The organism is Streptomyces sp. NPDC090077 (genome assembly GCF_044747545.1).
Lineage (GTDB): Bacteria > Actinomycetota > Actinomycetes > Streptomycetales > Streptomycetaceae > Streptomyces.
The window spans coordinates 110,625-167,268 of record NZ_JBIVEG010000004.1 but is presented as its reverse complement, the minus strand read 5'-3'; the positions used below and the strand labels follow the sequence as shown (position 1 = coordinate 167,268).

Sequence of the window (56,644 nt, the reverse complement as noted above, 5' to 3'; positions counted from 1 at the left end):
CGCAGCGCGTCGGCGAACGAGTCGGTGTCGGTGCCGACCTCGCGCTGGTTGACCGCCGCGCGCTTGTGCCGGTGCAGGTACTCGATCGGGTCCTCGATGGTGAGGATGTGGACCGGCCGATGCGTGTTGACGTGGTCGAGGAGCGCCGCCAGGCTCGTCGACTTCCCCGATCCGGTCGGCCCGGTGACCAGCACCAGCCCGCGCGGCACGCCCGCCCACCCGATGACGACCGGGGGGAGCCCGAGCTGCGCGGACGACGGCACGTCAAAGGGGATGATGCGCAGGGCCAGGGCCGAAGCGCCGCGCTGCACGAAGGCGTTCCCGCGCAGCCTGGCCTTCTCCCCCCAGCTGAACGCGAAGTCGACCTGCTTCTCCCGGCGGAACCGTTCCGTCAGTTCCCCGCCCAGCACCCCGGTCACCAGGCGGTCGGCCTCCGCCTCGGTCAGCGGGTCCCCCTCGACCGGCCGCAGGGCGCCGTCGACCCGCAGGAACGGCGCCGACCGGGCGGTGAGCAGGAGGTCGCTGCCGCCCCGCTCCCACAGCTCGCCGAGCAGGTGGTCGATGATCGCGGCGCTCGGCCCGGACATGGTGGCCTCCGAAGGGGTCTGCGGGTGCGGGTGCGTGCTCAGGGGAGGACCGTCCACTGCCTGACGGTGGCGGTGTGGCCGTCGAAGGACACGGCGGCCCTGACCAGCGGGCCGGACAGCAGGTCGATCCGGGCGCCGCCGAGATGTGCGGCCGCCCCGCCGCTCCCGGCGGTGACGGTGTAGGTGACGGTCAGCCCGGCCAGTTGCGAAGCCCGGGTCAGGCCGCACGCCGCCAGGTCGACCTGGTCGGTCACCGGGCCGCCCGAGCCGGGACGGACCGGTACGTCCCATGACGTGCCGGTACCGGTGCAGGTACTGCCGGGGAAGTCCGCCGACACCTTCACCGACGCCACGTCTCCGTCCTCGTGGTGCGCCAGCCGCAGGACGGCGTGGTCGAGGGTTCCGGCCACGGCCGGGGCAGGCCGGTCGTAGCCGCCGAACGTGAGCGACGCCCGGCCGCCGCCGGGGAGGGCGGCGTCCGCGACGTCGGCGGGCGCGCCGGGGGAGGGGGCCGGGAATCCGGTGGCCGCGGTGGCCGACGCCGGTTGCGCGAGCACGGCCGGATAGGCCGTGAACAGCACCGGCTCCGGCGGCACCCCGATCACGGGGCGGAGGTGTCCGGGGGCCGGCCGGATGCCGAGCGCGATGGTCCGGGCGATGATGCCGCGGGTGACCACCTGCGAGCGGACCCCGCCCATCGACAGGTCGACGGCGCCGGTCGGCGCGTAGACGGTGCCGTTGACCAGCAGGCGGCTGTGGTCGGTGGCCGTGTCGGCGCCGTCGGTGGACTTCAGCACCGGGCAGCCGCCGCCCGTGGTGAGGCAGCCGGACAGGGCTCTGACCGACGGGGCCCGGAACACGACGTCCAGCTCGACGCCGTCCAGCCGGGCGGTGGCTTCGGCGCTGCCCGTGCCCAGTCTCACCGCGTGGTCGACGGCGAGCCGCGCCAGCTGTTCCTCCCCGGTGACCCCGCAGCCGCCGAGGTCGACCACGTCGACACCGGGTGCGCCCTTGCGGACCGGCAGGGAGTGGTTCGCGTCGCAGGCGGTGCCGGTGCCGGAGACGGCCAGCACGGCCGCGGGCGGCTCCGCCGGCGAGGGCGGCGGGGCCGGCGGGGCCGGCGCGGGCCCGGCCGGGGTGGTGTCGTCCTCCTGGTGCGCCACGCGCAGCAGGACCTTGTCGATCACCGCCCCCGCGGGCAGCGGCAGCATCGCGAACGCGCCGAGCCGGATCGACGCCGACGGGGCGGCCGTGCCGAGCCGCGCCGTCGCGGCTGCGGCGTCCAGCGCCTGCGCGTTCTGCGGGTCGGCGAACGCCGCGGCGGCGGGCGTGGCGGTGCTGACCGCCTGGGTGGGGCGCACCGCGATCGGGGGCCGGTGGGCCAGTTCCAGGGTGACTCCGTCGAGCTGGGCGGTGGCGGCGGGGCTGCCGGCGCCGAGGGCGGCGGTGTACGTCACGACCAGACCGGCCAGCTGTGCGGGGTCGGTCAGCCCGCAGGCGGCGACCAGGTCCAGCGTGTCGGTGCCCAGGCTGCCCTGGCGGGTCGCGAGCTTCCGCGGGGTGGTGCAGGAGCGGGGCAGGCCGGGCCCGGCCAGGGTGACCGCGACCGCGGGGGCCGGCCCTCCTGCCGCCCCGGGGTCCTCGCGGTGCGCGACGTGCAGCAGGGCCCCGTCCAGGACCGAGCCGGGCGCCACCCCGGCGTCGTGACCGGCGAGGGTGATGGCGGCGGTCGGCGTCGTGACCGGGTCGAGTGCGGCGCGGGCCGTCTCGGTGCCGTCGATCGCCCTGGCGGCGGCCGCGGGGAGGAACGTCGTCGACTCCGCGCTCGCCGCCGGCCGGGACGGCGGCGGGTCGTGGACGACTTCGAGCCATACGCCGTCCAGGGAAGCGGTGCCCGCGGTGCCGCCCGCGTCCAGGGACGCGGTGTAGGTCGCGGTCAGGCCGGTCAGCTGCGCGGGGTCGCTGATGCCGCACGCCGTGAGGTCGATGCGGTCGTCGCCCGGTCCGGCCCGCGCGGCGAGCGGCAGGCCGGTGCAACGCCCGCCGCCGCCCGCGGGGGTGACGCTGATCCGGGGCGCCGCCGCGTCGCCGGTCTCCTGGTGGGCCACCCGCAGCACGGCGGAGCGGACCGTCGACCCGGGCGGCAGGGGCGGCTGGCCGTACCCGGCGAGGGTGACCGACGCGGACGGGGCCGCCGGGGTCAGTGCGGCGCCCGCCACCGCCGCCGGCTGTTCGCCGATCTCCAGGGCGTTGCGGGGGTCGGTGCCGGCCGCGGTGAACCCGGTCGACGCGGCCACGGCGGTCGGCTTGAACGTGGTCGGCGTGCGGTAGGAGACCTCCAGCCAGATGCCGTCCAGGCGTTCCGTGGCGGCGGTGCCGCCCGCGTCGAGGGCGGCGGTGTAGGTCACGGTCAGGCCGGCGAGCCGGGCCGGATCGGTGAGCCCGCACGCGCCCAGCAGCTCGATGGGGGGACCGGTGGCGAGCGCCGGGTGCCGGGGCAGCTCGTCGGTGCGGCAGGTGTCCGCGCCGACGGCGGTGGTGACCTTCACCGCGCCGGGGGCGGTCAGGTCGCCGACGTCCTCGTGCCGGACGTGCAGCGCCGCGCCGGTGACGACGGAGCCGGCCGGCACCCGGGGGGTGAATCCGGCGAACTGCACCGAGGCCGACCGGCGCCCCGCCGGGTCGAGGACGGCGTCGGCCGTGCAGTTCGCGGTGCCCGTCGGCCGCGCACACCCGGGCGGGGCCGCGCGTTCGCCGGCGGTGAGGGCGTGGCCGGGGTCGGTGAAGCCGGTGTTCGCGGCCACCGCCGTCGGCTTCAGCGCGTGCGACGCCTTCGGCGGCTGGACCCCGTACACCGCCACCTGCTGCGCGTCCGGGGTCACCGGGGCGCACAGTTCGGCGTGTCCGCGGTCGACCTGCAGCCGGCTTCCGCCGCCCATCACGATCTCGACGCCCTCGGGCCGCGGCGTGGCACAGCCGCCCGGAGCGGGCACGGCAGGACGGGCGGGGGCACCGGGGTCCCAGCCCGCCGGAGTGCCGCCGACCACGCTGACCGTGGGGTCGGCGACCGTCCAGACGCCGGCGGCGCCGGTGAAGGTGAAGTCGAAGTAGTACACGCCGGGCTGCAGCCACACCACGACGCCCGGGCAGGCGCCGCCGGTGAGACGGGTGAGCGCGCCGGCGTCGTCGTAGGAGCCGGGCTGGAGCCGCACCAGCCAGGCACCGGCGCCGGGGCACGCGGGCACGGTCCGCCGGACCGGGACGGCCGTGACGGGCGGGGCGTGGTCCGGGTCGGCGCCCACGGCCTGGTCCGCGGGAGCCGGCGGGGTGTCGTCGGCGCAGTCGTGCGCGTACGGCTCCTGGGTCGCGGGCAGTTCGGCCTGTGTCACGGCACGGGAGCAGGCGCCGACGGCGGACACGTCGCCCGACACCACCATGGAGGCGCCCGCGCCGGTGGTGATGCCCGTGTGGGAGAACACGCTGCCCTGCACGCGCACGCCGGGCGCGGTCACGTCGATGCCGTCCCCCGCCGCTCGGCCCAGGCTGAGCAGCGCGTCCTGGGGCTGGGTCGCGCGCGTGCTCGCGGCAGAGGCCCTGAGGGGGTCGCAGTGGACGGTCATCAGCCGGCCGTTGACCGGCGGGGCGGTGTAGTCGGCGCACGGGTTGCCCTGGCCGAAGTTCTGGATCGCCAGCTGGGTGGCACCGTCCGCGGCGTAGTCCCGCTTGCCCCGGTCGGCGTACGCGCCCGCGGCCTTCAGCCCCGTGCCGGCGAAGGACAGGACCGCCACGGTGACCAGGGAGACGACGAGGACGAAGGCCAGCGCGAGGACCAGGGCGGCGCCCTGCTCGTCGCGCGGGCGCAGCGGGTCCGGTCGGCCGGTCATGACGCGCTCGCCCGTCGGACGGCGGTGAGGGTCGTCGGGGGCGCGGCGGGGTCGCTCCGCACGGTCAGCGTTACCTCCATGGGCGAGGTGCAGGGGGTCCCGGCACCGCAGGTCAGGGTCACCGGGCCGGCCGGCGTGGGGTCGTCGAACCGGCCCAGCGACGTACTGACGACGGTTCCGCCGGTGCAGGTCACCCGGTTGAGGGAGCCGGTCGGCCGGTCGTAGGCGTAGACCACGTCGGTGCCGGGCCGGCCCAGGCGGACGATCACGTCGGCGACGCCGCAGGCGGGGCCGGTCGTGACCTCCTCCGCGCTCTGCACGTCGCCGTAGAAGTGGCGGCCGAGCGCGCCCAGCGCGCTGGTGGCCGCCACCCGCTTCCCGGTGTCCGCCGTGAACCGCAGTCCGAGGGTGATCGCCTGGGGGAGCACGACCGCGATGACGCCCAGGATGACGATCGCGACCAGCAGTTCGGTCAGGGTGAACCCCGACTCCGGGCGGCCGGAGGGCCGTTGGGCCGTCATGACAGCATCGACTCCCGCTTGACCACTTCGAGCCTCGCGTCCCCGACGGGGTGCGGGCCGGCCGTGCGCACGGTGAGCGTCACCTTCTGCACTCCGGTGTCGGCCGTCGGGCAGGACCGGCCGAACGCACCCACCCCGTCCCAGTACTCGATCTCGACGGTCACCGTGTACCCGGCCGGCGGTGCCGGGGTCTCGTACCCGCGGGCGCAGGGCGCGTACGGGGCGCCGACCACCTTCTCGGCGGCGCTGCGGGCGACCGCGTCGGCGCCGGTCACCTTCCGCTGCGCGGCGGAGCCGGCGACCGCGGCGCCGATGCCCCCGAGGACGGCCGTGAAGGCGACGCCGATGAGCACCACGGCGACGAGGACCTCGATCAGCGTCTCGCCCTCTTCGCCGCGGGGGAGCCGCGCGCGGCGCGCCGGGCCGGTGGCGGTCACTGGACCTCGACCTGGTTGTAGACGCCGTAGATGGCCGAGAGGAGGGCGACGGCCACGAAGCCCACGACGACCCCGACCACGACCACGATGGCCGGCTCGAACAGGCTGGTCAGCCGCTTGAGCTTGTGCTGCAGTTCCTTCTCGTAGAACTCCGACACGTTCTCCAGCTGGTCGTCGAGGGTCCCGGTCTCCTCGCCCACGCGCATCATCTGGGTGACCGCCCCCGGGAACAGGCCGGTGCGGGCGATCGGCCGGGACATGCCGCCGCCTTCGAGCATCTCCACCCGGGCCGTCCCGATGGACCGTTCGTACACCAGGTTGTTGGCGCCCGAGGCGGCCAGGGTGAGCGCCTGGGGGATGGGCACGCCGGCCTTGATCATCGAGGTCAGGATGCGGCAGAACCGTTCGATGGCCATGTAGCGGACCACGTCGCCGAGCACCGGCATGGCCAGCAGGAACCGGTCGCGCAGCATCCGTCCCCGCTCGGTCCGCAGTGCGGCGACCACTGCCGCGACGAGCGCGAGGAGCCCGCCGGCGAGGACCGGGTACCAGGCCGTGACGAAGTCGGTGAAGCCCAGCAGGATCCGGGTCGGCAGGGGCAGTTCCGCGTTGAAGGACTCGAAGAACTCCTTGAAGCGGGGCAGCACGAAGACGACGAGGACGAGGACGACGGCGACGGCCAGGACCATCACCAGGGCCGGATAGGTCAGGGCGGAGCGGATGCTGCGCCGGGCCTCGACGTCACGCTCGATGTAGCGGGACAGCTGGGCCATCACCACGTCCAGTTCACCGGTCGCCTCCGCCGAGCGCAGGACGGAGGTGTAGAACGGCGGGAGCGCCTTGGTGTGGACGGCCATCGCGGCGGCGAAGCTCTCGCCGAACCGCAGGGAGTCCATGACGTCGACGAGCACCTTGGCCAGCTTCTTGTCCTTGGTCTCGGCGCGGATGATCTCCAGGGCGTCCAGGAGGGGCACTCCGGCCTTGATGAAGGCGGCCATCTGGCGGGAGAAGTTGCTCAGCTCGACCAGGTCGACCTTCTCCGCGGTGAGTTCGAGCTGCAGCAGGCTGCGGCCGGCGGCCTTGACCGACTGCACCTCGTAGCCCTGGCGGGTCAGGCTGTCGGTCACGCCGTCGACGCTGGAGCCCTTGAGTACGCCGGTGGCCCGCTTCCCGTCCGGGCCGACGGCGACGTACTTGAAGGTGGCCATGCCGTTGCTCTCCTGGTGTGCGGGTGTGGGACGTTCGCGTCGTCGGTGTGCCGGTGCGGCGGCCGGCGCCGGGTCTCAGACCACGTACACGCTGGACATGATCTCGGCGATGGTGGTGGTCCCCTCCTCCACCAGGCGGACGCCCCCGTCCAGCAGGCTCTCCATGTGCTGCTCGCGGGCGGCCCTGCGCAGGCTGTCGACCGGGGCCCGTTCGACGAGCAGCCGCTTGACCGCGTCGCTCATCACGAGCAGTTCGAAGACGCCGATCCGCTCCTGGTAGCCGGTCCGGGAGCAGAAGTTGCAGCCCCGGCCCTGCCAGAACTCGGTGTCGGGCGATCCGCCGGCCTTCGTGAAGAACGCCAGCTCGTCGACGCCCGGCCGGTGGGGCTCGCGGCACTGGTCGCAGATCCGCCGTACCAGCCGCTGGCTGACCACCCCGGAGACCGTGGTGGTGATCAGGAACGGCTCGATGCCCATGTCGGCGTACCGGTGCAGTGCGGAGCAGGCGTCGGCCGCGTGGATGGACGACAGTACGAAGTGGCCGGTGAGAGCGGATTCGACGGCGATCCGTGCCGTTTCGGCGTCCCGGATCTCGCCGACCAGGATCACGTCGGGGTCCTGCCGGAGGATCGAGCGCAGGCCGGTCGCGAAGGTGATGCCCGCCTGGTCGTTGATCTGGATCTGGTTGACCGACGGGAAGACGTACTCCACCGGGTCCTCGATGGTGGTGATGTTGCGCTCGCTCTGGTTCAGCTCGCCGAGCGTGGCGTACAGGGTGGTCGTCTTGCCGCTGCCGGTCGGTCCGGCGCAGGCGACCATGCCGTACGGGGAGCGCAGCAGGGACGAGAACCGCTCGTAGGTCGTGGCGGGCATGCCGAGCTCGCCCAGCCGGAACAGCGTGCGGTTCCTGTCGAGCAGCCGGAGCACCGCCTTCTCGCCCCAGATGGTGGGGGTGGTCGAGACCCGGATGTCGACCGACCTGCCGTCGATCTCGGTGGCGATCTGCCCGTCCTGCGGGCGCCGCCGGTCGACGATGTTCATGTTGGCCATGATCTTGATCCGGCTGACCACGGACGGGCCCATGTTCTCGGGCAGGCTCAGCACGTCGTGCAGTGCGCCGTCGATGCGGTAGCGGACGCGGACCCGGTCGGCGTGCGGTTCGACGTGGACGTCCGAGGCCCGGTCGCGCAGGCCTTGGGTCAGCATGAGGTTGACCAGGTGCACGACCGGCGCGTCCTCGCTCACCACCCTGGCCCCGGCGCCCGCGTTGCGGCCGGTCTCGGCCGCCTCGAAGGCCTCGACCAGGCTGCCGACGCCGGCCAGCGCCCGGTAGGCGCTGTCGATCGAGCGCTTGATGTCCGAGGGGGCCGCGATCGCGAGGCGCACCCGGTCCGGTGCGACGGCCCGGCCCACCTCGTCGGGTATCCGCGGGTCGCCCGGGTCGCCCGCCGCGATCAGCAGCGTGCCCTCGGCCCGCCGTACCGCGACGACGCCCAGCGCGCGGGCGAGCACCTCCGGCACGCGGGCGGCGGCCTCGGGATCGGGCTCGCTCTGGCGCAGGTCGGCGACCGGGACGTCGAGCCGGACCGACAGCGCCTCGACGAGCGACCGCTCGTCGACCATGCCGAGTTCGAGCAGCAGGGCGCCGAGCCGCTTGCCGGACGCCGGCTGCTGCAGGAGCGCCTCGTCCACCTGTGCCGGGGTGAGCAGCCCGCGCTGCACCAGGAGTTCCCCGAGGCGCGGCCGGTCCTGTTCCGCGGACCGCGGCCGGTCCGCGCCGGACGCGGTGTCCGGGGCCGGTCCGCCCGCCGGAACCGCGGACGGCGCTCCGTCGGGCGGGGTGCCGTCCGCGTCCGCGGGGCCCGCCGCCGCGCGGCCCCGGAAGAGCCGGAGGTTCGCCATGGCACCCACCCCTTTCGCGCATCCGGAACGACGGGCCACCGCTCGGTGGGCGTACGTTCCGCAGTACTGTCAGCCGCTGATTAGTCAGCCGGATACTACAACACGGCGCGACGCCGGGGCCGCCCCTTGTCAGCCCCCTGCCCGCTACGTAGTCTGCCGCTGATTACTCAAGCTGTAACTAGTTCGGGGCCCGGCCGGACCGGTCGCCGTAGATGGAGAGAGATGTCCACATACCTGCAAGCCAAGTTGCGTCGGCGCGTGCGTGCGCGGAACGGGGCGACGGAAGCCGGCTTCACCCTGATCGAGCTCCTCGTGGTCATCGTGATCCTCGGCATCCTGTCCGCGATCGTCGTCTTCTCCGTCCGGGGCGTCAACGACAAGGGCCAGGGGTCGGCGTGCAAGATGGACAAGGCCACGGTCGAGACGGCCCTGGAGGCGTACTTCGCCAGTGAGGGCAAGTACGGCGACATGGACGCCCTGGTGATCAAGGGATTCCTGTCCGGCGCTTCCCAGTGGCACACGGTGACGCCGAACCCCGCCGGCGGCCGGCCGGACGTCACCCCGATAGCCGGCAAGGCCTGCGCCGGCGTCTGACGCCGGGGCGTTCCCACCGGTCCGCCGGGCGGCGTCGTGAGCGCCGCCCGGCGGGCGGGCCGTTGCCGGGAGCCCGCCCCGTCGCGGGGTCCACCGGTCGATCGTGGCGGTAGCAGTGGATGAGACCGATAAGGCACCATTCCCGCCATGTCATCCATATATGCCGTGTTCATCGGTCTCCTGGGGCTCGCGGTGGGCTCGTTCCTCAACGTCGCCGTCTCCCGCGTACCCGAGGGCCGCTCCGTCGCCAGGCCCCGGTCCGCCTGCCCGCGATGCGGTACGCCGATCGCGGCCCGGGACAACGTCCCCGTCGTGTCCTGGCTCCTGCTGGGCCGGCGCTGCCGGGCCTGCCGGGTCCCGATCCCCGCGCGCTACCCGCTCCTCGAAGCGCTCACCGGGCTCCTGTTCGCCGCCGAGGCGCTGCGTTTCGGCCCGTCGGAGGTCCTGCCCGCCGTACTGGTCTTCACCGCGGGCCTGCTGGCCCTGGCCGCCTGCGACGCCGAACGGTTCCTGCTTCCCCGGCGGCTCCTCTACCCGACCCTCGGCCTCACCGCCGCCTGCCTGCTCGCGGCCGCGGCGGCCACCGGCCAGTGGCACCGGCTCGGCGTGACCGCCGCCTGCGGAGCGGGCGGGTTCGCCGTCTTCTTCGCCCTGCACTGGGTGCGGCCGGCCTGGCTCGGGTTCGGCGACGTGCGCCTCGCCGGCCTGCTCGGCACCGGGCTGGGCTGGTTCGGGCCGTGGTACCCCGTCCTCGCGCTGCTGGCCGGCAGCCTCGCCGGGCTGCTGGTCGCCGTCGCGCTCATGGCGGCGGGCCGGGCGACCCGCCACACCCGCCTCCCCTTCGGCCTCTTCCTCGCCGCCGGCGCCATCGCCGCCCTCCTCGCGGGCGCTCCGGTCGTCCGGTGGTACGAGACGCTGGGCGACCCGTACGCGACGGGCGCGGCGCTCACGACGGTCGGCCGCTGACCGGGGCCACCCGCGCCGGCCTCGGCGTTTCCGGGTTCCGGAGGACATCGCAAACGCCACCGGCAATCCTTACCCTTGTTACCATGAAGGAACTTGATCTGCCGCTGGCCGAATGGATCGTGCTCGCGCTCCTGGCCGAACGGCCCAGCCATGGCTTCGCCCTCGCGACCCTCACGGCGGAGGGCGCGGAAATCGGCGAGTTCTGGTACGTCTCGCGGCCCATGGTCTACCGGTCGATCACGCGGCTGGTCGAGCGGGGGCTGATCACACCGGTCGGTTCCGAGGAAGGCAACCGCGGACCGCAGCGCATGATCTACGGCGCCACCCGCTCCGCGAAGACGGCGGTCGGCGGGTGGCTCAGCGAGCCCGTGACCGAACTCTTCGACGTCCGCGCCGAGCTCACCTGCAAGCTCCTGCTGCTCCAGCGCCGCGAATCCAGCCCGGCCCGTCTGGTCGAGCGCCAACGGGCCGTCATCGACGCGATCGAGCAGGAGCTGCGCGCCAAGGAGGACACCGCCGGCGACCACATCGCCCGCGCGAGCTACGCCCTGCGGCTGGAGCACGTCAGCGCCGCGCGCCGGTTCCTCGACGCCGTCGACGTCGGTGCGACGCACCCGGCCGTCAAGACCGGCTGACGTCACGACGGGACGGGCCCGGCGATCGCACCTTCGCGACCGCCGGGCCCGTCCTGTGCATCGGCGTCTCATCGGCGGCCGCCGGAGGCGGCCCGCCGGCTAGGCCGTCTCTTCCGGATCTGGCCTGACCCGCGCCGCCCGGTACCGCACCTCGCCGCGTTGGCGGAGCACCCGAGTACGTCCAGTACAAGGGCGCCCCGCCAACGCGCCGATGCACGGCACCGGACGACGCGGGCTTAACCGGCAAGATCCGAAAGAGACGACCTAGGGAACCTCGACGACCGTCTCGCAGGAGCCGCCGGACGCGACCGCGTCCGAGCCCGGGAGCGTCGGACCGCCGTTGGCGTCGCCGGCGCAGAGGTCCGTACCGCTGCCGCCGGAGAGGGTGTCGCCGTCGGCGCCGCCGACCACGGTGTCGTTGTCGGAGCCGCCGGAGAGCGCGTCACTGCCGGCTCCGCCCTTGAGCACGTCGTCGCCGCTGCCACCGCTGACGGAGTCGTTGTCGTCGCCGGCGTCGACGTGGTCGTTGCCGCTGCCGCCCGAGACGGCGTCGTTGCCGCCGAAGGTGCAGATCGTGTCGTTGCCGCCGTTCCCGCTGACGGTGTCGTTCCCGTTGCCGGTCACGATCACGTCGGCGCCGCCCGTGCCGGTCACGGTCCCGTTGCCGGTGATCGTGGCGGCGAGGCCGTTGCAGCCGGCCGCGACGTTGATCGTCACGGTGGCGATGTTCGAGTCGACCGTGCCGTCCGTGGCCTTGTACGTGAAGCTGTCGCTGCCGACGTAGCCGCTGCCGGGCTGGTAGCCGAACGAGCCGTCGGCGTTGAGCGTCAGGGTGCCGTGCGCGGGCCCGGTCACGAGCGACGCCGTCAGCGTGTTGCCGTCGGGGTCCGTGTCGTTGCCGAGGACGCCGGGAGCGCCGACGGCGAGCCGGGTGTCCGCCCCGATGTGGCCGTACGCGTCGTTCGGGGCCGACGGCGTCCGGTTCGTCGTGTTGAGCAGCACCGACGCGTCCTTGACGTACGTCGTCGAGTTGTTGCTGTTGGCCGTGGCGACATCGGGACGCCCGTCGCCGTCGAGGTCGGCCACCGCAGCGGACTGCGGGTTGGTGCCGCCGTTCAGCCCGAAGGCGAAGGGGGTCCCGAAGGCACCCGCGCCGTTGCCCTCGAACACGACGACCTCGTGCGAGCTGGCGCTGGAGGCGACCAGGTCGACGTGGCCGTCGCCGTTCAGGTCGGCCACCGAGGCGGAGCTGAGGTTGGACCCCGCGGACAGCAGGCTCGCGGTACCGAACCCGCCCGCACCGTCTCCGAGCAGGACGGCGAGGCGCCCCGGGGTGCCGGGCGCCACGATGACGGCGTCCTGCTTGCCGTCCTCGTTGACGTCGGCGAGCTTGAGCTTCGAGGGCAGGGTCATGCCGGCCGAGATGTTCGACGCCGTGCCGAAGGCCCCGTCACCGTCGCCGAGCAGCACGGAGAGCGTGCCGGACGACGAGTTCGACGTGACGACGTCCAGGTGGCCGTCGCCGTTGAGGTCGGCGGACGCGATGCCCTGGGGGCCGGTGCCGCCGTTCAGTCCGAAGCGCGCCGCCGCGCCGAACGTGCCGTTGCCGTTGCCGAGGGCCACCGCGATGTTCTGCGTGTTCGCGTTGGACGTCACGAGGTCCTGCTTGCCGTCCTCGTCGAAGTCGCCCACGACGACGCCGGTCGGGAAGCGCACGACGCACGGGTTGTCGCCCGTGGTGTCGCACCCGGGCAGCGGGTTGAGCTGGACCGCGGATCCGGCGCCGAGGGCTCCGGTGCCGTCGCCGAGCCAGACCAGGGCGACGTTGCCGCGCGCGTCCTGGGTGACGACGTCCTTGTGGCCGTCTCCGTTGACGTCCTGGATCACCGCCGAGTTGATGAAGATGCTCGATCCGGTGAGCGGCGCCGCGTACTTCGTCACGGAGCCGAAGGCGCCGCCGCCCGAGCCGAGGAAGACGCCGAGGCCCTCGGTGCGGATCGCCGTCACGAGGTCCGGCTTCCCGTCGTTGTTGAGGTCTCCGACCACGACGGCGGCGCTGCCGCGGCCGTTGTCGTCGAGGTTCACCGCGGTGCCGAGGCCGGTCGTGTTGGTGCCGGCCGCGGTGACCGGGGTGGCGGCCAGGGCGACGGTCGCCACCGCGAGGACGAGGGCCGGAATCCGGTGGGGCCGACCGCGTCCGGCCGAGGCCGGGAGGCCGTTCGGCGTGAGGTGCCGACGTGGTGATCTGTTCATGGTGTAGGCCCCTCCTCAGGGCCTGGTGGAGAAGGAACGGGTGTGACGCGCTCGGTCGGCGGGTCCCTAGTAGCCGTAGGCGGCGAGGGTCGACTGGATGGTGAAGTCCCCGTCCCACTGGTTCTTGAACAGGTCGTACCAGGCAGCCGCCGCACCGGAGTTGCCGCCGGTCAGGGCGACGCCGTACTGCTGGATGTCCCCGTAGCCGGAGTACTCGGTCGAATCGACCTCGGTCCACGTGTTGGGGTCGTTGCTCGTGGTGTTGTTCAGCGAGCTCGACGTCCAGCTCACGTTCGCGATGTTCGACTTCGCGACGAGACCCAGCTGGGTGTTCCCGCCGGCGTTCGCCGTCACCGCGCCGCGCACCTGGCTGATCCCGGACTCCAGGCGCACCTTGCACGCCGTACCCGCGCTGTCGCACGCGCTGCCCCGGAACACGTTCTGCCCGGCGCCGCTGTCGACCCAGGAGAAGCCGTTCTGGGTCAGCGCCTGCTTGGACGCCGCACCGAACGGAGCGGAGGCCGGGTCGGCGACCGCGATCCGGTTGGTGCTCGCCGCCGCGAGCCAGGACACCACGCCCGACATCGTCGTGGGCACGCCGGAGATCGGCGTCGCGTCACAACGGGGCGACTGGGCCTTGCCGTTGCCGCTGCCGTTGGCGTCCGCGCCGAGCGCGAGCGGCGGGCTGCCGGCGTTGGACGGGTCATCGCCCTTGGTCGAGCCCGCCCAGGTGCCGCTGCAGCTGTAGATCGCCAGGTGCCCGACGGCGACGGGGTGCTTGCTGGCGGCGTCACCGTTGCACTCGACGCTCCCGCTCGCCGTGCAGGTGCCGCCGGCCGCGGTCGGGATGACCGCGTTGACATTGGCCTCGTCCGCCGACAGGAACGCGTCGATGTGCAGGGGCCCGTCGGTGCAGTTGTTCGACGAAGCGGGGTTGCACGTGGTGTAGGGGCCGGCGCTCTTGAGCTGCTGGCGCAGGTTCCCCGAGGTGATCCCGCGCAGCGTCGACGTGTCGATCGCGGGCTTGTTCCAGAACCCGCCGATCTGCGATGCCGGGTTCGCCGTGAAGGGGGTGAACGACTCCAGCAGCTCGATCTGGCCCTTCATGTCCTTCAGGGCGGGGTACATGTTGTTCGCGACACCGACCTGCGAATCGGTCGTGGCGAACGCCGCCGGGGCCGCGGCGGCGATCAGCGCCGTGGCGAGGGCACCCGCGGCGAAGGCGTTCCGTACCCGGCGCATCGCGGTGCGGCCGGCACCCGGCGCGCTCCGGGTGCGGCTGAGCTGTCGTTGCATCTGCTACTCCTCGTCGATCTGGTGGGCGGTGGCGGCGGCCGCATGGACGTTCCGCCGGCCGGGCCGGGCGGATGGCCGGGATTCCTGCGCATCTGCGAGGTTTCCGGGCATGGCGGCGCCGCACCTGCCGAGATGGTGCGCACTTGAGCGCCCAGTAGTCAATCATTGACAACCGGAGTGGCTGTGGATGTAATGCACGCACGTATCCAGCCTGCAACGGCTCGCGGACCGGTTCCGCCACCCGTTGCGGGGCGCAGGGGAGGACCGGCGGCACGATGGGCAGAGGCGGGGTAGGGCGGTGTTGAACAAGCTGTCGAGCTCACGCGCGATCAGACGGGGCGCGCTGGTTCTCGTGGTGGTCGCGGTGGCGCTGGGCGTCGTGGTGTTCGTGCGCGGCGGACCGGATCCGGCCGCCCAGGCCCGGAAACCGGACCGCGAGTGGTGCACCCCGGGCACCCCGCGCACCGTGCTCTGCCCGGACAACAAGGGCTTCGACGCGCAGGGGTACACCACCCACGGCGACGCCAACGACTGCGACATCTTCGCCAGCCAGGCGGACGCCCAGGCGGTACTGCGGGCCGACCCCGCCGATCCGAACCGCCTGGACGACGGCAGCGGCGTCGCGTGCCGCGAAAGGCCGGAACCGCGCGACACCAGACCGGTACCCCGCACCGCGCCGTGCGCCCCGGTCGACAAGCGCAGCGCACGCTGCCCCGAGCCGGAACGGGCCTTCGACGCCCGCTGGTTCCTGCGCTTCGCCGCCGACGCCTACGACTGCCCGGACTTCGCCAGCCAGGCGGACGCGCAGGCCGTCCTGCGCTTCGAGCCGGCCGACCCGAACCGCCTCGACGGTGCCCGGAAGGGCATCGCGTGCCCGGACCTGCCGGGCCCCAAGGACCTCAAGCCCGTACGGCGGGGAACGCCGTGACGCGGCGAGGGCCCGCGCGTGCACCCGGGCCGGACGTGACCCATCGATCGAAGGAAGCCCCGACCGCCATGACGCCGGACCACCGCCCGTTCTCCCTGCGCCCCAGACGCCAGGACGGCTTCACACTGATCGAGTTGCTCGTGGTCATCGTGATCCTCGGCGTCCTCGCCGCCATAGTGGTGTTCTCCGTCCGGGGCATCGGCGACAAGGGCCGCAAGAACGCGGTCGCCGCGGACGCGGCCGCCCTGCGCACGGCGGAGGAGTCCTACTGCGCGCAGCACGGGCGCTACGGGACGATCGACGAGCTGAAGGCCGCCGGGCTGCTGACCGGCGAACCGGTCTACAACATGGTGGCGGTCGGCGCGGAGGACAAGTGCGGCCGGGGCGAGAACTCCTCGTACACCCTGTACGACACCGCACCGCTGGTGCGCGCGCCGGACCCGGTCCAGGTGGGCGCGAAGCCGAGCGACCTCGCGGTCGACGAGAAGGCCGACCGCGTGTACGTCGTGGCCGCCGACAGCAACGACGTGACCGTGATCGACGGGAAGACCGACACCCCGGTCGGTGCTCCGATCAGCCTCTCCGGCACCACCGTCGCCAAGGCGGCCCGGATCGCCGTCCACCCCGGCACGGGACGGGTGTACGTCGGCGGCGAGGGCGGCGTCGCGGTCATCGACACCGCCAACGGCAACACGGTGACCCAGGTCAGCGGCTTCTCGACGACCGTCAGCGCCCTGGCCGTCTCGCCCGAGAACGGCGACGTGTACGTCGGCGGCGGTCCGGTCGAGGCCTCGGTGGTCGCCTACATCCCGGCCGGCACCGCGTCCGCGACGACGATCCCCCTGCCCGCTCCGGGAATCGCGAGCGCGGCAGGACTGGACTTCACCTTCGACCCCGCGCGCCACGAGGTGTACCTCGCGAAGGCGGGCGTCGGCAGCGGCACCACCCTCGCCGCGGGCATCGGACTCTTCGCCATCTCCTCACAGACCCACGAGGCCAGGGTCGTGTGGTGGTCCCCGACGAAACCGGCCTGCAGCAACAACGCCGGGAACGTCCTCATCGCGGGCTCCGTGCGGGGCGCCGCCGCCGTCGATCCGAACCGCCACCTCGTCTACCTCCTCGCACAGAAGTGCGTCCCGGACACGACGAAGCCGGGTGCGTGGAAGGCCGTCGCGACGACGATCGCCGTCGACCCCGCCAACAACACCGCAACACCGATCGACGACCCGGTGGGAACGCTGTTCACCCCCGTCGCCGCGGTCTACAACCCCGCGGCGGGATCGGTCTACGTCTACGCCCGCGGCGGACAGGGAACGAACTGCGGCGGCTCCGGGGCCCGGATCGGCCGCATCGTCGGCACGGCCCCCAAGCAACAGGGGTCGGTCTGCGCGGTGTCGAACTCCGCGGGGAACGCGGCGCACAAGGTCGCCGTGCTGAGGAACCTCAGCCGGGTCTTCGTCGCCCAGCTGATGACCTCCGACGCGACGGGACGCGTCTTCGCGCCGGGCGGCCTCGGCGTGGCCGACGGCACCACGCTCCTGCCGCAGCCCACGCTCGGGGCGCCCGTGCACTTCGGCGCGCTGGCCGTGAACAACACCACGGCGAAGGTGTACGCGCTCGATCCGGCGAGCGGCAAGCTCACGGTCTTCCGGACGGGATCGGCCTAGGACCATGCCAGAGCAGCCCCGTACCCTCCACCAGGGCCGCGCGCAGCGGCCGCGACCGGCCCGCCGGGCCGCCGTCGCGGCGGCCGGCGTGATCGCCGCGATCACACTGGCCGCGTGCTCCGGCGGCGAACCCCCGGAGCGCACCTTCGACGTCGCCCCGTACGTGCACAAGGGGCACGTGGCCGACTGCGAAGCGTTCAAGGCCCAGGCTGACGCCCAGGCCGTGCTCCGGGCGGACGCGCTCGACCCGAACGAACTGGACCGGGACGGCGACGGCATCGCGTGCCCGGGCCTCCCGGCGCCGAAGGACGAGAAGCGCGTCCACCGCGACTTCATGACCGATCTGGACGGCGCGCCCGTCAGCGAGCCGCTCAGGACGCCGCCGCCGTAGCGCACGGCACAAGCCCCGTGCCCGGCCGGGCACGGGGCGGACCGGTGAACGGTCAGACGAGGTCGAGGAGTTCCGTGTGCACGGCAGTGTGGCCGTGCAGTTCGTCGACGAGGCGGATCTGGAGGATCCAGTGGGCCCGGCACCCTTCGCCCAGCGTCCGGCGCAGGGGCAGGTCGTTGTGCGGACCGATGAAGAGCTCCGGCCGGGCCGCCCCCGCACCGTGCGCGGGGGCGGTGCCGGTGAGCCGGCCGCAATGCCGGCCGCCCAGACGCCGCCCGGCCCCGGCCGCCAGGCCGCGGACCGTCGCGTGGAGCTCGCGCCCGGTCAGGGAGTCGTCGGCCCGCAAGGCCTCCCGGGCACCGGCGGCCACGACGGCCGCGTCGTGCACGAGACCCCGGCGGACCGGACCGTCGCCGAGGACGACGGTCCGGGCGAAGCCCGTCTCGTACGGGGCCAGCAGCGGCTCGAAGTCCACCACGACCAGGTCCTGTGCGCCGACGACCCGCTCCGGCCAGCGCCCGCCCACCACCGTGTCCGACCCCGCCCGCACGAACCGGCGGCCGACCCGGGAAGCCCGAGCGCCGAACACGTCCCGGGCGAGCAGGGCGATCCGGTTGTCGACCTCCTCCTCGCTGCGCCCCGGCCTGATCACCTGAGTGCCGATCACCTGGGCGAAGAGGCGCTGCGCCATGCGCTGGCCCTCCAGCAGGTGCAGGGCCCGCAGCCCCACGTCCGTCCGGTCCAACGTCGCCATCGTGGCTCCTTGTTGTCAGCCCATAGGGAGGAGCCCTGAGCGCGCAGCCGAACCTAACAGCGTCCACCCGCGCGGCATCACCGGAGGATCACCCAGCTCTCGCCCGATCCCGGCCGCCCGCACTGGACCGTCGTACGAGGACCCGTGCGGGCGCACCGCGACCGCGGGCCGGGCCTCAGACCTCGATGAACACCGCCCTGAGGGTGTGGGCGGCGTCCATGGTCACGTTGACCTGCGCGTTCGGGCCGTACTGCCGGCCGTCGTAGATCCAGGACGCCAGGCGGTACCCGGGGGCCGGGGTGGCGGTCACCGCGACGACCGTGCCCGGCTTGTAGGGGCCGTAGACGGAGGGCCGGACGCTGCCGCCGTCGGTGCTCTCCAGCGTGAGGGCGTGGCGGGTCCGGGCGATGGCCAGCGAGCGGTACCCGGCCACGATGGGAGTGGTGAGGCGGGCCAGCTTGGCGTTGTTGTTGGTGTCGTTGCCGAGGGCCTGGCCGTAGATGCCGGACTCCGGGTTGGAGTACACGTTCTCCGTGCGGCACGGCCTGCGGCAGGAGGAGGCGTACGCCATGAGGGAGGTGTGCTCCTCGTCGGCGGTGATCCAGCCCGTCCCGTAGGGGGTGTTGAGGTCGTTGATCCAACTGCCGTCCGGCACCTGCTGGTTGAGCGTCCGCCGGTCGTGGAAGAGGCCGAGGTTGTGGCCGATCTCGTGGCCCAGGTTGTACCAGCCGGTGAGCGAGTCGTAGTCGACGACGGAGAAGGCGAGGCTGTCGTCGAAGTTGCCGCGCACCGGAAGGCTGCCCTGCCCGGAGGACTCGCCCGGCACGCTGTTGACGACGGTGACCAGGTCCACGCCGTAGCGGCGCCGCAGGTCGGCGGCGGTGCTGCCCAGTTCGGCGTCCTGCGGGTTGCGCAGCTTGTTCCACATCACCGAGGCGGTGTTGTTGCCGGAGTAGCCGGTGTTGTACGTGCCGATGATGTCGATGCTGGCCGGGATGCCGCTGTCGGCGAGGGCCTCGTTCATCTTCCGCTCGGCCCAGTAGACGGTGTTGACCACCTGCTGCTCGCTGCCCGCCCGCTGGACGGCGAGCGGGGTGTAGCCGGCGATGACGTCGATGACGACCGGGTTCTGCGAGGTGGCCGCGGCCCGTCCGGCGAGGGAGCTGCGGGGCGCGGTGCGCGCGGCCGGGTCCACCGCCAGCTCGTCGGGAGCGTGGTGCGGCTGCTTGGCCGGGTCCTCCTCGGTGATGCGGGCGCGCAGCGGGCTGCCGGGCAGGGTCTCCAGGTGGTAGACGTGCTCCCCGAGGTCGGCGACCACCTCGACGACGGTGCTGTCGGGCGCGGCGCGGCCGGTGGAGCAGACGCCGCGCAGGGAGACGATGACGCTGGTGTCCGGCCTCCCCTTGACGTGCCCGGACCAGGTACGGGTGCCCCCGTGGTCGTCGATGCCTTCCTCGACGGCGGTGACGCGGACGTTGTCGAAGAAGTCGAAGGTCCATGTGCGCGGGGCGCCGAACGGGGCCGCGGTGCACAGCACGCGGAAGGGGTCGAGGGAGAGCGGGACGGTGCGGTCGCGCAGCACCTCGGCCCCGCCGCCGTCCGAGGGAGACGGGGCCCGGGTGGCGGCAGGGGCGGCGGAGACACCGGTGGCGGAGGCGCTCGCCAGCGGCAGAGCGGCCATGGCGGCCACGCAGAGCGCGACCAGACGGGAGCGGCGGGGACGGCGGGGAGGAGTCATGCCGCCCACAAAGCCACAGGCGCGACCGCATATGCCGGAAACATGCCCGCCCGGCCGGGCGGGGTCACCCGACCGGCGCGCCCCCGCCACTCCCTTGCGCCCGGATCAGGCGGCGACGAGCTCCCGCTCGCGGTCCGGCGTACCGGCCTTGGGCTTCCTGTTCGGCAGCGAGAGCCGGAAGACCTTGCGCCACGCGGAGAACACCTGCTTGGGCAGCGGCCCGGTGACGTACTCCAGCTCGTACTTCTCGAAGAGCGCGCGCACCTTCACCGCGACCTCGGCGTACCGGTTGCTCGGCAGGTCCGGGAACAGGTGGTGCTCGATCTGGTGCGAGAGGTTGCCGGTCATGAAGTGCATGGCCCTGCTGCCGCTGATGTTCGCCGAGCCCATCATCTGGCGCAGGTACCACTGGCCCCGCGTCTCGCCCTTGATCGACCGGCGCTCGAAGACCTGCACGCCCTCGGGGAAGTGCCCGCACATGATCACCGAATGGGACCAGAGGTTGCGGACCAGGTTCGCGGTGAAGGTGGCGGCGAGCGTGGTGAGGAACGACGGCCCCGACAGCAGCGGGTGGATCACGTAGTCCTTGAGCACCTGCTTGCGGATCTTGCGGCCGACGGCCCTGGCCCGTGCGCGGAACTCCGGGTTCTTGCGGCGGCGCTTGTGCAGGTTCTTGCCGAGCTCCAGGTCGTACGCCGCGATGCCGTACTCGAAGAAGCAGGCGTTGATGAAGTTCCACAGCGGCTGGCCGAGGTGGAACGGGTGCCACTTCTGGTCCTCGTCGACGCGCATGATGCCGTAGCCGAGGTCGTTGTCCTTGCCGATCACGTTGGTGTACGTGTGGTGCAGCTCGTTGTGCGAGTGCCGCCACTGGTCGGACGGCGAGACGTGGTCCCACTCCCAGGTGGTGGAGTGGATCTTCGGGTCCCGCATCCAGTCCCACTGGCCGTGGAGCACGTTGTGGCCGATCTCCATGTTGTCCATGATCTTCGCCACGGACAGCCCGGCGGTGCCGATCAGCCAGGCCGGCGGGAAGAAGGAGAACAGCAGCACGCCCCTGCTGACCAGCTCCAGCTTGCGCTGCGCCGAGATGACCTTGCGGATGTAGGCGGCGTCCTTCTCGCCCCGGCTGGCGATCACCTCGTCGCGGATCGCGTCCAGCTCGCGGCCGAGCTCCTCGATCTGCTCCGCGGTCAGGTGGGCGGTGGGGTCGATGGCGGTCAAGGTGCTCCTACCGTTCGATGTCGCAGGGGCCCGCCGCGGCGGACACGCAGGTCTGGATGAGGACGCCCGGCTCGGCCTCGGTGATCTCGCCGGTGCGCAGGTCGCGGACGGCGCCCGCCTTGAGCGGTGTGACGCAGCCGAAGCAGATGCCCATGCGGCACCCGGACGGCATGAGCACGCCGGCCTCCTCGCCGACGTCCAGCAGCGGCGTGGCGCCGTCCGCGTCGACGGTCCTGCCGGTGACGCTGAACGTGACCTCGCCGCCGTCTCCGGCGACGACGACGGCGGGGCGGAAGCGTTCGGTGTGCAGCCGCTCTCCGACGCCGTGCGCGCTCCAGAACGCCTCGGCGGCGTCGAGCAGGCCCGCGGGCCCGCAGGCCCAGGTCTCGCGCTCGGCCCAGTCGGGTACCAGATCGGCGAGACGGGCGACGTCGAGCACGCCGTCCGTGTCGGTGTGCACCTCGGTGAGCCGCAGCTTTCCGTTCGCGACCAGGTCGTGCAGCTCGTCGCGGAAGATCACGTCCTCCGGCCGCGGCGCGGAGTGGATCATGACGACGTCGTCGAACCCGGTGTCGCGCAGCATGCCCATCACGGGCGTGATGCCGCTGCCGGCCGTCAGGTAGAGCACCTTGGCGGGCTTGGCCTCCGGCAGGACGAAGTCACCGGTCGACTGGTCGAGCTGGACCAGCATGCCCGGTTTCGCCCGGCGGACCAGATGGGTGCTGACCTTGCCGTCCGGGATCGCCTTCACGGTGATCGTGATGCGGCCGTCCCGGCGGTCCGTCGGCGAGGTGACGGAGTAGGCGCGCCACAGGCGCCTCCCGTCCACGTCGACCCCGATCCGCACGTACTGGCCGGCCGTGTGACCGCGCCAGCCCCGTCCCGGCCGGATCACGAGGGTCGCGGCGTCACCCGTCTCGGGGTGCACGGCCTCGATGCGCCCGCGCAGGTCGGCGCCCGCACGCAGCGGGCTGACCAGGTCGAGGTAGTCCGACGGCAGCAGCGGCGTCGTGATCATCTCCAGCAGTTTCCACGCCCCACTGCGGAGGGCTGCACTCGTCATGACCCCAGCTTGATGCGCCTCAGGGCGTAAAGTCCTGACCGCAAGACGTAAATTTCGCCGACCGAATTGTTCACAGGGAACAAACCATGAGCCATCCGATCCGGAGGGTCAGCGAGCTGGCCCTGGACGAGACGACGGTCACCGCGCTTCGGGCCGCGCTGAAGACCACCGCCGACGAGGTCGTCCAGGCGATCATCGACGAGGTCCCGTCCTACGCCAACGCCCTGTCGGGCCGGATGGGCGTCACCATCCGGCGAGCCGTGCGCACCGCCCTGGGGAACTACCTGGACCTCGCGAGCGGGAAGGCCACGGGCGGCGACGCCGGTGACGCGGCCTACGAGCTGGGCCGCGGCGAGGTGCGCGACGGGCGCTCGATGGACGCCCTGCTCAGCGCCTACCGCGTCGGCGCCCGCGTGGCCTGGCGGTGCCTGGCGGCGGGGGCCGTACCCGCGGGTCTGCCCGCCGCCGAGGTCGCCAAGTTCGCCGAGCTGACCTTCGCCTACATCGACGGGCTCTCCGCCGCGAGCGCCGCGGGCCACGCCGACGAGCTGGCCGCCCGGGGCCGGGACCAGGAGCGCCACCTGGAACACCTCGCCCGCGACCTCCTCGCCGGCGCGAGCCCGGACGTGCTGCTGGCCTCCGTCCAACGGGCCGGCTGGCAGCCCCCGGCCTCCCTGACCGCCGTCCTGCTGCCCGCCGCCCAGGCCCGGCCCGCCTACCGCGCCCTCGACCCCGGCACCCTCGTCCTCGACGACCTGCCGGACGCCTCCGGGGTGCTGCTCGTCCCCGACGCGGACCGGCCGCACCTCCTGCGGCAGCTGACCGGCCGCGCCGCCGTGGTCGGCCCGGCCCGGCCGTGGACCCGCGCGTCCGCCTCGTACGCACGGGCCGCACGCGCGCGCTCCCTCTCGTCCGACATCCGCGACACCGAGGAGCACCTGCCCGAGCTGGTGCTGAGCGCCGACGCGGACGCGTTCGCGGACCTGCGGGCCCGGGCCCTCGCACCGCTGCGGTCCCTGCCCGTCGCGACCGCACGCCGGCTGGAGGAGACGCTCCGGGAGTGGCTGCTCCACCAGGGCAGGCGCGACGAGGTGGCGGCGGCGCTCTTCGTCCACCCCCAGACCGTCCGCTACCGGATGGCCCAGCTCCGGGAACTGTTCCCGGACCTCGCCTCCCCCCACAGGGTCCTCGAACTGACACTGGCGGTCGGCCTCCGGTCCACCTGACGCCCACCCCGGCAGGCCGGGACCCCGGCCGTCCCGTGGACGGCCGGGGTCCCGTTGTTGCGTGGAAGGTCAGAGGCGCTGTACGAACAGGCCGGCGTCGATGGTGTGGTCGACGGTTCCGGGCGGACCGGTGGTGATGTCGACGGTGGCGGTGCGGGCGTTGGCCGGGCCGTCGGGGGACGGGTCGGAGTCGAGGTCGCCTGCCGCGCCCGCGGCGTTCTGCGGGGACCAGACGAGGCTGCTGGCGGCCGGGGGCCGGCGGGGGTTGATGACGCCGGTGTCGGCGGTGGACTTGTCGAAGCGGATCTTGTACGAGGTGTTCGGGCGCAGTCCGTGCTGCGGGCCGAAGTAGTAGGTGCCGTCCGGGCCGGTGGTCGTGGTGGCGAGGAGGGTACCGTCGGCGGTGAGGAGCTGGACGGTCACTCCGGGGATGCCGGGCTCGTCGACCTCGACGCTCTGGCCGCCGCCCTGGTTGCGGTCCCACCAGACGCGGTTGCCGATCTGTACGGCGGGTTCGTCGCAGAGCAGTTCCAGGTCGCCGAGGCCGTTGGCCTTGCCGAAGCCGCCGTCCTGGTGGGCGTTGAGGTACTGGATCGTGAAGCCCTGCTGGTTCGGGTCGGAACCGCGGCTGCCGGTGAGCCGGTCGAAGTAGCCCGTTCCGCCGGTGAAGTACTGGCCCCCCGGGTCCAGCATGGTGCTGGCCAACCGCTGCTCGCGCAGGGACAGGGCGATGGCGCCCTGGGCGGTCTCCAGGTGTTCGAGGGTGGTGATGAAGTCACCCGGGTAGAACTCCACGACGTTCGCGGGCTGTCCGCCGTTGGGCTGGGTGGGCGCGTTGTTCGGGCAGTTGCCCACGCCCTCCCAGTCGAAGGTGCCGTTGGCCTTGCGGCAGGCGCGGTTGAGGTCGCCGCCGGAGTGGGTGGTCCAGAGACGGCCCTGGAAGGCGGGGTTGGGGTGGGGCATCTCGTAGCCGGTCATGTCGGCGAACCGGTCGCGGAAGCCGAGGACCAGGTCGCCGTTGCTCTCGACCTCGATGTCGCTCAGCATCGGTTCCGGGCGGGAGACGATCTGCTGCGGGAACGCGCTCGCGTTGGGGAGCCAGGGGTTCCAGACGTTGGAGCCGGGGACGGCGGAGCTTGCCTGGCCGCGGGGGAAGTTGAGGGCCTTGCGCAGGACGGGCGCCGGTCCGAAGGTGTTCGTCTGCGGGGAGTACGTCCAGACGACGGCATCCATGTCCGCCCGGTTCTGCGTGGACTCGCCGGAGCATACGCCGCCGACGTAGACGACGCCGTCCCGTACGCCGAGGCCGAAGGGACGCCAGTCCCCCGCGGCGCGACACCCGGGGTTGGGGATCGGGACGACGTCGGTGGGGGCGGTGGCCGTGGGCTGGCCGGCGTCGTAGGTGTAGAGCTGGCGGTCGTTGAGGTTGACGACGTAGAGCTCCTTGTTGTCCTCCGAGATCTCGATGTCGCCGAGCGACTCCTTGCCGACGGCCGCGACGAACTCGCCGTCGAAGCGGACGGGATCGTTGTGCGCCGTGTTGCCCGCGTTGGGCACCGTGGCGAACAGGGTCGTCGCGCCGCCGGCGCGCGGGGTGACGTAGATGCCGCCGGTGCCGGCGGGGCCGTAGACCGTGTGCCGCTTGGCGTAGGCGCCGGCGAAGATGCGCCGCTGTTCGCGGTGGTAGGCCAGGCCGTAGGTGTTGCCCGTGTCGTCGCGGGTGGCCACGGTGGTCACGTTGTTCTGGGAGGTGCTGTCACCGCGTGCGCTGAACGGGAAGCGCACGGTGGTGCGTACGTCGCCGTCCTTGTTGGCGGCGACCTGGCAGGGGGTGCTGAGTTCGGGGTTGTCCTGGCAGTAGTCGGCCGGGTTCCACACGCCCATGGTGATCTCGGCGTCCTCGCCGTCGCGCACGTCGACGATGGTGCCCTGGGAGGAGAGACCGCCGGTGGCCGCGAAGGAGTCGTGGAGGAACGTGCCGTTGGGCAGGCGGAGCCGTACGTAGTACTTGCCCTCGAAGAGGTTCGCGGAGGGCGGGAAGACGGCCACGCCGTCGGGGCCGGTCCGGGCCGTCCGGACGTTCCCGTCGACATCGGTCAGTTCCACGGTGATGCTGGAGACGCCGATTTCCTTCAGCCGGTCCCAGAAGCCGTTGGAATCGGAGTCCCGGATCACCCTGACCCGGACCGTGCCGTCGTCGACGTCCGCCGCCACGGCCTGTTGGAGCAGACCGCCGCTGAGGGCGACGACAGCCGTCATCGCCAACGCGGCTCGTGTGAATGCGCGCAAGAAGAGCCTCCCTGATTACACAAAGTCGCGAAGTTGAATACTCTGTGTAGTCATTGATCATGGTCGGCGGATTGCGCGCGCCGCACGCCGGACACACGGGACTTCCCTCCAAAGGGTCAGGGGGTGTGTCGGGTTGACGTTGTGCCGAAAAGCGGCTGCCCGAGGGGGCGCCCACCGTCGAAGCCGGGCAGGATCAGAAAGGTGCCCGAGGCGGTGGCGGTGACGAAGCGCATCAGGTCGTCCCCTTCGTCCAGCCGCTGCTGGGTGGCGGTGAACGTGCGCAGCTCCCGCTGGTGGCTGACGAACAGCAGGCCCTGGTCGTCCGGAGCGTTGCGGTAGCTGTAGCCGCGCCGGAGCATCAGGCCGCCCCCGGAGGCGAGGGAGTTGGCGCGCCGGGCGTGGGCCATGGCCGGTACGAGGTAGCGCCCGTCCGGGGTCTTGGCCGACAGGTCGATCCGGTCCGTCGCGGCGCCGCCGCTCAGGGGCGAGCCGTCGTCGCGACGGCGGCCGATGACGCGCTCCTGCCCGGACACCGGCTGTGCCTGGAATCCGGGTACGTCGATGCGCAGACGCCGGACGACGGCGATCGTCCCCCCGGCGAGCGGCCCGCCGGCCGGCAGCCACACGTGTCCCGCCAGCTCGGCGGCGGAGCGCGGGTTCTCGATGCCGTCGGGGAAGCCGAGAAGGTTGCGGACGGCGCCGGTGCCTGCGGGGCGGAATCCCGGCTGGGACCAACGCGGGACGCAGCCGTCGGCCGCGAGGGACGCGGACAGGGAGGTGTCGGCGAGGCCTGCCACGAGGGGATCGCTCGCGCAGATCTGGACGAGGAGATCGCCGCCCCAGGTCAGCCCCCCGCGCTCCTCCCGTGCGAAGGCGGGGAGTTCTGCGGCGCCTGGCAGCTTCGGGTCGACGGTGGACACCAGCCGGGGTCCCACGCCGACGGTCACCGTCAGATCGCCCGGTGACATGCCTGCCAGCCGTCCGCCCGCCGCTCCGGAGGACAGTCCGGCGATCGCGGTCCCGAGGCGGCCCACCGTCCCGGCGGGGGGAGCCCCGCGCTCCGGGAGTCCGTAGACCGTGAGCACGGTGTGCCGCTGCGGCTGGCGTGGCCGGTCGATGCCCGCCTGGTGTGCACCGGCCGCCACCACGGGTGCCCCGGGTCCGGGTGCATCAGGTCCGGGTGCCGCGGGTGCTGTCGTCGAGACGGTGCGGCCCGGTGGGCCGGGTGTCGCGCGGCAGGCTCCGAGCGCGAGGCTCGCGGGGATCAGGCCGAGCAGCAGCCGGCGTCTCCCCTCCGAACCAGGAGTGTTACTCAGTGAGTTCATTCGACTACTCTACGTGTCGACCTTGTTTCCGTCCGACCCGGAAGGAAAGGCCTCCCAGTGCTGCGCTCACGGTGGCGAACCCTCGCGGCGGTGCCGACCCTTGCCCTCACCGCCTCCTGCGGACTGCTCCCGGCGGGCGGTGTCGCGACCACGGACAAAGGGCACTCGCCGGCCGTGATCCGGGTGCCGGCCGATGCCTCGACCATCACGAAGGCGGTAGACCGCGCCCGTCCCGGGGACCTCGTCCTCCTCTCGCCCGGCCTCTACAAGGAGACCGTCACGATCCGCACCGAGCGGATCGTGCTCCGTGGCACCGACCGCAACGGCGTGGTCATCGACGGCGAAGGGCGCCGGGGCAACGGCGTCGTCGTGACCGCCCCCGGCGCCTCGGTGGAGAACCTCACCGTGCGCGGCCACCTCCAGAACGGCGTACTCGTCACCGGCATGACCGACGGCGGCGAAGGAGTGGGCCGTGGCAGCGACGGCTACCACCGGCTCGACCCCAAGGCCGACCCGCCCCTGAACGGCTTCCGCGTCCGCTACGTGACCGCGGTCAACAACGGCCTCTACGGGATCTACGCCTTCAACGCCCGCCACGGCCTCATCGAGCACAACTACGCCTCGGGCTCGGCCGATTCCGGCCTGTACGTCGGCCAGTGCAAGCCCTGTGACATCGCCGTCCGGGGCAACCTCGCCGAACGCAACGCGGTCGGCTACGAAGGCACCAACGCCAGCGACCGCATGTGGGTGACCGGCAACCGCTTCAGCGGCAACCGGGTCGGCATGACCGTCAACTCCGACTACCTGGAAGCCCTCGTCCCGCAGACCGGCGCCACCATTGCGGGCAATCTGATCGCCGACAACGCCGCGCCGGACACGCCCGAGCAGGCCGACGGCGGGTTCGGCATCGGGATCGGCATCGCCGGGGGGCGTGCCAACACGGTCCTCCGCAACCGTGTCACCGGTCATCCCCGCGCCGCCCTGGTCCTCGCCTCCGCCGAGGACCTGCCTCCCATCGGAAACCGTGCCGAGGGCAACCTCTTCCAGGCCAACACCCTCGATGTCGCCTACCTGGCATCCCCGCGTGCCCCCGGCAGCAACAACTGCCTCACCGGGAACACCCTCGCCACCACCCTCCCCGCCGGCCTCGCCACCACCATGGCCTGTCCGGGCGACGCGGCACCGGCCGCCGGACCGGCCACCGGGCTCACGAGCCCGCCCGCCCCCGTCGGCACACCTTTCCTCGACGTCCCGGCTCCCCCCGCCCAGCCGCAGATGCCCCACGCCGCCACGGCCCCCGCCGAACCCGCCACCGGCCTGCCCGGCCCGATCGACCTGGCGTCCGTACACCTGCCGGCCCCCGACCTCCTCGCCGAGTGGAGCCGGGACCGCCGATGACACCCCGCCGCCACCTCGCAGCCGCAGCGCTCACCTGCCTCCTCGCCCTCACCGCCTGCACCACACCGGCCGACGGCACCACCGACGCCGCCGGCTCCGGCCCCAGGCGCCTCACCGCCGAGGAAGCCGACCGCCTCGCCCTCGCGCGCTTCGCGACCTACCGGCGCGGAACCGGCAACATCACCGTCACCATCCCCACCCGGGGCCGCACCCTGCACCTGTCCGGCCGCATCGACTGGCGCCGCCGCACCGGCTACGCCACCCTGCGCACCGACGACCACCCACCGACCACCCAACTCCTGCGCTGGAACCTCACCCGCCTGCGCACCCACCCCGCGACCACCGGCTCCCTGCCCGAGCACCCGCCCGCGGACGGCTGGCAGGAGCGGCCCCTCGAACGGCTCAGCTCCACCCTGGACACCGTCCTCCTGCTCCTCCTCAACCTCTCCGCAGACCGCCCCGACAACGCCCAGCTCCTCACCAACAGCACCGCCCGCCGACTCGGCGAGGAACGCATCGGCACCACCCCGGTGACGGTCGTCTCCGGCCCGGCCCCCGCAGGGCGCGCCCCGAACTCGCCCGGCAACACCCGCTACTGGATCGACGCGAAGGGCAACCTCCTGCGCTTCACCGCCCGCCCCGGCGGCGAAACCGCCTGGACCACCGCAGACCTCCCCCAGACCCCGGCCCCGCCCTTGCCGCCGGATCCGACACCGTCTCCCTGAACCGCGCCCTGAACGGTCGATGGAGGAGTCAGACCGAGTCGATTCGCGCTTCGAGTGAGTCGAGACGGAGGCGCCTGCCGGGCAGAAGCCCAGTTCAGGCGCCTTTCCTTGCGCCTCTAGAAGAAGCCGAGGCGCTTCGGCGAGTAGGACACCAGGAGGAAAATGTGGCGACTGGAGCTTTCGGAGAGTGATGTGGGCCGGTAATGGTCCGGATCTTGGCCGCCCGTAGGGGCGGACGCCTCCAAGGGTGAGCTTGCACGCGCGGTGTCGCCCGGCGCGGGGGAAAGCAACCAGTAGCGTGGTGCGGAGGGAGGGGATGACGAGACCGTCGGCCCAACCGAAGGATGGACTCACTCTGGTGCCTTCTCGCGATCCTGACGCTGCCCGGCCGCCCGCCGGACGCGGCCGCAGCAGCGCAGACACCTCGTTCTGGGGCCGGTGGCCCGGGCCGATCGGCACCTGGCCGGCGGTCGGGCTCACGGTGGGCGTGCTTGTTGTCGCCAACGTGCTCATGCACCGCTGGTCCGGCGCCGCGGCCCTGATGACGGCGGTCGTGGTCAGTGCCCTGCTGCTCGGCGTGCTCCGCTGGGCCGGCGGTACGTGGGCGGACGCGGGCCTGGCACCCGGCACGCTGGGCCGGGGCGCCCGGTGGGCGCTGGCCCTGATCGGCCTGGTCGGCGTCGTCTACCTGGCTGGGGCGCTGCTGCCGGTCACCCGGACGCTGTTCGAGGACCGGCGCTACGAGGGGATGGACGGGGCCGAGCTGACGCTCCGCGTGCTCCTGCTCGTCCCCGTCGGTACCGTCCTGCTGGAGGAGACCGCCTTTCGCGGCGTGCTTTACGGGCTGGTGGCGCGGGCCCGCGGCGCGGTGTGGGCGACCACGGTGTCGAGCGTGCTGTTCGGCCTATGGCACGTGCTGCCGTCGCTGCGTCTGTCGACCGCGAAACCCGCGCTGACCACGGTCTTCGGCGACTCGACGCTCGGCGCGTCCCTCGCAGTCACGGCCGCCGTGCTGTTCACCGGGGCCGCGGGCGTTCTGTTCTGCGAGCTGCGCAGGCGCAGCGGCAGTCTGCTGGCACCGATGGGCCTGCACTGGGCGGTCAACGCGCTCGGCTACCTCGTGGGTTTCCTGCTGCGCTGACGTCCACCGCGAAGCCGCCACCCGTTCACTCCCGGGGCTGGATGATCTCCTTCAGCCGGTCCAGGTCCTGCGGCGTGAACCCGGTCGGCCGCATGACGGCGTTCCAGCCGTCGACGTACTCGGCCTTGTACGTGTGACCGTGGCCGTCCGGCACCCCCGTGGAGAACGGCAGATCGGCCGTGACCTGCCAGAACGTCACGAACGGGATCCAGACCAACGTGTCGAGCACGTCGGAGCCGGGCGCCTCCCCGATCCAGTCGGGTTCGGAGAGGGCCAGCTCGGGGCTCCACCAGACGATCGGGTCGGACGGGTGCATGAGGTACAGCACCCTCGTGCCGTCCCACGGCTGGTCCTGCGGGGAGATCCCGGCGCCCGGGGCGTCGGTGAACCGGACGGTCCGCCCCTCCTTGTAGACGGGCTCGATCTCAGGACTCCCCGGCTCGCGGTGATCGCTGAACTCGCGGAAGAGGGTGTTGAAGTTGGGCGGCCCGGCGAACAGGGTGCCGGCGGTCCGGTTGCGCAGGTCGTACTCCCCGCTGAAGGCCGTCTCACCGCCGAACGAACCCAGGCTCTCCCCCGCGACGAACAGCCGTGGACGCTTGTCCTGGGGCAACGCCGACCAGACGTCGTACACCGCGTCGAAGAGCTCGCGGCCGGCCTCGCGGGCCTTCGACTGGTCGACGAGGTAGGACAGCCACGACGGCAGGTACGAGTACTGCATCGCCACGGTGGCCGCGTCGCCGCCGCCGAGGTACTCGAACGAGTCCACGGCTGCCGGATCGACCCAGCCGCTTCCCGTGGTCGTCATGACCAGCAGATTCGCCCGCTCGAAACCGCCCGCCCGCCGAAGGTCCGCGACCGCCCGCTCCGCCCGGCTCTCCGCGCTGTCGGCCGTGTCCAGGCCGGCGTACGCCCGTACGGGTTCCTGCGCCGTGCGGTGCGTGAACGCGCCGATCTCCGTGGCCGTCGGCCCGCTGCCGGTGAACGTCCGGCCCTGCCGGCCGAGCGAGTCCCACGGCACCAGGGAACCCGGCCCGCCCGAGCGCAGCGAGGAGGTGGGCTGGTGCACGCCCTCGGGTGTCTCCGTGTCCCGCAGCGAGAACGCCTCGTTGGCCGCACTCACGATGCCGCCCAGCAGCAGACCACTGAACACGGACCACGCGAGCCCCGCCACCACGAGCCAGCCGACCGCCTTCGCGGCCTTGTCGCCGACCCAGCGCCCGAGCAGGCGGGCTGCCCAGCGGTACGCGCGGCGGAGGCCGCGCCCGGTGAGAAGCAGCAGCCAGAAGACGAGAACGGCGATGAACGGGCAGGCGACGGCGGCGAGGACGCTGTAGTCGGTCACGCCCATCAGCCGGCGGATCTCGTGCTGCCAGTACTGCCCGAGCCCGAACGAGACGCTGAACAGCACCACCGCGCCGACGAGCAGGATCTGCCACGACCTGCGGGCGGCGGGCCGTGCCTCCCGGTCGGCGAACGCGCGCCACACGACGGCCGCGATCACGCCGAGCCCGTACCCGATGGCCCCGCTGATGCCGGCGATCAGCCCCTGTAGGACACCGCCGCGGGGAAGCAGCGACGGGGTGAAGGACAGACACGCGAGGAGCAGGGCGCCCCAGCAGCCGGGCACCGTGAGCCCGAGCCACCAGCGCCGCTTCCGGGACTCGTCCCGAGGCGTTGGCTCCGCGGCCCCGGTCCGCGCCGACGTAGCGTCCCGGGCGGCGTACGTCCGGCCTTCGTCGGCCTTGCGTGGCTGCGGCCCGTCCGACGGAGACACTGGCTGATCAGGAGACATGGCGGCCCTCCGTGGCCATGGTCCCAAGGGCGGCCCACGCTCGCCACCCAGGCCCGCCCGCAATCCCCACACAACCGGAATATGGGATCCCGGAATCTCGCGAACGAAGGAACGACATGTCGGACTCGATAGCCTCCGGCGGCGACCTCGGGCGGTTCCAGGCGGCCTCGGGCACCCGTCCCGGCTCTCCGGCAGGCCTCATGCCGCGCTCCGCCGCCACTGTCGTCGACCTCGTCATCGGCGTCGCGGTCATCCCTCGTTCCTCTGGTTGGCCTCGACCGGCTCCTCACGGCCTCGGGAGTCGCCGACGGCGAAGCCCGCGCGATCTGGCGTACCACTGCCGGACTCTGGGTCGCGGCCTTCTTCCTGCTTTACTCCCCGCTCAGCGTGTCGCGCTGGGGTGCGACTCCGGGCAAGTGGGCCCTGCGCCTCGAAGTGGTCCACTTCGGGACCGGCGGGCGCATCGGCTACGGCGCCGCCGTCGCCCGGCACCTCACGAACCTCGTGGTGACCGGCATCCCGGTGCTGTTTGTCGCCGGCGTCTCGTCGATCAACCTCAGCGTGGACCGCCGTGGCCTGCACAACAGGGCTTCCCGCAGCGCAGTGATCCACCGCAGGTGACCGCACGGTCAGGACCGGCTCAGGGGTCGGGCCTGCCGGCAGCCGGGCCGCATCCCTCGGAACGGACCCTCTGGGATGTCGGCCGCGTATCCGCGTCACGTGCCGTTGACGTCTCGCGCGGTCATGCGGCGTGAGCCGTCCATCCGGCTGCGGGCCGGGTGATGTTCGTACGGTGGAGAGCGTGGCGCCGGTCGTGCGACGACTGCCGGCTGTGCTTCAACTGCGGCCGCTGCGACGACGACTCCGGCCAGGACGACGGAGAGCCCAGCGGTTGTATAGGTCGGCGAAGACTTTGCCGGCGGTCTTGTCGTCCGCGGGACGTGCGCCTTCCCAGACAGCGAGGTCGTAGCTCATGCCCAGAGGCTCGCACACCCGTCTGACAGGAGTGCGAGCCGGACTGAGCAGCAGTGGCTGCGTTCTTAGAAGAACCCGAGCTTCTTCGGTGAGTAGCTGACAAGCAGGTTCTTCGTCTGCTGGTAGTGCTCCAGCATCATCTTGTGGGTCTCGCGGCCGATGCCCGACTGCTTGTAGCCGCCGAAGGCGGCGTGGGCCGGGTAGGCGTGGTAGCAGTTCGTCCAGACGCGGCCCGCCTGGATGGCGCGGCCCGCGCGGTACGCCGTGTTGATGTCGCGGCTCCAGACGCCCGCGCCCAGGCCGTACGCCGTGTCGTTGGCGATGCGGACGGCGTCGTCGAAGTCCTGGAAGGAGGTCACCGACACCACCGGGCCGAAGATCTCCTCCTGGAAGATCCGCATTCGGTTGTCGCCCTCGAAGATGGTCGGCTCCACGTAGAAGCCGCCCGCCAGCTCGCCGCCGTGGTCGATGCGGCCGCCGCCCGTGAGGATCTTCGCGCCCTCCTGCTGGCCGATCTCCACGTACGAGAGGATCTTGCGGAGCTGCTCCTCCGAGGTCTGGGCGCCGATCATCGTGTCCGTGTCCAGCGGGTGGCCCGGGACGATGAGTTCGGTGCGGGCGACGGCCGCGTCGAGGAAGTCGCCGTACCGGCCGCGCTCGATCAGCGCGCGCGAGGGGCTCGTACAGACCTCGCCCTGGTTCAGGGCGAACATGGTGAAGCCCTCCAGGGCCTTGTCGCGGAGGTCGTCGTCCGTCGCCCAGATGTCGTCGAAGAAGATGTTCGGGCTCTTGCCGCCGAGTTCAAGGGTCACCGGCTTCAAGTGCTCCGCCGCGTACTGCATGATCAGGCGCCCGGTCGAGGTCTCGCCGGTGAAGGCGATCTTCGCGACGCGCGGGCTGGAGGCGAGCGGCTTGCCGGCCTCCTCGCCGAAGCCGTTGACGACGTTCACCACGCCGGGCGGCAGCAGGTCCGCCACCAGGCTCAGCCAGTAGTGGACGGAAGCCGGGGTCTGTTCGGCCGGCTTGAGGACGACGGTGTTGCCGGCGGCCAGCGCGGGGGCCAGCTTCCAGACCGCCATCAGGATCGGGAAGTTCCACGGGATGATCTGGCCGACCACGCCCAGCGGCTCGTGGAAGTGGTACGCCACCGTGTCGTCGTCGAGCTGGCTGAGCGCGCCCTCCTGTGCCCGCAGGGCACCCGCGAAGTAGCGGAACTGGTCGACGGCCAGGGGGAGATCGGCGGCCAGGGTCTCGCGGACCGGCTTGCCGTTCTCCCAGGTCTCCGCGACGGCGAGGGCCTCCAGGTGCTGTTCCATGCGGTCCGCGATGCGGAGGAGGATCGTGGAGCGTTCGGCCACGGAGGTGCGGCCCCAGGCGGGGGCCGCCGCGTGGGCGGCGTCCAGGGCCCGTTCCACGTCCTCCGCCGTGCCGCGTGCGACCTCGGTGAAGGGCAGACCGGTGACGGGGGAGGGGTTCTCGAAGTACCGGCCGCGGGCCGGCTCCACGTACTCCCCGCCGATGAAGTGGCCGTAGCGGGACTCGTACGACATCAGCGCGCCCTCGGTGCCGGGTGCCGCGTAACGGGCCATGGGTGTCCTCCCCTTGCCGGGCGCCGGCCGCCGTCGGACAGCGCTCGGGCAGGACGCTAGGGGCGGGCAGGTTGCGGGTACGTTGCACGCCGGACGCCGAGCTCCTCGTCGAGGGAGCGTACGCGGGCCAGTGCGGCCGGCCGGCCCTGCGGCGGCAGGGCTCCGGCCAGGGCCCGCCACACCTCCGGGTCCTCCGCGCCCCACGGGCTGCACACCCAGTCGGCCAGCAGCCCCGGGTCGGCCCGGGCGATCACCGCAGCCCGCGCCTGCTCCTCGATCCGCCGCCGCAGCCGGACGATGCCGGGCGCCGAGGAGCCCGGCAGCAGCGGCCCCGGGTAGCGGGTGAGGGCGGCCGAGACGGCCCCCGCCGCCAAGTGCCGGGTCACGGCGGTGAAGTCGGCCTCCAGGGGGACCGCGGTGCGGTACGGGCGGGAGAGCAGGTTCCCGGCGCCGAGCAGGGCGCGCAGCCGGGACACCTCCGCCCGCAGCGTCACCGCCGCCACCGACTCGTCCTCGTACAGGGCGAAGGCCAGCTCCTCCCCGGACAGCCCCTCGGGGTGGTGCGCGAGCAGCGCCACGATCTCGCTGTGCCGCCGCCCCAGCGGGATCCGCCGGCCGCCGAGCACCAGCAGCGCCTCGTCCCGCCCGAGCGCGGCGAGGGTGTCCCGGGAGGCCGGCGGCTCCGGTGCCAGCAGCGCCAGCTGGGATTCGGCGGCCCGCGCCACCGCCTGGACGAACGCCAGCGAATGGGGGTGGGCCAGCCCGTCGCCGCCGGTGATGTCGACGGCCCCGAGCACCCGGCCCGTGCCGGGGTCCCGCACCGGGGCCGCCGCGCACGTCCAGGGGTGGACCAGGCGGCTGAAGTGCTCGGCGCCGAAGACCTGTACGGGCTCCCCGACGGCGACCGCCGTGCCGGGGGCGTTGGTGCCCATCGCCGACTCCGCCCAGCGCGTCCCCGGTACGAAGCCGAGCCGCTCGGCGCGGCGCAGGGTGGCCGTTTCCCCCTCGACCCAGAGCAGCTCGCCGCGGGCGTCGCACACCGCGAGCAGATGGGCCCCGCGCGCCGCGAACGCCCCCACGAGGTCCCGGAACAGCGGCATCACCGGGGCCAGCGGATGCTGTTCGCGGTAGGCCGGCAGTTCCGTCTCCGCCCTGGCCGGGCGGGGTGCGCACTCGGGGCTGACCCGGGCCCGGGCGCACCGCCGCCAGGACTGCGCGATCACGGCCCGGACGGGCGGCTCGACCCGCCCGTCCCGGGTGAAGGCCTCGTGGGCCCGCCGCAGGACGCGCGTGCGCTCGACGGGATCGGCCCCGCCCGGCAGCGCCAACGACGGATCGCCCATGTCACCCTCCCCAGGGGTCGTGGAGCCGCGTACGCGGAGGGCCCCATCGTCATGCGGCTCCCGGACCCCGGCAAGCGTCGCGTCGGCCAGTCCGTGCCGGAACCCGGCCGGGAACACGCGGCGCCGCCCGCGCGTTGACCTGGCGGAAGCAGGAATCCGGCCGCCTGGGCGGCAGGGGGGACAGGGGGACCTTCTCATGAGCACCACCGGGCACGCCGAGGCGCCGCACAGCGGGGCGGTCGCGGCGGTCAGCAGCAACGCCGCGTACTCCTTCACCAAGCCCAACCGGGAGAGCATCAGGCTCCTCGCCGGCCTCGGCGTCGAGGGCGACGTGCACGCCGGGGTCACGGTCAAGCACCGCTCGCGCGTGGCGCAGGACCCGACCCAGCCCAACCTGCGCCAGGTGCACCTGATCCACCGGGAGCTGTTCGAGGAGGTCGCCGCCGCGGGGTTCAGCGTCGCCCCGGGCCAGCTCGGCGAGAACGTGACCACCGAGGGCATGGACCTGCACGCCCTGCCGACGGGCACGCTGCTGCGCATAGGCGAGCAGGCGGTGGTGGAGGTGACGGGCCTGCGCAACCCCTGCCCGCAGATCAACGCCTTCCAGGACGGCCTGCTCAAGCAGGTCGTCGGCCGGGACGAGGAGGGCCGGGTGGTCCGCAAGGCCGGGATCATGGGCGTGGTCCACCGGGGCGGCACGATACGCCCCGGCGACACCATCACCGCCACCCTCCCGCCCCTGCCGCACGTTCCGCTCGAACGCGTCTGACGGGGGCGGGGGCGGGGCCCGGCGGCCCTAGTAGTAGTCCCGCATCAGGGCCGTGGCCCACTGCGGCTGGCGGGTCTCGCCGCGGGGGGCGAATTCCGCCATGTACGGCTTCAGGTCGAGCACGGGCGTGCCGTCCACCGCGTCCAGGCCCTCCACGTGCACGTCCAGGCCGTCGACCCGCAACACCCTGCACCGTGACAGGCCGATGCGGTTGGGGCGGTTCTTGCCGCGCTGGGCGAAGATCCCGACCAGGGGCCAGTCCGCGTTCCCCCGCGGGTGCCGGGCACCCGTCTCGATCTTCTCCACCGGTACCCGGTCGAAGTGGTACACGACCTCGACGTGGGAGAAGTCCTCCAGGCCGTAGAGGGCTTCGGGGCCGAACCGGTCGGCGTCCAGGCGGATCACCGCCCGTTCGCGTCCCCAGTCGTCGTCGACCACCTCCGCCCGGCCGCCCACGACCACGCCCACCGGCCGGGACTCCACCGGCTGCAACGACTCCGCCATCACGTTCCCCCGTGTTCCGTTCCGTTTTCTGCCGTTCCCTGTTCCGCAGGTCCGTGTCCCGGCCGCCCCGTGTTCAGGCCGGCCGGACCGCCACGCCGTCCAGCGCCGCCAGCAGGACGGACAGCTCCGGCAGCCCGCCGTCCCCTCCGTGGGGGACCGCGAGGACCCCGCCGGGTTCCTCGTCCAGCAGGACGAAGGCCGGGCCGCCCGTCCGGGCCACCAGCGACCAGCCGGGCCCGTCGGCCCGCAAGGTCCGTACGCCCTCGCCCGCGAAGGCCGACCGGACCCGTCCCGCCGGCGGGGCCTGCCGGGCGTACCCGGCGGCCTCGCCGAGCGCCCGCGCGAGCCCGGGGTGCGCGGCGGCCGCCGCCCCGCCGTCCTCGGCCACACGCTCGCGCCAGTCCGCCCACTCCCGGGCGATCTGGTCCGCGCCCAGGCGCCGCTGCACCGGCCCCCACACCTCCGCCGAGGGCGGCGCCAGCGGCACCCGCCCCGTGCCGTCCGCGCCCTGCTCCGGGTCGTGCGGCTCCGGGATGCCCGCCGTGGACACCGTCAGCTCCAGCGGCCAGCCCGCCAGCGAGACCACGATCGTGCGCTCGTCGGGCGACAGGTCGTACTCCATGCCGCAGTCCCAGGAGGCGATGGCCGCGGCCACGAGCGAGACGTCGTCCACGACGACCGTCCAGCGCGCGCCCTCCTCGTCCTGGCCCAGGACCAGCCCGTACCCGCCCGCCGCCGGCTCCACGCCCAGCTGCGCGCAGGCCTCGGCGAAGTCGTCACCGAGCACCGCCGGGAACTGCGCGGGGGTCAGCAGCACGGCCGTCAGCACGTACAGCGAGCCCCCGTCCTCCTCGTCGGACACGTGGCCTCCCGGAGCCTCCCGATCGCGTTCTCGTCGGCGCACCTTAACCAGCGGGTAACTCGCACGTCGAGACCCGACGGGGATCGATTTCCAAGCCCGCCACCTGCACGTAGAGTTGGGGCCCCGCCACAGAAAGGGAGACCGGTGCAGCGTTACGACCGGCTGAGGGAGATCCTCCGGCTCGACCCCGACAAGGACTTCCTCGCCATCTACCGGCTCACCGCCACCTACGAGTTCCCGTGGGACTTCACCCGCGCCCTGGAGCTCGCGCTCTTCAGGACCTACGCCGTCCCCTCCGTCGGGGCCCTCCTCGCCGAGACCGCGGAGTTCACCGAGCGCGCCCAGAAGCGGTACGACGACACCTCCCTGCTCCTCGACGCCGTCGTGGAGCACGGCTTCGAGAGCGACACCGCGCGCACCGCGATCCGCCGCGTCAACCAGATGCACCGCAGCTACGACATCTCCAACGACGACATGCGCTACGTCCTGTGCACGTTCGTGGTGATCCCGGCACGCTGGCTCGACGCCTACGGCTGGCGTCCGCTGACCCACCACGAGCGCCGGGCCTGCGCCAACTACTACGCCACCCTCGGCAGCCACCTGGGCATCACGGACGTCCCGGCCTCCTACGAGGAGTTCGAGAGCGCCCTGGACGCCTACGAGGAAGCCCACTTCGGCTGGGACGAGGGCGGCCGCGCGGTCGCCGACTCCACCCTCGACCTGATGGCCTCCTGGTATCCGGCGCCGCTCGCCCCCGCCGTGCGCCGCGCCAGCCTCGCCCTGCTCGACGAGCCGCTGCTGGACGCCTTCCGGTACGAGACCCCGCACCCCGGCCTGCGGCGCCTGGTCCGGGGCGCGCTGTGGCTGCGCGGCCGGGCGGTGCGGCTGATGCCCCCGCGCGGCGTCCCGCACTACGCCCGCCAGAACCCGGAGATCAAGGGCTACCGCGACGGTTACGACGTCGGCGAGCTCGGCACGTTCCCCACGCCCGGCGCCGGCGGCTGCCCCGTGCCGCACCCGCGCCGCCCGGCCGGAGCCGAGGCCCAGCCCCCGGCGTAGCCCCCGGGCCCGGGCGGGTGCGGGCGCGCGGGCCGGCGTACGGGAAGGACCGGGCCGGGCCCCGCGGACTGCTCAGCCGGCGCGTACGGCCAGGGCCAGGAAGCGGGCGTCCTCGTCGGCGTACGAGGTCATCCGCCAGCCGGAACCGGACAGCAGCGGGCCGAGGTTGTGCTCGGCCCGCAGGTCGTCCGGGGTCAGCTCGCGGCCGTGGCGCGCGGCGAGCGCGGCGCGCCCGATCGGGTGGAAGAGCGCGAGCCGGCCGCCCGGGCGGACCACGCGGGCGAGCTCGCGCAGGTTCTCGGCGGGACGGGGCAGGTGGGCGATCAGCCCGGCGGCGAAGACCGCGTCCAGCGCCCCGTCCCGCAGCGGCAGCCGGGCCACGTCGGCGCGCAGCAGGGTCCCCTCGCGGTCGCGTCCGGCCCGGCGGGCCTCGGCCAGCATCTCCTCGGTCAGGTCCAGGCCGAGCACGGTTCCGGACGGCCCGACGGCCGCGCGGAGCGGGACCAGCGCCCGGCCGGTGCCGCAGCCCGCGTCGAGGACCCGGTCCCCGGGCCCGACACCGAACTCCGCCACGGCGGTCTCGAAGGCGGGGCCGTCCTCCGGGAACTTGCCGTCCCAGGCGGCTGCGCGTGCCCCGAAGAACTCCTGCACATGCGTGTGGTCTTCGTTCGTACGACTCATACGGCTCATGCGCACATGATCCCGCACGGTCTCCGGGCCTTGCGGACCGTCCACAAGGTGACACGTGGTGTGATCGGAGATGAACGTCTCTCTGTCATATTCCAGCAGTTACAGCGTCTTTCGAAATGCGCCCCCTGTTCGCGCCCTCACCCGGACTAGCGTCCCGTGGCCATGGGACACCTGGACCACGCCGCCTATGGCTGGCTGACACCCGCACTGTCGTACGTGATGGCGTCGATCGGCGCCGCCCTCGGCCTGCGCTGCACCGTCCGCGCGCTCGCCGCGACCGGCGCCTCCCGGCGCAACTGGCTGCTCACCGCCGCCTCCGCCATCGGAACCGGCATCTGGACGATGCACTTCATCGCCATGCTCGGCTTCCACGTCACCGGCACCGAGATCCACTACGACGTGCCGATGACCCTGCTGAGCCTGCTCGTCGCCGTGGCCGTCGTCGGAGCCGGGGTCTTCGCCGTCGGCTACGGCAAGGACCGCGGCCGCTCCCTCGTCCTCGGCGGCCTGACCACCGGACTCGGGGTCGCGAGCATGCACTACCTCGGCATGGCCGCCTTGCGCCTGCACGGCCGGGTCGGCTACGACCCGCTCACCGTCGGCCTCTCCGTCGCCATCGCGGTCGTCGCCGCCACCGCCGCGCTGTGGGCCGCCCTCAACATCAAGTCGCCGGTGGCCGTCGCCGGCGCCTCCCTCGTCATGGGCGCCGCCGTCAGCAGCATGCACTACACGGGAATGATGGCCGTCTCCGTCCGCGTCACCCCTTCGGACACCGCGCTGCCCGGAGCCACCGCCCTGCAGTTCATCTTCCCGCTCGCGGTCGGGCTCGGCTCCTACCTCTTCATCACCGCCGCCTTCGTGGCGCTCTCCCCGACCGCGGACGAGCGCGCGGCCTCCGCCTCCGCGCCGGCTCCGGGGAGGACGGTCCCGGCCGGCCCCGGTCCCGGGCACGGGGCGGCTCCCGGTGCCGGCTCCGCACCGGCCGCCGCCTCCTCCACCTCCACCTCAGCCTCCGGACGGCGGCGGCCCGGCGCAGGCCCCCTCCCCTCCCGCTGACCCCGCCCGCCCCCTGAGGATCCGTACCGCCCCGGAACGAGGAGCCCATGCGCAGACCCCGCAGCAGACCGGAAGCAGCGCCACCGCGGCGCCCCGAGCCACCCCCGCGCGGCCGCCGCGCGCACGCCGGTCCCCCCGCCGCGGAACCGCCGGAGCCCGGAACCCGACGCGCCGCCCCGGCCGGGAACACCGGCGCGGGCCGCCCCGGCGGGCCGTGGGAGCGGCTGCGGCCCGCCACCGTCCGGGCGAAGATCGTCTCCCTGCTGATGGTCCCGGTCGTCTCCCTGCTCGCCCTCTGGGGCTTCGCCACCGTCAGCACCGCCCAGGAGATCGCCCGGCTCAGCCGGGTCCGCCAGGTCGACGCCGAGATACGCACCCCCCTCGCCGCCGCCCTCACCGAGATCCAGGCCGAACGCCGGGCCGCCGTCCGCCTCCTGTCCGACTCCGGGTCCGCCTCCGGCGAGGCGTCCGCCCTCGAACAGCAGGCCCGCCGCACCGACGCGGCCGTACGCCGGCTCCGCCTCGGCGACCGGCACACCGTCGCCGACTCCGGCGACTACCGCACCGACACGGTGGCCCGCCTCGGGGCCTTCGTCGCCGCCGCGGAGGCACTCGGTTCCACCCGCAAGGACGTCGCCGCCCGCCGTGCCACCCCGGAGGGCTCCTACGAGACGTACACCCGCGTGGCCGACGCCGCCCTGGCCGCCGAGGGCGCCCTCTCCGGCGGTTCCGACGCCGAACTCGGCCCCGACGCGCGGGTGCTGCTGGAGTTCGCCCGGGCCGGCGAGCTGCTGTCCCGGGAGGACGCGCTGCTCGCCCTGCCCGGCCCCCGCACCGCCGAGGCACAGCGCCGCCTGGCCGGCACCGTGGAGGCCCGCCGCACCCTCACCGCCGCCACCGCGCGCGACCTGCCGGCGGCCCAGCGGTCCGTCTGGGAGACCGTCTCGAAGGGCACCCCCTACGCCGAGCTCACCGCAGCCGAGGACCGGGCCCTGGCCGCGCCTCCCGCCGCCCTTCCGGCCGCCGCCAACCCCGCACCCGCCCTCGCCGGGTCCGCCCCCGCGGCCTCGGCGGCCGCCTCGGCGGCGCGCGAGGTCCACGGTGCGCCCGCCGGATGGGACGCCGCCCACGCGGCGGTGAGCGGCTCCATGCGCGACGTGCGGCAGGCCGCGCACGCCCGGTCCGCCGGGCAGGCCGACCCGCTCGCCGAAGGCGCCCTCAGCCCGGCCGGCGCAGCGGTGCTGCTGGGCCTGGCCGCGGTCGCCGCCTCGCTGGTGATCTCCGTACGGATCGGCCGCACCCTGGTGGTCGAGCTGGTGTCGCTGCGCAACACCGCGCTGGAGATCGCCCACCGCAAGCTGCCGCAGGCCATGGAGCGGCTGCGGGCCGGGCGGGCCGCGGACATCGACGTCGAGGCCGAGGCCCCGGCCGGGCCGCCCGCCGAGGACGAGATCGCCCAGGTCGGCGAGGCCCTGTCCACCGTCCACCGGGCCGCCCTCGGCGCCGCAGTCGAACGCGCCGAACTCGCCAGCGGCGTGAGCGGCGTCTTCGTCAACCTCGCCCGGCGCAGCCAGGTCCTGGTGCACAAGCAGCTCGACCTCCTCGACTCGATGGAGCGCCGCGCCGACGACCCGGGCGAACTCGGCGACCTCTTCCGCCTCGACCACCTCACCACCCGGATGCGCCGCCACGCGGAGAGCCTGATCATCCTCTCGGGCGCGGCCCCCGGCCGGGCGTGGCGGATGCCGGTACCGCTGACCAACGTCGTGCGCGCCGCCGTCTCGGAGATCGAGGACTACCCGCGCGTGGAGGTCCGCCGGCTCGCCGAGGCGGCCGTCAGCGGCGGATCCGTCGCCGACCTCACCCACCTGCTCGCCGAACTGATCGAGAACGCCACCCAGTTCTCCCCGCCGCACACCCGGGTCCGCGTCAGCGGCGAACCCGTCGGCGCCGGCTACGTCCTGGAGGTCGAGGACCGCGGACTCGGCATGGGCCGCGAGGCGCTCGCCGAAGCCAACCGCCGGATCGAGCACTGCGAGGACCTCGACCTCTTCGACAGCGACCGGCTCGGCCTCTTCGTGGTCAGCCGGCTCTCGGCGCGCCACGGGATCCAGGTCCACCTGCGGCCCTCGCCCTACGGGGGCACCACCGCCGTGGTGCTGCTGCCCAACTCCCTCCTCCAGGGGGCGATCGAGGCCCCGCCCGCCGCCGAGCCGGAGCCCGAGCGGGGCGCCGTGCCCGGGCCGGCCGCCGTACCCGAGCCGGCCACCGCGCCCGCGGCCGGGTCCGGTCCCCCCGCCGCCGCCGCCGGACCGCGGCCGGACCGGGCGCCCGCCCCCGTGGCCCCGCTGCGCCCGCGCGGCACCGGTGGCGCGGTCATCCGTACGGCACCGGTGAAGGCGGCGGCCGTCCCCCCGGCGCCCGTACCCCTGAGGGCGCCGGAGCCGGCCGCCTCGGTGACGGAACTGCCGCGCCGCGTACGCCAGGCCAGCCTGGTCCCGCAGCTCCGCGAGGCTCCCGCCGCCGACCGGGAACCGGCCGCCGGACGGCCCCCGGCGGACCGGCCGGAGCGCAGCCCGGAGCAGGTGCGCGACCGGATGGCCGCCTACCGGGCCGGGTGGGCGCGCGGCTCCCAGGACGATTCCCCCCACGCAGGCAGCGAAGGAGAAGTGTGATGATCGAACACCACAGGACCGCCCTCGACGGCGTCCGCAGATCCGGCGAACTGGACTGGCTGCTCGACGAACTCGTCATGCGGGTCCGCGAGGTCCGCCACGCGGTGGTGCTGTCCAACGACGGGCTCGCGGTGGGCTCCTCCAGCGGCCTGGGCCGGGAGGACGCCGAGCACCTGGCGGCCGTCGCCTCCGGCTTCCACAGCCTCGCCAAGGGCGCCGGCCGGCACTTCCGCGCCGGGAGCGTGCGCCAGACGATGGTCGAGATGGACGAGGGGTTCCTCTTCGTCGCGGCCGCCGGGGACGGGTCCTGCCTGGCCGTCCTCAGCACCGCCGGCGCCGACATCGGGCTGATCGCCTACGAGATGGCCCGGCTGGTCAAGCGGGTCGGCGAGCACCTGTACACGCCGCCCCGGTTCGCGGTCCGGCCGCCGGCCGCCGGGTGAGGACGGCGGTCCGGCACATGGGCGGCCAGTGGTACGACGCAGATGCGGGCCCGCTGGTCCGCCCGTACGCCATGACCGGAGGGCGGACGAAACCGGGCCCGCACGGGGTCCGGTTCGACCTGATCGCCCTGGTGGTGGTGGACCCGGAGGCGGCCGGCGCGGGGGACGAGGCCCTGCTCGGCCCGGAGCACCGGACCCTGCTCGGGCTCTGCCGCTGCGAGACCCAGTCGGTCGCGGAGCTCGCCGCCGAGGCGGACCTGCCGGTGGGCGTGGTGCGGGTGCTGCTGGGGGACCTGCTGGAGGCGGGACACGTACGGGTCAGCCGGCCGGTGCCGCCCGCGCAACTGCCGGACGAGCGGATTCTGCGGGAAGTCATCGAGGGATTGCGAGCACTGTGATGGGACTGCACGACGACGGCACGACGGGTCCCGGGGGGTCCGGCGCCGGCGCCGCGGCCGAGGAGGAACTCGCCGCGCTCGCCCTGAAGATCCTCGTGGCCGGCGGTTTCGGGGTCGGCAAGACCACGCTGGTGGGCGCGGTCAGCGAGATCAGGCCGCTGCGCACGGAGGAGCTGCTGAGCGAGGCGGGCGAACTGGTCGACGACACGGGCGGGGTGGACCAGAAGACCACGACCACCGTGGCCATGGACTTCGGCCGGATCACCATCCGGGCCGGCCTGTCGCTCTACCTGTTCGGGACGCCGGGGCAGGACCGGTTCTGGTTCCTGTGGGACGAGCTGTCGCAGGGCGCGCTCGGGGCGGTCGTCCTCGCCGACACCCGGCGGCTGGAGGACTGCTTCCCGGCGGTGGACTACTTCGAGCACCGGCGGATCCCCTTCGTGGTCGCCGTCAACTGTTTCAGCGGGGCGCGCAGTTACGCCTCGGACGAGGTGGCGCGGGCACTGGACTTGGAACAGGGGACTCCGGTGGTGCTGTGCGATGCGCGGGACAAGGACTCGGGGAAGGAAGTGCTGATCAGGCTGGTGGAGTACGCCGGCCGGGTGCACACCGCCCGGCTGCTCGATGCTGTCGGGCCTTAGGCCGCGTCTCGCCGTCAGGGGCTGGATTCCGCCTCTTGACGGCCTTCTCGCCGGTGGTGAAGGCGGCCGGGGGCGAAGTCGGGAAGGGGCCGGTCGGGAGCGGTGTGCGGGCGTGCGTCCGTACCGGGCGCGGCCGGTGCCGGGGCGCGGGCGGAGCGGGGGTGGAACGCCCGCCATTCCTCTTGAGTCATCTTCCGTGCCATGCGTCCATCCTCCTTGCCGGAAAGCCCCTGGTGGGCAAGGCTTGCGGCACGACCAAGCGGGGTGGGGCGCGGCCGCGTCGGCCGGGTCAACGGGGAGGGGCTGGAAATGGCACTGGACAAGCAGCTCGACTGGCTGTTGGACGATCTGACGCGCAGGGTCCAGCAGGTCCGGCACGCGGTGGTCCTGTCGAACGACGGGCTGGTGACGGCGGCGAGCGCGGGGCTGGCGCGGGAGGACGCGGAGCACCTGGCGGCCGTCGCGGCCGGTCTGCAGAGCCTGGCGAAGGGCTCCGGTCGGCACTTCCGGGCAGGTGAGGTGCGTCAGACGATGGTCGAGTACGACGAGGGGTTCCTCTTCGTGGTGGCGGCCGGCTCGGGCAGCTGCCTGTGCGCGCTGAGCGCGGCGGAGGCCGACATCGTCCAGGTGGCGTACGAGATGACGCTGCTGGTCAACCGGGTCGGGGAGCACCTGGGCGTCGCGGAGCGGCGGATCACCGGGGGCTGATCCGACCTGCGGAGGGATCCGGATCCGGCACGTCGGGTCCGGAGTTGTCCACAGGCCTCGCGGCTCGCCGTCACCCCCGGTTACGGTCTTCACACAGAGTGATCGCCGCTCGTGGGGGAGGACTGTGATGAAGGTGGAGATGCCGGAGCGCGGGGCCGTCCGGACGGACCGGGTTCCGCGCGGGGGAGCAGGGGGCGTACGCGCGGACGCGCGCCCGGAGGGGCCGCTCAGCGGGATGCGGGCCGCCGGGGAACTGGGGCTGAGCCGGAGCGAGTTCGCCCGCGCCGTCCAGCTGGGCCTGGTCCGCCCGGGCCCCGGGCCGGGGAGCGGCGCCGCCCGCTTCACCCGGGCCGAGCTGGACCGGGTCAGGGCCGGGGAGGGGTTCCCGCGGGAGCTGCGCGCGCGGGTCGAGACCACGGCCGGCGCCGATGCGGGGGCGCGGGTGCTGGGGGTGGGGCCGAGCCGGTTCACCCGGCTCGCGCGCTGCGGGCGCCTCACGCCCGTCGGCTACCGGATCAACCGCTACCGGGCCGTCGTCTGGCTCTACCTGGCCGCCGAGCTGCGGGAGTTCGCCGCCCGCGAGCCGGGGATGCTGCGCGGGGCCGCGCCCCCGGAGGACCGGCGGCTGATGGCCGCCGGGGCGGACCTGCGGCCGCCCGGCTGGCGGGCCCGGCACGTGGGGCTGCTGCTGAGACGGACCGCCGGGCCCTGGGAGCGGGCGGCCGTACTGGCGTCCGTGCTCCCCGAGGAGGAACTGCGGGCGGCCGTGCCCGACCCGGCGGAGCGGATCGTCCTCGCCGCCCTCGCCCCGCCCCCGCCCTACGGCCACCCCCGGGTGCCGGCGGCCGAGGCGGTGGCCCGGCGGCTGCTGCTGGCGGAGCCGCCGGACGAGGTCCGCGGCTACCGCACCGGCCTGGACGCCGCCCTGGCCGGCGCGCGCGGTCAGTCGAACTCGACGGGGGAGAGGGGGCCGACGTAGACCCAGGCCCCGCCCTCGCGGGAGAAGGAGCTGTGCTCGTGCAGCGAGCCGGTGTGGCCGCCCTCGCGGTAGTGGGCGCGGAACTCCACCGCCCCCTCCGTCTCGAACATCCCGCCGCGCTCGGTGGCGAGGATCTCCAGGCGCTCCCAGCGCTGGTCCGGATCGAGGTCGAGCCGGCCCGGCCGGGTCGAGGGGTGCCAGGAGCGCATCAGGTAGGCGGTGTCGCCGACCGCGAAGGCGCTGAACCGGGACCGCATCAGCAGCTCCGCGGTGGGTGCCTGGCGGGCCCCGGAGTGGAAGCGGCCGCAGCAGTCCGCGTAGGAGGCGGGCAGCCCGCAGGGGCAGGGGAGGGCCGGGGTGGGCATCGGTGCGATCAGCTCTTCGGTGAGGAGGGCGGGGAAGGGGAAGGGACGGAGGGCGCACACGGCGCGGGGGCCGCGGACGGCGCCCGCGGTGCCGCGGGCGCCGCGGGAGTCACTGGGGAGAGACGGCGGGCCTGGCCTTCTCGGCCGGGTACGGACGGAAGAGGCCCTCCTGCACCACGGACACCAGCAGCCTGCCCTCCAGGTCGTAGATGCGGCCGCGGGCCAGCCCCCGGCCGCCGTGGGCGATGGGCGACTCCTGGTCGTACAGGAACCACTCGTCGGCCCGGAACGGCCGGTGGAACCACATGGCGTGGTCCAGCGAGGCCATGTCGAAACCGCGCATGCCCCACAGCGGTTCCACGGGGATGCGCACGGCGTCGAGGAGGGTCATGTCGCTGGCGTAGGTGAGGGCGCAGGTGTGCACGAGCGGGTCGTCGCCCAGCGGGCCGACCGCCCGCATCCACACCGCGCTGCGCGGATCGGCGTCCTTGAGCTCCTCGGGGGTCCAGCGGAGCCGGTCCACGTACCGGATGTCGAAGGGCTGGCGGCGGGCCATCCGCTCCAGCGCCTCGGGCAGCGTGCCCAGGTGCTCGCGGATCTCGTCCGCGACCTTCGGGAGGGCGTCCGGGTGGGGGAAGTCGAGGCGGGGAGGCAGCTGGTGCTCGATGCTGCCCTCCTCCGGGTGATGGAAGGAGGCGGTCAGGTTGAAGATGGTCTTGCCCTGCTGGACGGCGGTGACCCGGCGCGTGGTGAAGGAGCGCCCGTCACGCACCCGCTCCACCTGGTACACGATCGGTACCCCGGGGATGCCCGGGCGCAGGAAGTACGAGTGCAGCGAGTGGACCGGCCGGTCGCCCTCGGTGGTCCGGCCGGCGGCCACCAGCGCCTGGCCGGCGACCTGCCCGCCGAACACGCGCTGGAGGGACTCCTGGGGGCTCGCCCCCCGGAAGATGTTGACCTCGATCTGCTCCAGGTCGAGCAGATCGACCAGTCTCTCGGCGGGGTTCGTCATCACAGGTTCTCCACTGTCGGGTCCGGCGGGCCGGGCGGGGCCGCCCGCGGTGGCTTGCGGATTCCGGTCAGAGCTCGCCGAGCTCGCCGACCGAGGTGACCCGGATGACGGCCCGGCCCTCCTCGTCGGACGCGGCGAGGTCCACCTCGGCGCTGATGCCCCAGCCATGGTCGCCGTTCGGGTCGGCGAAGGTCTGGCGGACGCGCCACAGGCCGTGCGCCGGGTCCTCCTCGATCTGGAGGAGCTTCGGGCCGCGCGCGTCGGGGCCGGTGCCGAGGTCGTCGTACTCGTCCCAGTACGCGTCCATGGCCTCGCCCCAGGCGTCGGCGTCCCAGCCGGACTCGGCGTCGAGCTCGCCCAGCTGGTCGACGTGGTCCAGGGCCGCCAGCTCGACCCGGCGGAACATCGCGTTGCGGACCAGCACGCGGAACGCGCGGGAGTTGGCCGTGACCGGCTTGACCTGGTCGGCCTTCTCCTGGGCCTGCTCCGCGGTCTCCACCTCCGGGTTCGCCAGCTGCTCCCACTCGTCGAGGAGGCTGGAGTCGACCTGGCGGACCAGCTCGCCCAGCCAGGCGATGAGGTCTTCGAGGTCCTCGGACTTCAGGTCGTCGGGGATGGTGTGGTCCAGCGCCTTGTACGCGCTCGCCAGGTAGCGCAGCACGATGCCCTCGGTGCGGGCCAGTTCGTAGAAGGAGGTGAACTCGGTGAAGGTCATCGCGCGCTCGTACATGTCGCGGATGATCGACTTCGGGGAGACGGGGTGGTCCCGCACCCACGGGTGGCTCTTGCTGTAGACGTCGTAGGCGTGGACGAGCAGCTCTTCGAGGGGCTTGGGATAGGTCACCTCCTGGAGGCGCTCCATCCGCTCCTCGTACTCGATCCCGTCGGCCTTCATCGCGCCGACCGCGATGCCCCGCTCCTTGTTCTGCTGGGCCGCCAGGATCTGGCGGGGGTCGTCCAGGGTGGACTCGACGACGGAGACCATGTCCAGGGCGTAGGAGGGGGACTCCGGGTCCAGCAGGTCGAAGGCGGCCAGCGCGAAGGTGGACAGCGGCTGGTTCAGCGCGAAGTCCTGCTGGAGGTCGACGGTGAGCCGGATCGTGCGGCCCTCGGCGTCGGGGGTGTCGAGCTTCTCGACGACACCGCCGTCCAGCAGCGAGCGGTAGATCGCGATGGCCCGGCGGATGTGGCGCAGCTGGGCCTTGCGCGGCTCGTGGTTGTCCTCCAGCAGGTGACGCATCGCCTGGAAGGCGTCGCCCGGCCGGGCGATCACCGAGAGCAGCATGATGTTGGTGACCTTGAAGCGGGAGGTCAGCGGCTCCGGGTCGGCCGCGATCAGCTTCTCGAAGGTGGTGTCCGACCAGGCCACGAAGCCCTCGGGGGCCTTCTTGCGGACCACCTTGCGGCGCTTCTTGGGGTCGTCGCCGGCCTTGGCGAGGGCCTTCTCGTTCTCGATGACGTGCTCGGGCGCCTGCGCGACCACGAAGCCGGCCGTGTCGAAGCCGGCCCGGCCGGCCCGGCCGGCGATCTGGTGGAACTCCCGCGCGCGCAGCGTGCGGACGCGGTTGCCGTCGTACTTGGTGAGCGCGGTGAACAGCACCGTACGGATCGGCACGTTGACGCCGACGCCCAGGGTGTCGGTGCCGCAGATGACCTTCAGCAGGCCGGCCTGGGCCAGCTTCTCGACGAGGCGCCGGTACTTGGGCAGCATGCCCGCGTGGTGGACGCCGATGCCGTGGCGGACGTAGCGGGAGAGGTTCTGGCCGAACTTGGTGGTGAAGCGGAAGTTCCCGATCAGCTCCGCGATCTTGTCCTTCTCCTCGCGGGTGCACATGTTGATGCTCATCAGCGACTGCGCCCGCTCGACCGCCTGGGCCTGGGTGAAGTGCACGATGTAGACCGGCGACTGCCGGGTCTCCAGCAGCTCGGTGATGGTGTCGGTGATCGGCGTGGTCACGTACTCGTACGAGAGCGGGACGGGACGGGTCGCGGAGCGGACCACGGAGGTCGGGCGGCCGGTCCGGCGGGTCAGGTCCTCCTCGAACCGCTTCACGTCGCCGAGGGTCGCCGACATCAGGACGAACTGCGCCTGGGGCAGTTCGAGCAGCGGGATCTGCCAGGCCCAGCCGCGGTCCGCCTCCGCGTAGAAGTGGAACTCGTCCATCACGACCTGGCCGATGTCGGCGTACTTGCCGTCGCGCAGGGCGATGGAGGCCAGCACCTCGGCGGTGCAGCAGATGACCGGGGCGTCGGCGTTCACGGACGCGTCGCCGGTCAGCATGCCCACGTTCTCGGTGCCGAAGAGCTTGCACAGGTCGAAGAACTTCTCCGACACCAGCGCCTTGATGGGCGCGGTGTAGAAGGTGACCTTGTCCTGGGCCAGCGCGGTGAAGTGCGCCCCGGCCGCGACGAGGCTCTTGCCGGAGCCGGTCGGGGTGGACAGGATCACGTTCGCGCCGGAGACGACCTCGATCAGCGCCTCCTCCTGCGCCGGGTACAGGGTGATGCCCTGGCCCTCCGCCCACGAGGAGAAGGCCTCGAAGAGGGCGTCGGGGTCGGCGGTCGGCGGGAGCTGATCAATGAGGGTCACGCCCCCCATCTTGCCTGGATTCCCCCCGGAAGAGGGAACCGGCGGACGGAGCGAAGATCATCACGGGTAGCCTGGGCCGTCGAGGCGGCCCGACCGAATCCCTCCACAGGGCCCCACCACGACAGGACCGGGGCGGGAAACGAGCATGATGGGTCCGGCGCACTCACTGTCCGGGGCGGCGGCCTGGCTGGGGGTGGGCGCGGCCGCGGCGGCCTTCGGACACCCGATGCCGTGGCCCGTGCTGGTCGTCGGCGCCCTCATCTGCGCGGGCGCCGCCCTCGCCCCCGACCTCGACCACAAGTCCGCGACGATCTCGCGCGCCTTCGGCCCGCTGTCCCGGGGCCTGTGCGAGGTGGTCGACAAGATCTCCTACGCCGTCTACAAGGCGACCCGCTCCCCGCGCGACGCGCGCCGCAGCGGGGGACACCGCACCCTGACCCACACCTGGCTCTGGGCCGTCCTGATAGGTGCCGGATCCTCGGCGGTCGCGGTCGGCTTCGACCGCTGGGGCGTGCTGGCGCTGCTCTTCGTGCACCTGGTGCTGGCCGTGGAGGGACTGCTGTGGCGGGCGGCCCGGATGTCCAGCGACGTCCTGGTCTGGCTGCTCGGCGCGACCAGCGCCTGGATCCTGGCCGGGGTGCTCGACGAGCCGGGCAACGGCGCGGGCTGGCTGTTCGACGGCCCGGGCCAGGAGTACCTCTGGCTCGGCCTGCCGATCATGCTCGGCGCGCTGGTCCACGACATCGGCGACGCGCTGACGGTCTCCGGCTGCCCGATCCTGTGGCCCCTGCCGATAGCGGGGAAGCGCTGGTACGCCCTGGGTCCGCCGAAGATGATGCGGTTCCGGGCCGGCAGCTGGGTCGAGCTGAAGGTGCTCATGCCGGTCTTCATGCTCCTCGGCGGCGTGGGCGGCGCAGCGGCCCTCGGCTTCATCTGACCCCCGCACCGCCCACCCCCGCACCGCCGCCCCTCCACCGGCTGCCTGTCCACCGGCTGCCCGCCCGCGCGGGCCCCGCCCCGTCAGCCGTGCCAGGACCGCCACAGGGCCGCGTACGCCCCGTCGGCCGCCACCAGCTCCTCGTGCGAGCCGAGTTCGCTGATCCGGCCGCCCTCAACGACCGCGATCACGTCCGCGTCGTGCGCGGTGTGCAGCCGGTGCGCGATCGCGATGACCGTCCGGCCGTCCAGCACCCGCGCCAGCGAACGCTCCAGGTGCCGGGCCGCCCGCGGGTCCAGCAGCGAGGTCGCCTCGTCCAGCACCAGTGTGTGCGGATCCGCCAGCACCAGCCGGGCCAGCGCGACCTGCTGGGCCTGCGCCGGCGTCAGCGCGCTCCCGCCGGAGCCCACCTCGGTGTCCAGCCCCGACTCCAGTGCCCGCGCCCAGCCGTCGGCGTCCACCGCACCCAGCGCCGCCCACAGCTCGGCGTCCTCCGCCCCCGTCCGGGCCAGGCGCAGGTTGTCCCGCAGCGTGCCGACGAACACGTGGTGCTCCTGGTTGACCAGCGCCACGTGCTCGCGCACCCGCTCCGCGGGCATCCGCGACAGCCGGGCCCCGCCGAGCGTGACCTCGCCCGTCCGGGGCGCGTAGACGCCCGCCAGCAGCCGCCCCAGGGTGGACTTGCCCGCCCCCGAAGGGCCCACGAGCGCCATCCGGGTGCCCGGGGGCACGGACATCGACACCCGGTGCAGCACGTCCACGCCCTCCCGGTAGCCGAAGCGGACCTCCTGCGCCCGCACGTCCCGGCCCTGAGGGGCGACCGCCCGGTCACCCGCGTCCGGCTCGATCTCCCGCACGCCCACCAGCCGCGCCAGCGACACCTGGGCGATCTGCAGCTCGTCGTACCAGCGCAGGATCAGGCCGATCGGGTCGACCAGCATCTGTGCCAGCAGCGCCCCCGTGGTCAGTTGGCCCACCGACATCCAGCCGCGCAGCACGCAGTAGCCGCCGATCATCAGCACCGCGCCGAGGATCGTCACGTAGGTGACGTTGATGACGGGGAACAGGACCGTCCGCAGGAACAGCGTGTAGCGCTCCCACGCCGTCCACTCCTTGATCCGCCGCTCCGACAGCTCGATCCGGCGCCCGCCCAGACGGTGCGCCTCGACCGTGCGCCCCGCGTCGACCGTCTCGGTCAGCACGGCCGCGACCGCCGCGTACCCGGCCGCCTCCGAGCGGTAGGCCGCGGGAGCCCGCCGGAAGTACCAGCGGCACCCCACGACCAGCACCGGGAGCGCCACCAGCGCGGCCAGCGCCAGCGGCGGCGCGGTGACCGCGAGGGCGCCGTAGAGCAGCCCGGCCCACACCACGCCGATCGCCAGCTGCGGCACGGCCTCGCGCATCGCGTTGGCCAGCCGGTCGATGTCGGTGGTGATCCGCGACAGCAGGTCGCCGGTGCCGGCCCGCTCCAGGACGCCCGGCGGCAGGCCGACCGAGCGCACCAGGAAGTCCTCGCGCAGATCGGCCAGCATCTCCTCGCCGAGCATCGCCCCGCGCAGCCGCACCATCCGCACGAAGCAGGTCTGCACGGCCAGCGCCACCGCGAACAGCAGCGCCACGCGCCCCAGGTGGAGTTCGCGGGCCCCCGCCGAGAGCTCGTCCACGACCTGCCCCAGCAGGTAGGGGCCGACCATGGAGGCGACCACCGCGACCGCGTTGACCGTCACCAGCACCACGAAGGCCCGCCGGTGCCGCCGCAGCAGCCCGCGCACGTAGCCCCGTACGGTCGCCGACGTGCCCACCGGCAGGGTGGCGGCCGTTTCCGGGGCCGCCGGATCGTGTTGCGGCGGAGCGACGCCGATCATGCGGATTCCTCGATCCCTGTGAGTTCCTCGTCCGTCTCCCGGGTGACGACCGCCCGGTACCGGGGCTCGCCGCGCAGCAGCTCCCGGTGGGTGCCCGCCGCCAGCGCCCGGCCCTCGTGCACCAGCACGACCCGGTCCGCGCGGTCCAGCAGCAGCGGCGACGAGGCCAGGACCACCGTCGTGCGCCCCGCGCGCAGCTCCGCCACGCCCCGGGCGATCCGCGCCTCGGTGTGCGAGTCCACCGCCGACGTCGGCTCGTCCAGTACGAGCACCTCCGGATCGGTGACCAGCGACCTCGCCAGCGCGAGCCGCTGGCGCTGCCCGCCCGACAGGGACCGGCCGCGCTCGGTGATCCGCGCGTCCATCGGGTCGTCCACCCCGTCGGGAGCCGACTGGAGCAGGGCGTCCAGGACGTCGCCGCACTGGGCGGCGGCCAGCGCGACCCCCGCCGTGACCGAACCGGAGGCCGGTACGTCGAACAGCTCCCGCAGCGTCCCGGACAGCAGCACGGGGTCCTTGTCCTGTACGAGGACCAGCCCGCGCGCCGCGTCCAGCGCGAGTTCGTCCAGCGCGACCCCGCCCAGCAGCACCGGGGCCGCCCCGCCACCGCCGTCCACGCAGTGCCCGCCGAGCCGCTCCGCGAGCCGTCCCGCCAGGTCCGGGTCCCCGCACACGACCGCCGTGAACAGCCCGGCCGGGGCCAGCAGCCCCGTGGCCGGGTCGTACAGGTCCCCGCCCGGCGCCGGAGGGGCCGCCGCAGCGGCCGCGGAGCTTCCGGTTCCGTCCTGCGCCCCGTCCTCGGCCCCGCCCTCCGCGCGCGTCAGCGAGAGCACCCGGGCCGCCCGCGCGGCGGAGGGCCGCGAGAAGGAGTACGCCATCGCGATCTCCTCGAAGTGCCGCAGCGGGTACAGCATCGTGGCCACCGCACTGAACGCCGCCACGAGTTCGCCGACCTCCAGCCGGCCGTCCCGCACGAGCAGCGCGCCGTACCAGACGACGGTGATCAGCAGGGCGCCCGGGAGCAGCACCTGGACCGCGGAGATCAGGGCCCACATCCGGGCACTGCGCACGGCCGCCTCGCGGACCTCCTGGGAGGCCTCCCGGTAGCGGCCCAGGAACAGCTCCTCACCGCCGATCCCGCGCAGCACCCGCAGGCCCGCCACGGTGTCCGAGGCCAGCTCGGTGGCCTTGCCGGCCTTCTCGCGCTGGAGGTCCGCCCGTCGCGTGGCACGCGGCAGCAGCGGCAGCACCGACAGGGCGAGCACCGGCACGCCCACCGCGACGACCACGCCGATGGCGGGGGCGTAGAAGAGCAGGCCCACGCAGATGGCCACGACCGAGAAGGCGGCGGCGAGGAAGCGGGACACCGCCTCGACGAACCATCCGATCTTTTCGACGTCGCCCGTCGAAACGGCCGTGACTTCTCCCGCCGCGACCCGGCGGGTCAGCGCGGAGCCCAGCTCGGCGGTCTTGCGGGCCAGGAGCTGCTGCACCCGGGCGGCCGCGGTGATCCAGTTGGTGACGGCCGTGCGGTGGAGCATGGCGTCGCCCACCGAGATGGCCGCGCCGAACAGCAGGAGCAGTCCGCCCGCCAGCAGCAGCCCGGCGCCGTCGCGGTCCACGACGGCCCCGACACCCACGCCGACCGTGTACGGGAGTCCGGCGACCCCGCAGAAGTGCACGAGGCCCCAGGCCAGGCTGCGGGCCTGGCCGCCGAGCTGCCCCTGGCCCAGCCACCACAGGAACCGGGGCCCGGAGCGGGCGTCGGGTACCCCGGGATCCGGATAGGGAAGATCGCTGATCTGCATGACGCCCCACGAACTGGTCGATGACTGCAACCTGCGCAAGGTTCGTCCTCCGGACCCGGCCGGGGCAATCGATTTTCCGGCCCGGGAGCGCGCGTACGGCGCCCGTTCCGGCGTACGCGCCTCCCGGTGCGCGGGGCGTGTTCAGGGGCGCGTCGCGCGCTCCAGCTCGATCAGCGCCGAGTGGTAGGGGCGGCCGGTGGCCCCGTCCATGCCCACCTCGCACATCCGGTTCGCCGACAGGTGCGCGTCGAACTGCCGTGCCGTCACCTCCGCGGCCTCCCGCGCCGTCGCCGAGGCCGTCAGCTCCGGGTGCAGCATCCCCCGGTCGCCCGCGAAGCCGCAGCAGCCCGCGTCGTCCGGGACCACCACCTCCGCGGCGCACGCCCCGGCCACGGCGCGCAGCTGCGGTTCGTCGCCCAGGTGCCGCATCGAGCAGGTCGGGTGCAGCACCACCGAGCCGACGGTGCGGCGGACCTCCAGGTGCGGCAGCAGTTCCTCCGCCGCCCACACGACGGAGTCGACGATCCGCAACTCGGAGTGGAGGCCGAGGTTGTCCGCCGTCAGGAACGGGACCACCTCGCGGGCGAGGCCCAGGGTGCAGGAGGACGCGTCCACCACCAGCGGGAGCCGGCCCCCGGCCGTCCAGCCCCAGGCGGCCTCGACGATCCGGTTGGCCATCAGCCGGTTGCCGGCCTCGTAGCCCTTGGAGTGCCAGATCGTCGCGCAGCAGGTCCCGGCCACGTCACCGGGGATCCACACCGGCTTCCCGGCCCGCTCCGACACGGCCACCACCGCCTCCGGCAGCGACGGGCCGGGCTCCCCCGGGGGTCCGCCGAAGATCCGGTTGACGCAGGCCGGGTAGTACACGGCCGCCGCGCCCACCCGCCGGGTCGCGGGCAGCCGCCGCGCGGCGGGCCCGGGGAGCTGCGGCAGCCACTGCGGCACCAGGTCGGGGCGAACGACGGTGCGCAGCGCGCCCGTGACGGCGGCCGGCGCCCGGTCCCCGAGGGCGTGCGCGATCTTCCCGGCGGCGGCCACGGCCAGCCGGGCGCCGGCCTCGACGGTACGGAACCGCCGGGCGGCCAGTTCGGCGGCCCGCTCCTCGCGCGCGCCGTGGCGGCGGTGGCGGAAGTCCCGCATCAGCGCGCCGGTGTCGATGCCGACCGGGCAGGCCAGCTTGCAGGTGGAGTCGCCCGCGCAGGTGTCCACGGCGTCGTGGCCGTAGGAGCCGAGCAGTTCGGCGAGCACGGGGGAGCCCGGCTGCTGGCGCACCATCTCGCGGCGCAGCACGATCCGCTGGCGCGGAGTGGTCGTCAGGTCCCCGCTGGGGCAGGCCGGTTCGCAGAACCCGCACTCGATGCACGGGTCGGCGACGTCCTCCACCCGCGGGATCGTCTTCAGGCCGCGCAGGTGGGCCCGCGGGTCGCGG

47 protein-coding genes (2 of these 47 only partly in view) are annotated in these 56,644 nt (G+C 73.5%); 21 read left to right on the top strand and 26 right to left on the bottom strand.

What is annotated here, in order from left to right; translation table 11 throughout:
- The 6 genes from ACIPW5_RS09435 to ACIPW5_RS09410 form a co-directional block, all read right to left on the bottom strand.
- On the bottom strand, positions 1-644 hold the 5' portion of the coding sequence (locus ACIPW5_RS09435) for a type IV pilus twitching motility protein PilT (RefSeq protein ID WP_401242609.1). The gene continues 532 nt to the left of window position 1, outside the view; 644 of the gene's 1,176 nt are visible here — the first part of the coding sequence; it begins with the start codon at positions 642-644; its stop codon lies off the left edge, out of view.
- Positions 626-4,471, bottom strand: a complete 3,846-nt coding sequence (locus ACIPW5_RS09430; RefSeq protein ID WP_401242606.1) for a hypothetical protein — start codon at positions 4,469-4,471, stop codon at positions 626-628. Before ACIPW5_RS09430 ends, ACIPW5_RS09435 begins: the two co-directional genes overlap by 19 nt.
- Positions 4,468-4,992, bottom strand: a complete 525-nt coding sequence (locus ACIPW5_RS09425; protein WP_401242605.1) for a prepilin-type N-terminal cleavage/methylation domain-containing protein — start codon at positions 4,990-4,992, stop codon at positions 4,468-4,470. The genes ACIPW5_RS09430 and ACIPW5_RS09425 overlap by 4 nt, the downstream gene beginning before the upstream one ends.
- A complete protein-coding gene (locus ACIPW5_RS09420; protein WP_401242602.1) occupies positions 4,989-5,429 on the bottom strand; it encodes a type II secretion system protein in 441 nt (146 codons plus the stop codon). The genes ACIPW5_RS09425 and ACIPW5_RS09420 overlap by 4 nt, the downstream gene beginning before the upstream one ends.
- The gene (locus ACIPW5_RS09415) at positions 5,426-6,637 is read right to left on the bottom strand and encodes a type II secretion system F family protein (RefSeq protein ID WP_401242600.1); all 1,212 of its coding nucleotides are present in this window, start codon (positions 6,635-6,637) and stop codon (positions 5,426-5,428) included. Before ACIPW5_RS09415 ends, ACIPW5_RS09420 begins: the two co-directional genes overlap by 4 nt.
- 75 nt (positions 6,638-6,712) lie before the next feature.
- On the bottom strand, positions 6,713-8,539 hold the full coding sequence (locus tag ACIPW5_RS09410; RefSeq protein WP_401242597.1) for a GspE/PulE family protein: 1,827 nt from the start codon (positions 8,537-8,539) through the stop codon (positions 6,713-6,715).
- 258 nt (positions 8,540-8,797) lie between these two features.
- On the opposite strand from ACIPW5_RS09410, the gene ACIPW5_RS09405 reads away from it, so the two are divergent.
- From ACIPW5_RS09405 to ACIPW5_RS09395, 3 genes are all read left to right on the top strand, one after another.
- Positions 8,798-9,133 carry a type II secretion system protein gene (locus ACIPW5_RS09405; RefSeq protein ID WP_401242594.1) on the top strand — a complete coding sequence of 112 codons (336 nt, stop codon included), beginning with the start codon at positions 8,798-8,800 and terminating at the stop codon, positions 9,131-9,133.
- Between the two features lie 147 nt (positions 9,134-9,280).
- Positions 9,281-10,099: a prepilin peptidase gene (locus ACIPW5_RS09400; protein ID WP_401242591.1), complete on the top strand. Its 819-nt coding sequence runs from the start codon at positions 9,281-9,283 to the stop codon at positions 10,097-10,099.
- Between the two features lie 83 nt (positions 10,100-10,182).
- Positions 10,183-10,734: a PadR family transcriptional regulator gene (locus tag ACIPW5_RS09395; protein ID WP_401242589.1), complete on the top strand. Its 552-nt coding sequence runs from the start codon at positions 10,183-10,185 to the stop codon at positions 10,732-10,734.
- Positions 10,735-10,998: 264 nt separating this feature from the next.
- Here the strand turns inward: ACIPW5_RS09395 and ACIPW5_RS09390 are convergent, their stop codons facing one another.
- Positions 10,999-12,987: an FG-GAP-like repeat-containing protein gene (locus ACIPW5_RS09390; protein WP_401242587.1), complete on the bottom strand. Its 1,989-nt coding sequence runs from the start codon at positions 12,985-12,987 to the stop codon at positions 10,999-11,001.
- Positions 12,988-13,053: 66 nt separating this feature from the next.
- A complete protein-coding gene (locus ACIPW5_RS09385; RefSeq protein ID WP_401242584.1) occupies positions 13,054-14,283 on the bottom strand; it encodes a hypothetical protein in 1,230 nt (409 codons plus the stop codon).
- A gap of 301 nt (positions 14,284-14,584) precedes the next feature.
- On the opposite strand from ACIPW5_RS09385, the gene ACIPW5_RS09380 reads away from it, so the two are divergent.
- From ACIPW5_RS09380 to ACIPW5_RS09370, 3 genes are all read left to right on the top strand, one after another.
- Entirely contained in the window at positions 14,585-15,211 is a 627-nt protein-coding gene (locus tag ACIPW5_RS09380; protein ID WP_401242581.1) for a hypothetical protein, read from the top strand.
- Positions 15,212-15,279: 68 nt separating this feature from the next.
- Positions 15,280-16,878, top strand: coding sequence for a prepilin-type N-terminal cleavage/methylation domain-containing protein (locus tag ACIPW5_RS09375; RefSeq protein WP_401242579.1), 1,599 nt, complete (start codon positions 15,280-15,282; stop codon positions 16,876-16,878).
- A 4-nt stretch (positions 16,879-16,882) separates the two neighbouring features.
- Positions 16,883-17,269, top strand: a complete 387-nt coding sequence (locus ACIPW5_RS09370; RefSeq protein ID WP_401242577.1) for an excalibur calcium-binding domain-containing protein — start codon at positions 16,883-16,885, stop codon at positions 17,267-17,269.
- A gap of 52 nt (positions 17,270-17,321) precedes the next feature.
- Here the strand turns inward: ACIPW5_RS09370 and ACIPW5_RS09365 are convergent, their stop codons facing one another.
- The 4 genes from ACIPW5_RS09365 to ACIPW5_RS09350 all read right to left on the bottom strand — a co-directional run bounded on the left by ACIPW5_RS09365 (position 17,322) and on the right by ACIPW5_RS09350 (position 22,048).
- Positions 17,322-18,023 (bottom strand): M24 family metallopeptidase, encoded by a 702-nt coding sequence (locus tag ACIPW5_RS09365; protein WP_401242574.1) that lies wholly within the window; start codon positions 18,021-18,023, stop codon positions 17,322-17,324.
- Positions 18,024-18,198: 175 nt separating this feature from the next.
- Entirely contained in the window at positions 18,199-19,761 is a 1,563-nt protein-coding gene (locus tag ACIPW5_RS09360) for a reprolysin-like metallopeptidase (RefSeq protein WP_401242571.1), read from the bottom strand.
- Positions 19,762-19,866: 105 nt separating this feature from the next.
- Positions 19,867-20,985 (bottom strand): fatty acid desaturase family protein, encoded by a 1,119-nt coding sequence (locus tag ACIPW5_RS09355; protein ID WP_401242568.1) that lies wholly within the window; start codon positions 20,983-20,985, stop codon positions 19,867-19,869.
- Positions 20,986-20,992: 7 nt separating this feature from the next.
- The gene (locus ACIPW5_RS09350) at positions 20,993-22,048 is read right to left on the bottom strand and encodes a ferredoxin reductase (protein WP_401242565.1); all 1,056 of its coding nucleotides are present in this window, start codon (positions 22,046-22,048) and stop codon (positions 20,993-20,995) included.
- A gap of 86 nt (positions 22,049-22,134) precedes the next feature.
- Between ACIPW5_RS09350 and ACIPW5_RS09345 the strand changes: the two genes are divergently transcribed.
- Positions 22,135-23,274: a helix-turn-helix domain-containing protein gene (locus tag ACIPW5_RS09345; protein WP_401242563.1), complete on the top strand. Its 1,140-nt coding sequence runs from the start codon at positions 22,135-22,137 to the stop codon at positions 23,272-23,274.
- Between the two features lie 69 nt (positions 23,275-23,343).
- On the opposite strand, the gene ACIPW5_RS09340 is transcribed toward ACIPW5_RS09345, so the two are convergent.
- Positions 23,344-25,533, bottom strand: coding sequence for an SdrD B-like domain-containing protein (locus ACIPW5_RS09340; RefSeq protein ID WP_401242561.1), 2,190 nt, complete (start codon positions 25,531-25,533; stop codon positions 23,344-23,346).
- Positions 25,534-25,679: 146 nt separating this feature from the next.
- The gene (locus tag ACIPW5_RS09335; protein WP_401242559.1) at positions 25,680-26,888 is read right to left on the bottom strand and encodes a Dyp-type peroxidase; all 1,209 of its coding nucleotides are present in this window, start codon (positions 26,886-26,888) and stop codon (positions 25,680-25,682) included.
- A gap of 90 nt (positions 26,889-26,978) precedes the next feature.
- Between ACIPW5_RS09335 and ACIPW5_RS09330 the strand changes: the two genes are divergently transcribed.
- The 3 genes from ACIPW5_RS09330 (at position 26,979) to ACIPW5_RS09320 (ending at position 30,152) form a co-directional block, all read left to right on the top strand.
- A complete protein-coding gene (locus ACIPW5_RS09330; protein ID WP_401242556.1) occupies positions 26,979-28,286 on the top strand; it encodes a nitrous oxide reductase family maturation protein NosD in 1,308 nt (435 codons plus the stop codon).
- Positions 28,283-29,011, top strand: a complete 729-nt coding sequence (locus ACIPW5_RS09325; protein WP_401242555.1) for a hypothetical protein — start codon at positions 28,283-28,285, stop codon at positions 29,009-29,011. Before ACIPW5_RS09330 ends, ACIPW5_RS09325 begins: the two co-directional genes overlap by 4 nt.
- Before the next feature lie 487 nt (positions 29,012-29,498).
- On the top strand, positions 29,499-30,152 hold the full coding sequence (locus ACIPW5_RS09320; RefSeq protein ID WP_401242552.1) for a lysostaphin resistance A-like protein: 654 nt from the start codon (positions 29,499-29,501) through the stop codon (positions 30,150-30,152).
- 25 nt (positions 30,153-30,177) lie between these two features.
- Here the strand turns inward: ACIPW5_RS09320 and ACIPW5_RS09315 are convergent, their stop codons facing one another.
- Positions 30,178-31,782, bottom strand: coding sequence for an alpha/beta hydrolase (locus ACIPW5_RS09315; protein WP_401242550.1), 1,605 nt, complete (start codon positions 31,780-31,782; stop codon positions 30,178-30,180).
- A 384-nt stretch (positions 31,783-32,166) separates the two neighbouring features.
- Between ACIPW5_RS09315 and ACIPW5_RS09310 the strand changes: the two genes are divergently transcribed.
- Positions 32,167-32,568, top strand: a complete 402-nt coding sequence (locus tag ACIPW5_RS09310) for an RDD family protein (protein WP_401243132.1) — start codon at positions 32,167-32,169, stop codon at positions 32,566-32,568.
- Between the two features lie 419 nt (positions 32,569-32,987).
- Here the strand turns inward: ACIPW5_RS09310 and ACIPW5_RS09305 are convergent, their stop codons facing one another.
- On the bottom strand, positions 32,988-34,511 hold the full coding sequence (locus ACIPW5_RS09305) for an aldehyde dehydrogenase family protein (protein ID WP_401242548.1): 1,524 nt from the start codon (positions 34,509-34,511) through the stop codon (positions 32,988-32,990).
- 56 nt (positions 34,512-34,567) lie between these two features.
- Positions 34,568-35,854, bottom strand: a complete 1,287-nt coding sequence (locus ACIPW5_RS09300) for a GAF domain-containing protein (protein ID WP_401242545.1) — start codon at positions 35,852-35,854, stop codon at positions 34,568-34,570.
- 196 nt (positions 35,855-36,050) lie between these two features.
- Here ACIPW5_RS09300 and ACIPW5_RS09295 point away from each other — a divergent pair, with 196 nt between their 5' ends.
- Positions 36,051-36,623, top strand: coding sequence for an MOSC domain-containing protein (locus tag ACIPW5_RS09295; protein WP_401242543.1), 573 nt, complete (start codon positions 36,051-36,053; stop codon positions 36,621-36,623).
- A 27-nt stretch (positions 36,624-36,650) separates the two neighbouring features.
- Here ACIPW5_RS09295 and ACIPW5_RS09290 read toward each other — a convergent pair whose 3' ends face one another.
- Together ACIPW5_RS09290 and ACIPW5_RS09285 are read right to left on the bottom strand one after the other, a co-directional pair.
- Positions 36,651-37,127 (bottom strand): SAM-dependent methyltransferase, encoded by a 477-nt coding sequence (locus tag ACIPW5_RS09290; protein WP_401242541.1) that lies wholly within the window; start codon positions 37,125-37,127, stop codon positions 36,651-36,653.
- Positions 37,128-37,200: 73 nt separating this feature from the next.
- A complete protein-coding gene (locus tag ACIPW5_RS09285) occupies positions 37,201-37,989 on the bottom strand; it encodes a hypothetical protein (RefSeq protein WP_401242538.1) in 789 nt (262 codons plus the stop codon).
- 144 nt (positions 37,990-38,133) lie between these two features.
- On the opposite strand from ACIPW5_RS09285, the gene ACIPW5_RS09280 reads away from it, so the two are divergent.
- Positions 38,134-39,048, top strand: a complete 915-nt coding sequence (locus ACIPW5_RS09280) for an oxygenase MpaB family protein (RefSeq protein WP_401242535.1) — start codon at positions 38,134-38,136, stop codon at positions 39,046-39,048.
- Positions 39,049-39,120: 72 nt separating this feature from the next.
- On the opposite strand, the gene ACIPW5_RS09275 is transcribed toward ACIPW5_RS09280, so the two are convergent.
- Complete coding sequence (locus tag ACIPW5_RS09275; protein ID WP_401243129.1) at positions 39,121-39,729, bottom strand: class I SAM-dependent methyltransferase; 609 nt, start codon at positions 39,727-39,729, stop codon at positions 39,121-39,123.
- Between the two features lie 171 nt (positions 39,730-39,900).
- Between ACIPW5_RS09275 and ACIPW5_RS09270 the strand changes: the two genes are divergently transcribed.
- The 7 genes from ACIPW5_RS09270 (at position 39,901) to ACIPW5_RS09240 (ending at position 46,638) form a co-directional block, all read left to right on the top strand.
- Complete coding sequence (locus tag ACIPW5_RS09270; protein ID WP_401242532.1) at positions 39,901-40,794, top strand: MHYT domain-containing protein; 894 nt, start codon at positions 39,901-39,903, stop codon at positions 40,792-40,794.
- A 47-nt stretch (positions 40,795-40,841) separates the two neighbouring features.
- Positions 40,842-43,469, top strand: a complete 2,628-nt coding sequence (locus ACIPW5_RS09265; protein ID WP_401242529.1) for a nitrate- and nitrite sensing domain-containing protein — start codon at positions 40,842-40,844, stop codon at positions 43,467-43,469.
- Complete coding sequence (locus tag ACIPW5_RS09260) at positions 43,469-43,912, top strand: roadblock/LC7 domain-containing protein (protein ID WP_401242526.1); 444 nt, start codon at positions 43,469-43,471, stop codon at positions 43,910-43,912. Before ACIPW5_RS09265 ends, ACIPW5_RS09260 begins: the two co-directional genes overlap by 1 nt.
- 17 nt (positions 43,913-43,929) lie before the next feature.
- Positions 43,930-44,310 carry a DUF742 domain-containing protein gene (locus tag ACIPW5_RS09255; RefSeq protein WP_401242523.1) on the top strand — a complete coding sequence of 127 codons (381 nt, stop codon included), beginning with the start codon at positions 43,930-43,932 and terminating at the stop codon, positions 44,308-44,310.
- On the top strand, positions 44,310-44,951 hold the full coding sequence (locus tag ACIPW5_RS09250) for a GTP-binding protein (protein ID WP_401242521.1): 642 nt from the start codon (positions 44,310-44,312) through the stop codon (positions 44,949-44,951). The genes ACIPW5_RS09255 and ACIPW5_RS09250 overlap by 1 nt, the downstream gene beginning before the upstream one ends.
- 309 nt (positions 44,952-45,260) lie before the next feature.
- A complete protein-coding gene (locus ACIPW5_RS09245) occupies positions 45,261-45,659 on the top strand; it encodes a roadblock/LC7 domain-containing protein (RefSeq protein ID WP_042800536.1) in 399 nt (132 codons plus the stop codon).
- A gap of 127 nt (positions 45,660-45,786) precedes the next feature.
- Complete coding sequence (locus ACIPW5_RS09240) at positions 45,787-46,638, top strand: DUF6397 family protein (RefSeq protein ID WP_401242517.1); 852 nt, start codon at positions 45,787-45,789, stop codon at positions 46,636-46,638.
- Here the strand turns inward: ACIPW5_RS09240 and ACIPW5_RS09235 are convergent.
- The 3 genes from ACIPW5_RS09235 to ACIPW5_RS09225 form a co-directional block, all read right to left on the bottom strand.
- Positions 46,602-47,003, bottom strand: coding sequence for a YchJ family metal-binding protein (locus ACIPW5_RS09235; protein WP_362462577.1), 402 nt, complete (start codon positions 47,001-47,003; stop codon positions 46,602-46,604). The two genes, ACIPW5_RS09240 and ACIPW5_RS09235, sit on opposite strands and share 37 nt — an antisense overlap.
- A gap of 109 nt (positions 47,004-47,112) precedes the next feature.
- On the bottom strand, positions 47,113-48,015 hold the full coding sequence (locus tag ACIPW5_RS09230) for an acyl-CoA thioesterase (protein ID WP_401242514.1): 903 nt from the start codon (positions 48,013-48,015) through the stop codon (positions 47,113-47,115).
- Between the two features lie 67 nt (positions 48,016-48,082).
- Positions 48,083-50,605: a DEAD/DEAH box helicase gene (locus ACIPW5_RS09225; protein WP_401242511.1), complete on the bottom strand. Its 2,523-nt coding sequence runs from the start codon at positions 50,603-50,605 to the stop codon at positions 48,083-48,085.
- 145 nt (positions 50,606-50,750) lie between these two features.
- Between ACIPW5_RS09225 and ACIPW5_RS09220 the strand changes: the two genes are divergently transcribed.
- On the top strand, positions 50,751-51,542 hold the full coding sequence (locus ACIPW5_RS09220; protein WP_401242509.1) for a metal-dependent hydrolase: 792 nt from the start codon (positions 50,751-50,753) through the stop codon (positions 51,540-51,542).
- An 83-nt stretch (positions 51,543-51,625) separates the two neighbouring features.
- Here the strand turns inward: ACIPW5_RS09220 and ACIPW5_RS09215 are convergent, their stop codons facing one another.
- The 3 genes from ACIPW5_RS09215 to ACIPW5_RS09205 all read right to left on the bottom strand — a co-directional run.
- Positions 51,626-53,407, bottom strand: a complete 1,782-nt coding sequence (locus tag ACIPW5_RS09215; protein ID WP_401242507.1) for an ABC transporter ATP-binding protein — start codon at positions 53,405-53,407, stop codon at positions 51,626-51,628.
- Positions 53,404-55,215, bottom strand: a complete 1,812-nt coding sequence (locus ACIPW5_RS09210; protein ID WP_401242504.1) for an ABC transporter transmembrane domain-containing protein — start codon at positions 55,213-55,215, stop codon at positions 53,404-53,406. Before ACIPW5_RS09210 ends, ACIPW5_RS09215 begins: the two co-directional genes overlap by 4 nt.
- A gap of 141 nt (positions 55,216-55,356) precedes the next feature.
- Positions 55,357-56,644: the 3' end of an FAD-binding and (Fe-S)-binding domain-containing protein gene (locus tag ACIPW5_RS09205; protein ID WP_401242501.1), read on the bottom strand. The gene runs 1,661 nt beyond the window's last position; the window shows 1,288 of its 2,949 coding nt (coding positions 1,662-2,949); the start codon falls outside the window, past its right edge; its stop codon occupies positions 55,357-55,359.

Coding starts and splice junctions, on each gene's coding strand:
- ACIPW5_RS09305 (WP_401242548.1), bottom strand. CDS start 34,511: ATGGCCCGTTACGCGGCACCCGGCACCGAGGGCGCGCTGATGTCGTAC.
- ACIPW5_RS09255 (WP_401242523.1), top strand. CDS start 43,930: ATGGGCGGCCAGTGGTACGACGCAGATGCGGGCCCGCTGGTCCGCCCG.
- ACIPW5_RS09410 (WP_401242597.1), bottom strand. CDS start 8,539: ATGGCGAACCTCCGGCTCTTCCGGGGCCGCGCGGCGGCGGGCCCCGCG.
- ACIPW5_RS09345 (WP_401242563.1), top strand. CDS start 22,135: ATGAGCCATCCGATCCGGAGGGTCAGCGAGCTGGCCCTGGACGAGACG.
- ACIPW5_RS09265 (WP_401242529.1), top strand. CDS start 40,842: ATGCGCAGACCCCGCAGCAGACCGGAAGCAGCGCCACCGCGGCGCCCC.
- ACIPW5_RS09430 (WP_401242606.1), bottom strand. CDS start 4,471: ATGACCGGCCGACCGGACCCGCTGCGCCCGCGCGACGAGCAGGGCGCC.
- ACIPW5_RS09375 (WP_401242579.1), top strand. CDS start 15,280: ATGACGCCGGACCACCGCCCGTTCTCCCTGCGCCCCAGACGCCAGGAC.
- ACIPW5_RS09290 (WP_401242541.1), bottom strand. CDS start 37,127: ATGGCGGAGTCGTTGCAGCCGGTGGAGTCCCGGCCGGTGGGCGTGGTC.
- ACIPW5_RS09240 (WP_401242517.1), top strand. CDS start 45,787: ATGAAGGTGGAGATGCCGGAGCGCGGGGCCGTCCGGACGGACCGGGTT.
- ACIPW5_RS09230 (WP_401242514.1), bottom strand. CDS start 48,015: ATGACGAACCCCGCCGAGAGACTGGTCGATCTGCTCGACCTGGAGCAG.
- ACIPW5_RS09415 (WP_401242600.1), bottom strand. CDS start 6,637: ATGGCCACCTTCAAGTACGTCGCCGTCGGCCCGGACGGGAAGCGGGCC.
- ACIPW5_RS09385 (WP_401242584.1), bottom strand. CDS start 14,283: ATGCAACGACAGCTCAGCCGCACCCGGAGCGCGCCGGGTGCCGGCCGC.
- ACIPW5_RS09220 (WP_401242509.1), top strand. CDS start 50,751: ATGATGGGTCCGGCGCACTCACTGTCCGGGGCGGCGGCCTGGCTGGGG.
- ACIPW5_RS09250 (WP_401242521.1), top strand. CDS start 44,310: ATGGGACTGCACGACGACGGCACGACGGGTCCCGGGGGGTCCGGCGCC.
- ACIPW5_RS09260 (WP_401242526.1), top strand. CDS start 43,469: ATGATCGAACACCACAGGACCGCCCTCGACGGCGTCCGCAGATCCGGC.
- ACIPW5_RS09395 (WP_401242589.1), top strand. CDS start 10,183: ATGAAGGAACTTGATCTGCCGCTGGCCGAATGGATCGTGCTCGCGCTC.
- ACIPW5_RS09425 (WP_401242605.1), bottom strand. CDS start 4,992: ATGACGGCCCAACGGCCCTCCGGCCGCCCGGAGTCGGGGTTCACCCTG.
- ACIPW5_RS09400 (WP_401242591.1), top strand. CDS start 9,281: ATGTCATCCATATATGCCGTGTTCATCGGTCTCCTGGGGCTCGCGGTG.
- ACIPW5_RS09360 (WP_401242571.1), bottom strand. CDS start 19,761: ATGACTCCTCCCCGCCGTCCCCGCCGCTCCCGTCTGGTCGCGCTCTGC.
- ACIPW5_RS09295 (WP_401242543.1), top strand. CDS start 36,051: ATGAGCACCACCGGGCACGCCGAGGCGCCGCACAGCGGGGCGGTCGCG.
- ACIPW5_RS09370 (WP_401242577.1), top strand. CDS start 16,883: ATGCCAGAGCAGCCCCGTACCCTCCACCAGGGCCGCGCGCAGCGGCCG.
- ACIPW5_RS09365 (WP_401242574.1), bottom strand. CDS start 18,023: ATGGCGACGTTGGACCGGACGGACGTGGGGCTGCGGGCCCTGCACCTG.
- ACIPW5_RS09245 (WP_042800536.1), top strand. CDS start 45,261: ATGGCACTGGACAAGCAGCTCGACTGGCTGTTGGACGATCTGACGCGC.
- ACIPW5_RS09270 (WP_401242532.1), top strand. CDS start 39,901: ATGGGACACCTGGACCACGCCGCCTATGGCTGGCTGACACCCGCACTG.
- ACIPW5_RS09325 (WP_401242555.1), top strand. CDS start 28,283: ATGACACCCCGCCGCCACCTCGCAGCCGCAGCGCTCACCTGCCTCCTC.
- ACIPW5_RS09215 (WP_401242507.1), bottom strand. CDS start 53,407: ATGATCGGCGTCGCTCCGCCGCAACACGATCCGGCGGCCCCGGAAACG.
- ACIPW5_RS09235 (WP_362462577.1), bottom strand. CDS start 47,003: ATGCCCACCCCGGCCCTCCCCTGCCCCTGCGGGCTGCCCGCCTCCTAC.
- ACIPW5_RS09340 (WP_401242561.1), bottom strand. CDS start 25,533: ATGACGGCTGTCGTCGCCCTCAGCGGCGGTCTGCTCCAACAGGCCGTG.
- ACIPW5_RS09275 (WP_401243129.1), bottom strand. CDS start 39,729: ATGAGTCGTACGAACGAAGACCACACGCATGTGCAGGAGTTCTTCGGG.
- ACIPW5_RS09210 (WP_401242504.1), bottom strand. CDS start 55,215: ATGCAGATCAGCGATCTTCCCTATCCGGATCCCGGGGTACCCGACGCC.
- ACIPW5_RS09335 (WP_401242559.1), bottom strand. CDS start 26,888: ATGAACTCACTGAGTAACACTCCTGGTTCGGAGGGGAGACGCCGGCTG.
- ACIPW5_RS09350 (WP_401242565.1), bottom strand. CDS start 22,048: ATGACGAGTGCAGCCCTCCGCAGTGGGGCGTGGAAACTGCTGGAGATG.
- ACIPW5_RS09300 (WP_401242545.1), bottom strand. CDS start 35,854: ATGGGCGATCCGTCGTTGGCGCTGCCGGGCGGGGCCGATCCCGTCGAG.
- ACIPW5_RS09390 (WP_401242587.1), bottom strand. CDS start 12,987: ATGAACAGATCACCACGTCGGCACCTCACGCCGAACGGCCTCCCGGCC.